49 protein-coding genes and 1 tRNA gene (1 of these 50 only partly in view) are annotated in these 57,012 nt (G+C 57.5%); 25 read left to right on the top strand and 25 right to left on the bottom strand.

What is annotated here, in order from left to right; translation table 11 throughout:
- The 3 genes from ACVWZU_RS00250 to ACVWZU_RS00240 form a co-directional block, all read left to right on the top strand.
- A protein-coding gene (locus tag ACVWZU_RS00250) for a hypothetical protein (protein WP_041436554.1) crosses the window boundary here: on the top strand, positions 1-229 show its 3' portion. The gene continues 143 nt to the left of window position 1, outside the view; the window shows 229 of its 372 coding nt (coding positions 144-372); its start codon lies off the left edge, out of view; its stop codon occupies positions 227-229.
- Between the two features lie 198 nt (positions 230-427).
- The gene (gene ycf46, locus ACVWZU_RS00245; RefSeq protein WP_457387285.1) at positions 428-1,939 is read left to right on the top strand and encodes a stress-responsive protein Ycf46; all 1,512 of its coding nucleotides are present in this window, start codon (positions 428-430) and stop codon (positions 1,937-1,939) included.
- Positions 1,940-2,063: 124 nt separating this feature from the next.
- Positions 2,064-2,414: a DUF1257 domain-containing protein gene (locus tag ACVWZU_RS00240; protein WP_414355711.1), complete on the top strand. Its 351-nt coding sequence runs from the start codon at positions 2,064-2,066 to the stop codon at positions 2,412-2,414.
- Positions 2,415-2,537: 123 nt separating this feature from the next.
- Here ACVWZU_RS00240 and ACVWZU_RS00235 read toward each other — a convergent pair whose 3' ends face one another.
- Positions 2,538-3,776, bottom strand: a complete 1,239-nt coding sequence (locus ACVWZU_RS00235) for a phosphoglycerate kinase (RefSeq protein WP_457442738.1) — start codon at positions 3,774-3,776, stop codon at positions 2,538-2,540.
- A 207-nt stretch (positions 3,777-3,983) separates the two neighbouring features.
- Between ACVWZU_RS00235 and pds the strand changes: the two genes are divergently transcribed.
- From pds to ACVWZU_RS00220, 3 genes are all read left to right on the top strand, one after another.
- Positions 3,984-5,402 carry a 15-cis-phytoene desaturase gene (pds, locus tag ACVWZU_RS00230; protein WP_011433297.1) on the top strand — a complete coding sequence of 473 codons (1,419 nt, stop codon included), beginning with the start codon at positions 3,984-3,986 and terminating at the stop codon, positions 5,400-5,402.
- 156 nt (positions 5,403-5,558) lie between these two features.
- Positions 5,559-6,437, top strand: a complete 879-nt coding sequence (locus ACVWZU_RS00225) for a phytoene synthase (RefSeq protein ID WP_457442736.1) — start codon at positions 5,559-5,561, stop codon at positions 6,435-6,437.
- 82 nt (positions 6,438-6,519) lie between these two features.
- Entirely contained in the window at positions 6,520-7,335 is an 816-nt protein-coding gene (locus tag ACVWZU_RS00220; RefSeq protein ID WP_457442873.1) for an ABC transporter permease, read from the top strand.
- On the opposite strand, the gene ACVWZU_RS00215 is transcribed toward ACVWZU_RS00220, so the two are convergent.
- The 5 genes from ACVWZU_RS00215 to ACVWZU_RS00195 form a co-directional block, all read right to left on the bottom strand.
- Complete coding sequence (locus ACVWZU_RS00215) at positions 7,332-12,380, bottom strand: DEAD/DEAH box helicase (RefSeq protein ID WP_457442734.1); 5,049 nt, start codon at positions 12,378-12,380, stop codon at positions 7,332-7,334. The genes ACVWZU_RS00220 and ACVWZU_RS00215 overlap by 4 nt on opposite strands.
- Positions 12,381-12,648: 268 nt before the next feature.
- Positions 12,649-13,044, bottom strand: a complete 396-nt coding sequence (gene vapC / locus ACVWZU_RS00210) for a type II toxin-antitoxin system VapC family toxin (protein WP_011433301.1) — start codon at positions 13,042-13,044, stop codon at positions 12,649-12,651.
- A gap of 2 nt (positions 13,045-13,046) precedes the next feature.
- A complete protein-coding gene (locus ACVWZU_RS00205) occupies positions 13,047-13,250 on the bottom strand; it encodes a type II toxin-antitoxin system VapB family antitoxin (RefSeq protein ID WP_011433302.1) in 204 nt (67 codons plus the stop codon).
- A gap of 43 nt (positions 13,251-13,293) precedes the next feature.
- Positions 13,294-17,895 carry a DUF559 domain-containing protein gene (locus ACVWZU_RS00200; RefSeq protein WP_457442732.1) on the bottom strand — a complete coding sequence of 1,534 codons (4,602 nt, stop codon included), beginning with the start codon at positions 17,893-17,895 and terminating at the stop codon, positions 13,294-13,296.
- Positions 17,892-20,786 carry a helicase-related protein gene (locus ACVWZU_RS00195; RefSeq protein ID WP_457442730.1) on the bottom strand — a complete coding sequence of 965 codons (2,895 nt, stop codon included), beginning with the start codon at positions 20,784-20,786 and terminating at the stop codon, positions 17,892-17,894. The genes ACVWZU_RS00200 and ACVWZU_RS00195 overlap by 4 nt, the downstream gene beginning before the upstream one ends.
- Before the next feature lie 97 nt (positions 20,787-20,883).
- Between ACVWZU_RS00195 and ACVWZU_RS00190 the strand changes: the two genes are divergently transcribed.
- Both ACVWZU_RS00190 and gap read left to right on the top strand, forming a co-directional pair.
- Positions 20,884-21,444, top strand: a complete 561-nt coding sequence (locus tag ACVWZU_RS00190; RefSeq protein WP_457442728.1) for a Crp/Fnr family transcriptional regulator — start codon at positions 20,884-20,886, stop codon at positions 21,442-21,444.
- A 156-nt stretch (positions 21,445-21,600) separates the two neighbouring features.
- Positions 21,601-22,620, top strand: coding sequence for a type I glyceraldehyde-3-phosphate dehydrogenase (gene gap / locus ACVWZU_RS00185; RefSeq protein ID WP_011433307.1), 1,020 nt, complete (start codon positions 21,601-21,603; stop codon positions 22,618-22,620).
- A 34-nt stretch (positions 22,621-22,654) separates the two neighbouring features.
- On the opposite strand, the gene ACVWZU_RS00180 is transcribed toward gap, so the two are convergent.
- Entirely contained in the window at positions 22,655-23,215 is a 561-nt protein-coding gene (locus ACVWZU_RS00180) for a 2'-5' RNA ligase family protein (RefSeq protein ID WP_457442726.1), read from the bottom strand.
- A 59-nt stretch (positions 23,216-23,274) separates the two neighbouring features.
- Here ACVWZU_RS00180 and ACVWZU_RS00175 point away from each other — a divergent pair, with 59 nt between their 5' ends.
- On the top strand, positions 23,275-23,724 hold the full coding sequence (locus ACVWZU_RS00175; protein ID WP_414331431.1) for a (2Fe-2S) ferredoxin domain-containing protein: 450 nt from the start codon (positions 23,275-23,277) through the stop codon (positions 23,722-23,724).
- Here ACVWZU_RS00175 and ACVWZU_RS00170 read toward each other — a convergent pair.
- Both ACVWZU_RS00170 and ACVWZU_RS00165 read right to left on the bottom strand, forming a co-directional pair.
- Positions 23,693-24,325, bottom strand: a complete 633-nt coding sequence (locus ACVWZU_RS00170) for a lysophospholipid acyltransferase family protein (protein ID WP_414331435.1) — start codon at positions 24,323-24,325, stop codon at positions 23,693-23,695. The two genes, ACVWZU_RS00175 and ACVWZU_RS00170, sit on opposite strands and share 32 nt — an antisense overlap.
- Positions 24,326-24,412: 87 nt before the next feature.
- On the bottom strand, positions 24,413-25,123 hold the full coding sequence (locus tag ACVWZU_RS00165; RefSeq protein WP_414330056.1) for a Uma2 family endonuclease: 711 nt from the start codon (positions 25,121-25,123) through the stop codon (positions 24,413-24,415).
- A 152-nt stretch (positions 25,124-25,275) separates the two neighbouring features.
- Between ACVWZU_RS00165 and ACVWZU_RS00160 the strand changes: the two genes are divergently transcribed.
- The 4 genes from ACVWZU_RS00160 (at position 25,276) to groL (ending at position 29,116) form a co-directional block, all read left to right on the top strand.
- Positions 25,276-25,755, top strand: coding sequence for a GNAT family N-acetyltransferase (locus tag ACVWZU_RS00160; RefSeq protein WP_457442724.1), 480 nt, complete (start codon positions 25,276-25,278; stop codon positions 25,753-25,755).
- Between the two features lie 11 nt (positions 25,756-25,766).
- A complete protein-coding gene (locus ACVWZU_RS00155; RefSeq protein WP_457442722.1) occupies positions 25,767-26,882 on the top strand; it encodes an NAD(P)/FAD-dependent oxidoreductase in 1,116 nt (371 codons plus the stop codon).
- Between the two features lie 88 nt (positions 26,883-26,970).
- On the top strand, positions 26,971-27,297 hold the full coding sequence (locus tag ACVWZU_RS00150) for a 30S ribosomal protein PSRP-3 (protein ID WP_414330048.1): 327 nt from the start codon (positions 26,971-26,973) through the stop codon (positions 27,295-27,297).
- A gap of 199 nt (positions 27,298-27,496) precedes the next feature.
- Positions 27,497-29,116 (top strand): chaperonin GroEL, encoded by a 1,620-nt coding sequence (gene groL, locus ACVWZU_RS00145; RefSeq protein ID WP_457442720.1) that lies wholly within the window; start codon positions 27,497-27,499, stop codon positions 29,114-29,116.
- Between the two features lie 30 nt (positions 29,117-29,146).
- Here the strand turns inward: groL and ACVWZU_RS00140 are convergent, their stop codons facing one another.
- Entirely contained in the window at positions 29,147-29,542 is a 396-nt protein-coding gene (locus ACVWZU_RS00140; protein ID WP_414407603.1) for a DUF4346 domain-containing protein, read from the bottom strand.
- Between the two features lie 197 nt (positions 29,543-29,739).
- Positions 29,740-30,372, bottom strand: a complete 633-nt coding sequence (locus ACVWZU_RS00135) for a DUF4384 domain-containing protein (protein ID WP_414330041.1) — start codon at positions 30,370-30,372, stop codon at positions 29,740-29,742.
- A 260-nt stretch (positions 30,373-30,632) separates the two neighbouring features.
- Here ACVWZU_RS00135 and ACVWZU_RS00130 point away from each other — a divergent pair, with 260 nt between their 5' ends.
- From ACVWZU_RS00130 to ACVWZU_RS00105, 6 genes are all read left to right on the top strand, one after another.
- Positions 30,633-31,070, top strand: coding sequence for a tetratricopeptide repeat protein (locus ACVWZU_RS00130; RefSeq protein ID WP_148202830.1), 438 nt, complete (start codon positions 30,633-30,635; stop codon positions 31,068-31,070).
- Between the two features lie 86 nt (positions 31,071-31,156).
- A tRNA-Ser gene (locus tag ACVWZU_RS00125) sits at positions 31,157-31,241 on the top strand.
- A gap of 70 nt (positions 31,242-31,311) precedes the next feature.
- The gene (locus ACVWZU_RS00120; protein ID WP_011433320.1) at positions 31,312-31,506 is read left to right on the top strand and encodes a hypothetical protein; all 195 of its coding nucleotides are present in this window, start codon (positions 31,312-31,314) and stop codon (positions 31,504-31,506) included.
- A gap of 145 nt (positions 31,507-31,651) precedes the next feature.
- On the top strand, positions 31,652-34,732 hold the full coding sequence (locus ACVWZU_RS00115) for an anti-phage-associated DUF499 domain-containing protein (RefSeq protein ID WP_457442718.1): 3,081 nt from the start codon (positions 31,652-31,654) through the stop codon (positions 34,730-34,732).
- Positions 34,729-35,406 carry an anti-phage-associated DUF3780 domain-containing protein gene (locus ACVWZU_RS00110; RefSeq protein ID WP_457442716.1) on the top strand — a complete coding sequence of 226 codons (678 nt, stop codon included), beginning with the start codon at positions 34,729-34,731 and terminating at the stop codon, positions 35,404-35,406. Before ACVWZU_RS00115 ends, ACVWZU_RS00110 begins: the two co-directional genes overlap by 4 nt.
- A 41-nt stretch (positions 35,407-35,447) precedes the next feature.
- Positions 35,448-35,666 (top strand): hypothetical protein, encoded by a 219-nt coding sequence (locus tag ACVWZU_RS00105; RefSeq protein ID WP_041437369.1) that lies wholly within the window; start codon positions 35,448-35,450, stop codon positions 35,664-35,666.
- A gap of 89 nt (positions 35,667-35,755) precedes the next feature.
- On the opposite strand, the gene ACVWZU_RS00100 is transcribed toward ACVWZU_RS00105, so the two are convergent.
- Together ACVWZU_RS00100 and ACVWZU_RS00095 are read right to left on the bottom strand one after the other, a co-directional pair.
- Positions 35,756-35,926 (bottom strand): DUF5615 family PIN-like protein, encoded by a 171-nt coding sequence (locus ACVWZU_RS00100; RefSeq protein ID WP_457442714.1) that lies wholly within the window; start codon positions 35,924-35,926, stop codon positions 35,756-35,758.
- Positions 35,926-36,165, bottom strand: coding sequence for a DUF433 domain-containing protein (locus ACVWZU_RS00095; protein WP_457442712.1), 240 nt, complete (start codon positions 36,163-36,165; stop codon positions 35,926-35,928). Before ACVWZU_RS00095 ends, ACVWZU_RS00100 begins: the two co-directional genes overlap by 1 nt.
- 52 nt (positions 36,166-36,217) lie before the next feature.
- Here ACVWZU_RS00095 and ACVWZU_RS00090 point away from each other — a divergent pair, with 52 nt between their 5' ends.
- A complete protein-coding gene (locus ACVWZU_RS00090; protein ID WP_457442710.1) occupies positions 36,218-39,004 on the top strand; it encodes an anti-phage-associated DUF1156 domain-containing protein in 2,787 nt (928 codons plus the stop codon).
- Between the two features lie 21 nt (positions 39,005-39,025).
- Here ACVWZU_RS00090 and ACVWZU_RS00085 read toward each other — a convergent pair whose 3' ends face one another.
- Both ACVWZU_RS00085 and ACVWZU_RS00080 read right to left on the bottom strand, forming a co-directional pair.
- Positions 39,026-39,475, bottom strand: coding sequence for a HEPN domain-containing protein (locus ACVWZU_RS00085; RefSeq protein ID WP_414398902.1), 450 nt, complete (start codon positions 39,473-39,475; stop codon positions 39,026-39,028).
- On the bottom strand, positions 39,435-39,950 hold the full coding sequence (locus tag ACVWZU_RS00080; protein WP_414357407.1) for a nucleotidyltransferase domain-containing protein: 516 nt from the start codon (positions 39,948-39,950) through the stop codon (positions 39,435-39,437). The genes ACVWZU_RS00085 and ACVWZU_RS00080 overlap by 41 nt, the downstream gene beginning before the upstream one ends.
- A 102-nt stretch (positions 39,951-40,052) precedes the next feature.
- Here ACVWZU_RS00080 and ACVWZU_RS00075 point away from each other — a divergent pair, with 102 nt between their 5' ends.
- Positions 40,053-42,764, top strand: a complete 2,712-nt coding sequence (locus ACVWZU_RS00075) for a phospholipase D-like domain-containing anti-phage protein (RefSeq protein ID WP_457442708.1) — start codon at positions 40,053-40,055, stop codon at positions 42,762-42,764.
- A gap of 94 nt (positions 42,765-42,858) precedes the next feature.
- Here ACVWZU_RS00075 and ACVWZU_RS00070 read toward each other — a convergent pair whose 3' ends face one another.
- Together ACVWZU_RS00070 and ACVWZU_RS00065 are read right to left on the bottom strand one after the other, a co-directional pair.
- Positions 42,859-43,473, bottom strand: a complete 615-nt coding sequence (locus ACVWZU_RS00070) for a Uma2 family endonuclease (protein WP_457442706.1) — start codon at positions 43,471-43,473, stop codon at positions 42,859-42,861.
- 194 nt (positions 43,474-43,667) lie between these two features.
- Positions 43,668-44,282, bottom strand: coding sequence for a Uma2 family endonuclease (locus ACVWZU_RS00065; RefSeq protein WP_457442704.1), 615 nt, complete (start codon positions 44,280-44,282; stop codon positions 43,668-43,670).
- Positions 44,283-44,667: 385 nt separating this feature from the next.
- Between ACVWZU_RS00065 and ACVWZU_RS00060 the strand changes: the two genes are divergently transcribed.
- The 3 genes from ACVWZU_RS00060 to rsmD are packed head-to-tail and all read left to right on the top strand — an operon-like array spanning position 44,668 to position 46,923.
- Positions 44,668-45,435, top strand: coding sequence for a HEAT repeat domain-containing protein (locus ACVWZU_RS00060; RefSeq protein WP_457442702.1), 768 nt, complete (start codon positions 44,668-44,670; stop codon positions 45,433-45,435).
- Positions 45,436-45,447: 12 nt separating this feature from the next.
- Positions 45,448-46,362 (top strand): Sll0314/Alr1548 family TPR repeat-containing protein, encoded by a 915-nt coding sequence (locus tag ACVWZU_RS00055; RefSeq protein ID WP_457442700.1) that lies wholly within the window; start codon positions 45,448-45,450, stop codon positions 46,360-46,362.
- A 9-nt stretch (positions 46,363-46,371) separates the two neighbouring features.
- A complete protein-coding gene (rsmD, locus tag ACVWZU_RS00050; RefSeq protein ID WP_457441881.1) occupies positions 46,372-46,923 on the top strand; it encodes a 16S rRNA (guanine(966)-N(2))-methyltransferase RsmD in 552 nt (183 codons plus the stop codon).
- Here the strand turns inward: rsmD and ACVWZU_RS00045 are convergent.
- Both ACVWZU_RS00045 and glgA read right to left on the bottom strand, forming a co-directional pair.
- Positions 46,920-47,540 carry a hypothetical protein gene (locus ACVWZU_RS00045; protein WP_414342348.1) on the bottom strand — a complete coding sequence of 207 codons (621 nt, stop codon included), beginning with the start codon at positions 47,538-47,540 and terminating at the stop codon, positions 46,920-46,922. The genes rsmD and ACVWZU_RS00045 overlap by 4 nt on opposite strands.
- A gap of 45 nt (positions 47,541-47,585) precedes the next feature.
- The gene (gene glgA, locus ACVWZU_RS00040) at positions 47,586-49,127 is read right to left on the bottom strand and encodes a glycogen synthase GlgA (RefSeq protein ID WP_414413590.1); all 1,542 of its coding nucleotides are present in this window, start codon (positions 49,125-49,127) and stop codon (positions 47,586-47,588) included.
- 255 nt (positions 49,128-49,382) lie between these two features.
- Here glgA and psbD point away from each other — a divergent pair, with 255 nt between their 5' ends.
- Complete coding sequence (gene psbD, locus ACVWZU_RS00035) at positions 49,383-50,441, top strand: photosystem II D2 protein (photosystem q(a) protein) (RefSeq protein ID WP_414332488.1); 1,059 nt, start codon at positions 49,383-49,385, stop codon at positions 50,439-50,441.
- Positions 50,442-50,567: 126 nt separating this feature from the next.
- Here psbD and ACVWZU_RS00030 read toward each other — a convergent pair whose 3' ends face one another.
- From ACVWZU_RS00030 to ACVWZU_RS00005, 6 genes are all read right to left on the bottom strand, one after another.
- Positions 50,568-51,131, bottom strand: coding sequence for a shikimate kinase (locus ACVWZU_RS00030; protein WP_011433337.1), 564 nt, complete (start codon positions 51,129-51,131; stop codon positions 50,568-50,570).
- An 11-nt stretch (positions 51,132-51,142) separates the two neighbouring features.
- Complete coding sequence (locus tag ACVWZU_RS00025) at positions 51,143-51,781, bottom strand: riboflavin synthase (protein ID WP_414332173.1); 639 nt, start codon at positions 51,779-51,781, stop codon at positions 51,143-51,145.
- Between the two features lie 12 nt (positions 51,782-51,793).
- Entirely contained in the window at positions 51,794-53,485 is a 1,692-nt protein-coding gene (locus tag ACVWZU_RS00020; RefSeq protein ID WP_457442697.1) for an ABC-F family ATP-binding cassette domain-containing protein, read from the bottom strand.
- A 604-nt stretch (positions 53,486-54,089) separates the two neighbouring features.
- Positions 54,090-55,331 (bottom strand): response regulator, encoded by a 1,242-nt coding sequence (locus tag ACVWZU_RS00015; protein WP_457403810.1) that lies wholly within the window; start codon positions 55,329-55,331, stop codon positions 54,090-54,092.
- A 246-nt stretch (positions 55,332-55,577) separates the two neighbouring features.
- Positions 55,578-56,312, bottom strand: a complete 735-nt coding sequence (rph, locus tag ACVWZU_RS00010) for a ribonuclease PH (RefSeq protein WP_011433341.1) — start codon at positions 56,310-56,312, stop codon at positions 55,578-55,580.
- A gap of 223 nt (positions 56,313-56,535) precedes the next feature.
- Positions 56,536-57,012: RNA-guided endonuclease TnpB family protein (locus ACVWZU_RS00005; RefSeq protein WP_457442695.1), on the bottom strand; the 477-nt coding region annotated here is incomplete at its 5' end.

Here is a 57,012-nt window from a genome sequence, read left to right as displayed (position 1 = left end):
TACCTTCTATCTGCTTCACCCAGAGGTCATTGAAGGGGTACAAGGTAGCGCCTATCGTGTCCATCAATGTCCCAAGTGTAGTCACCCATTTGTTATCCGCGATGGAGAGGTGGTTTCCCTGCACCAGACATCGGCTGCCGAAGCCATCCTTGAAGAGGTGGAGCCAGAATACTGGGGATCGGCTGCTGGCTCGGAAGAGCAACGGCAGGATGCTCTGGTACCCTGCTAGAACGCTCCCAAGCGGGCCCCCTTCAGGAACTTGAGCTGATAGGAGCAGACAGCAACACAGAAGGCTTCTAAAATCCTCTCAAAATCCATCCAACAAGGGCGTACTCCCAAGTGCAATCCAATACCTAGGCAACTCGAACCCCATTTTTCAACCGTTCTGGCGGCTCCTGAAATTTCCCCTCTGCAGTTGGTGTTTCCCATGCAAGAGCTAAGCATCCTCATTCAAGCTCAATACCCACTGCTGTACCTGCTGACTCCAGAGGAGGAACGGGCAGAAGCGGCTCTGGCAGCAATTGCCCGCACCCTTAAGCCTCAGCGTCGCCTATTCATTTGGACAGTTACCCACGGCATCGTCGAATACGGCAACCCCCGCAGCCTCACCCAGCACAACACCCAATCCCCCCAGCCCGCCATCCAGTGGGTAATGGAGCAAAAGGATCCCGCCATCTGCGTCTTCAAAGACCTACATGACTTCTTGGACAACACCGAGGTGAAGCGCTGGCTGCGGGATGCTATTGCCAGCCTGAAGGGATCCCACAAAACCATCCTGCTCATGTCGCCGGTGCAGGTGATCCCGGTCGAGCTGGAGAAAGACATTTGCGTAGTGGACTTCCCCCTGCCGGACATGGCCACATTGGAGCGCGCCCTCAACCGCCAGCTGGAGCAGATCCCGCGCTCCCTGCCTTTGGCTCCTGATACCCGCGAAAAGTTGCTCAAGGCGGCCCTGGGCCTAACGCAGGACGAGGCAGAAAAAGTCTACCGCAAGGCTGTGGTGATGCATGGTCGCCTCACCGAGGCAGAAGTAGACATCATCCTCTCTGAGAAGAAGCAACTGATCCGGCGCAACGGCATTCTCGAGTTTATCGAAGAGGATGAGACCATCGACGCCGTGGGCGGTCTGGAAGAGCTGAAGCGCTGGCTGCTGCAACGTTCTGAGGCCTTCACTGAGCGGGCCCGCGCCTATGGACTGCCTCAACCCAAGGGTATGCTGATCCTGGGCGTGCCTGGCTGCGGTAAGTCGCTGATCGCCAAGACCACTGCCCGTCTCTGGGGCCTGCCCCTGCTGCGTCTGGACATGGGCCGCGTTTATGATGGCTCCATGGTGGGCAAATCGGAAGCGAATCTGCGCAGTGCCCTGCGAACTGCTGAATCTCTCGCCCCTGCCATCCTTTTCATCGACGAGCTGGACAAAGCCTTTGCTGGATCAGCAGGCTCCAGCGATTCTGACGGGGGCACCTCCAGCCGCATCTTTGGCTCTTTCCTAACCTGGATGCAGGAGAAGCGCTCGCCGGTCTTTGTCATGGCCACCGCCAACCGTGTGGACCGTCTGCCGGGCGAATTCTTGCGCAAGGGCCGTTTTGACGAAATCTTCTTCGTGGACTTGCCCAACATCAACGAGCGCATCGAGATCTTTCGGATCCACCTGCAGAAGCGGCGGCGCGATATCAGCCGCTTTAACCTGCGCCAGCTAGCTGCCGCCTGTGAAGGCTTCTCCGGCGCAGAGATCGAACAAGTTTTGATTGCTGCCATGTACGAAGCGTTTGCCCAGAACCGTGAGTTTACCCAGCTGGACATTCTGGCAGCAACGAAAGCAACTCAACCGCTATCTCGCACCATGACGGAGCAAGTGGTAGCGTTGAGGGAATGGGCCCAGCAGCGGGCTCGGCCTGCAGCGGCCTCTGTAGCCGAGTACCAGCGGCTGGAGTTCTAGGAGGAGGTGAGGATCCAAAGCTACCTTGACAAAAGCAGGGACGGCAGGGCCCAAACCTTCCCCAAAGAACAGTGCCCATTGTTTGTGTTGATGTTCCAACCCCTACACACAGGAGAGAAACACCATGTCTCATTTTAGCACCTTGCGTACCAAGATCACCGATAGCCAAATCCTGATCAACTCTCTGCGCGATCTCGGCTACACCGTTAAGCTGAACGCCGACGTGCGTGGCTACAACGGCCAGCGTGTTCGCGCTGACATCGTGGCTCAGTTGGAAGGCGACTACGACCTGGGCTGGTCGAAGAATCCCGACGGTTCCTACGACCTGATCGCCGATCTGTGGGGCGTGGCCAAGAAGCACAACCAGACCGAGTTGATCAACTCCATCAACCAGAAGTACGCCGTCAACAAGACCTTGGCCGAGGTGAAGCGTCCTGGCTTGAACAACGCCAACGTTAAAGTGGTGATGCACTAAGCCGGATCCTGTCTCGCCATCGCTGCAGCGATCTACACCGACTAAAGTTAGGAGGGGCTGAATCCAGCCCCTACTTTTTGGCTTGGTTTTTGGATTGGAGGGGCTGCGACCCGAAGGAGGAACCTACGCTTCTGTGAGAGCGGCAATGCCGGGCAGCACCTTCCCTTCCAATAGCTCCAAGCTGGCCCCGCCGCCGGTGGAGATGTGGGTCATCTTGTCAGCGAGGCCAACTTTCTCGACAGCTGCCACCGAGTCGCCGCCGCCGATGATGGTGGTGGCTCCCGCTTGAGTGAGATCGGCCAGGGTGCGGGCGATGGCTTCTGTGCCCACGGCAAAGCGGTCAAACTCAAAGACGCCCATCGGCCCGTTCCAGACCACGGTTTGGCACCCCTGCAGGGCAGCCTGGAAGGCTTTGATCGATTCCGGGCCGATGTCCAAGCCCATCCAATCCTCGGGGATGGCGTGGATGGAAACGGTCTGGGCCTGGGCATCTTTGTCAAACCTATCGGCTACCACCACATCCACCGGCAGCAGCAGCTCCACCCCCCGCTCTTTGGCTTTTTCCATCAGGGAGCGGGCCAGATCCAGCTTGTCGGTTTCCACCAAAGACTTGCCGGTTTGGATCCCTTGGGCTTGGTAAAAGGTAAAGATCATGCCGCCGCCCAGCAGGAGCTTGTCCACTTTTTCCAGGAGCCGCTCAATGACGCCGATCTTAGTGGAGACTTTGGAGCCGCCGATGATGGCCGCCAAGGGGCGCCGCGGATTCTCGATGGCGCCCGAAAGAAACTGCAGCTCCCTTTCCACCAGGTAGCCAGCCGCAGCAGGCTGGAGGTAGGCGGTGACGCCGGCAGTAGAGGCGTGGGCGCGGTGGGCACTGCCAAAGGCGTCGTTGACGAACAGGTCGGCCAGTGAGGCCAACTTGCGGGCAAATTCCGGGTCGTTGTCCTCCTCTTCTGGGTAGAAGCGGACGTTTTCCAGCAGGGCCACCTGACCGTTTTCCAGGCGGTTCACTACCGCCTCGGCCTCAGGGCCGATGCAGTCGGGGGCAAAGGCAACCGGCTGGCCCAGCAATTGAGAAAGACGGGTGGCTACGGGGGCCAGGCTATTGCCCTCGCGGGCGACCTTAACCGCGCCTGTCTCTTTGTCCTTCTTGACGGGGCGGCCCAGGTGGCTGGTGAGGATCACTTTGGCGCCTGCCTGGGTGAGGGCCTGGATGGTGGGCAGGGAGGCGCGAATGCGGGTGTCGTCGGTGATGTTGCCCTGGGGATCCAACGGGACGTTGAAGTCGGCGCGCACCAGCACGCGCTTGCCGTTTAAATCAAAGCCAGATGACAGCAGGGATCCCAGTGTTTGTTTGGCCATCGTTGTTTTCCCCCGGACTGCAGAAAATCTTTATTTTTTCTTCCGTATGTATCCTACCAGCGATTGGGATCCCGGCAGTGAGACAGATGGGCTTCGGGATCCCCTTGTTCCGCTGCTTTTGCTGGGTCGGCCTTCCGTCTGCCCCTTGGCCCCGGCAATTGTAACGGTTTGCAAATAGAATGAAAGTGTTGCTTTGTCGTTACCCTCATGCGTGTTGCCATTGCTGGTGGCGGGCTGGCCGGGCTGGCCTGTGCCAAGTATCTCTGCGATGCCGGGCATCAACCGCTCCTCTTTGAGCGGCGGGATGTTTTGGGTGGCCTGGTGGCTGCCTGGAAAGATGCCGACGGCGACTGGATCGAGACGGGGCTGCACAACTTTTTTGGCGCCTACCCCAACACGTTGCAGCTGTTCCGGGAGCTGGGCATCTCCGATCGCCTGCAGTGGAAGGAACACAGCTTGATTTTCAACCAGCCGGACAAGCCGGGCACCTATTCCCGCTTTGACCTGCCGGATATTCCCGCTCCTTTCAACGCCATTGTCGGCATCTTGCGCAACAACGACATGCTCACCTGGGGGGAAAAGGTGAAGTTTGCCCTGGGGCTGGTGCCGGCCATGATTCGCGGCCAGCGCTATGTGGAGCAGATGGATCGCTATAGCCTCTTGGAATGGCTGCGGCGGCAGGGTATTGACGAGCGGGTCAACACCGATATTTTCATAGCCGTCTCCAAGGCCCTGGCCTTCATCAACCCGGAGGAGATCTCGGCCATGGTGCCCCTGACGGCCTTGAACCGCTTTTTGCAGCAAAAAGATGGCTCTAGGATTGCCTACCTAGACGGCGCTCCCCCAGAGCGGCTCTGCCAGCCGATGGTGGACTACATTGTCGCCCGTGGGGGGGAAGTGCATTTGAAGGCGGCGTTGCAGGACATTCGTCTCAACCTCGATAACAGCGTGGCCGGGTTTTGCTTAGCCACCCCCTCTGGGCCGGTGGAGGTGACTGCCGATGCCTATGTCTCGGCCCTTTCGGTGGACGCGCTCAAGGAGCTGCTGCCGGCGCAGTGGTGGGGGATCCCCTTTTTCCAAAAGCTGCGTGAACTGGAGGGGGTGCCAGTAATTAGCCTGCAGATCTGGTTTGACCGCAAGATTACTCACATCGATCACTCCTTGTTTTCCCGCTCGCCGCTATTGAGCGTGTATGCCGACATGAGCAACACCTGCCGGGCCTATGCCGATCCGGAGCGGTCCATGTTGGAGCTGGTGCTGGCTCCGGCTGCCGAGTGGATTGATCGCGGCGATGAGGAGATCTTTGCCGCCACGCTGGAGGAACTGAAAAAACTCTTTCCCCAGCACCTTACCGGCCCCAACCCCGCCCGCGTGCGCAAGTGGGTGGTGGTGAAAACGCCGCGCTCGGTCTACAAGGCTACCCCTGGCAGACAGCAGTATCGCCCCACTCAAGTTACCCCTATTCCCAACTTCTTCTTGGCGGGCAGCTACACCCTACAGCCCTTCCTGGGCAGCATGGAGGGGGCCATCCTCTCCGGCAAGTGGGCGGCGGAGGCCATCAACAAGGGGATCCCATTTCAACGCGCTTCTGTCTCGGCCTCAACTCTGGCAGCTGCGGGGGTCTAGCTCTCCGCCGTCCGCCTCCTATGCCTTTTGAATCTTTCTTTTCCCCACAACCTCTTCTAGGCTATCCGCGGCGTCCGCTTTCCCGTAGTGTTGATATGTGCCCTCGCCGTTCCTCTTCCTTCTCTATCCTGGCCCTGTGCTCCTGGAGATAGCCAGATGAGTCCGCTTGAGCAATCTTTTGCCCTCTGTCGCCAGATTACGGCCAAGCACGCTAAGACTTTCTACCTGGGATCCCTGCTCTTGCCCCAGTCCAAACGGCGGGCCATCTGGGCCATCTACGCTTGGCTGCGGCAAACCGATGAGTTGCTGGATGGACTGGAAGCCAGCCAGGCAGAGGTGGAGGTCACCCGCAGCAAGCTGGAGCAGTGGGGATCCCATCTGGAGTCGCTCTTCCAGGGAGGCGAGCCGCAAGTCCCCACGGACCTCGCTTTGATCCACACCATCCGCGCCTACCGCCTTTCCATCGAGCCGTTTCGCGAGATGCTGCGGGGGCAGAGCATGGACTTGGATACCCAGCGCTACGCCACCTGGGAGGATCTGCGCGTCTACTGCTACCGCGTGGCTGGGGTGGTGGGGCTGATGTGCTCGGAGATCATGGGGTTTGTGCCGGGCCGGGATGGCCGCGAGGAGGCGGTGGCGCTGGGGATCGCCATGCAGCTCACCAACATTTTGCGGGATGTGGGAGAGGACGCCCGCCGCGGGCGGATCTACATCCCCCTGGAAGATCTGCGCCGCTTCAACTACTCCGAGCGGGACCTGTTTAACTATGTTATTGACGAGCGCTGGATGGCTTTGATGGACTATGAGATCCGGCGGGCTAGAGAGCTCTATGCCCAAGCGGAACGGGGGATCCCCACCCTGCAACCCGACTCCCGCTGGCCGGTGGCCGCTTCTCTGATGCTCTACCGGCAGATCCTCAACGCCATCGAGCGCAACCACTACCAGGTTTTTCGCACTCGCGCCTACGTATCCACCCTAAGCAAGGCGTTGGCGCTGCCGGTGGCTTGGTGGCGTTCCAACTACTACGGCTATTAGCCAACGGTGCCCAACCGGAGTGGTGGCAGAAAATCGGACACAAGACGGCAAGCCCAAAACCCGTGAACGGCGAGGAAAACGTATGGTGAACCGTGCCCTGACCCTACCCTATCAGCAAATTTGGGAAGACAGTTTAACCATCTTCTGGCGCGACTGGCTGGATCTGCGGGGGCGAGTTTGGCAGGTGGTGGCCTCAGGTCTGGTGGCCCCCCTCATCTACATTGTCGCCTTTGGGGTGGGCCTAGGGGGATCCCTGCGGGCCGAAGCTTTGGCCGAGGTGGCCGGATCCACGGCGGCAGGTTCTTATTTGCGCTTTATTTTGCCGGGGATGGTGGCTCTTTCAGCCATGACCATCAGCTTTGCCGGCACCACCTTCTCCATTTGTGGATCGCGGCTATTTACCAAGAGCTTTGAAGAGCTGCTGCTGTTGCCGGTGCACCCCTTGTCTTTGCATCTGGGCAAGGTGCTGGCGGGCATTGCCCGCGGCCTGCTGACGGCCTTGGGGGTGTTGGCGGTGGGGGTGCTGGGTACGGGGGCCTGGGGCCTGCTTCACCCCTTGTCGCTGTTGGTTCTACTTTTGGATTGCGCCGTCTTTGCCGGCATTGGGGTAATTGCTGGCTTGAAGGTGCCCAGCCTGGAGAGTGTGGGCGTGCTAACCAACTTTTTGATTACGCCCATGTCTTTCCTAGGGGCCACCTTTTTCGATCCCGCCCAGTTGCCGACCTACCTGCAGGTGCTGGTCTATTGCCTGCCCCTTTCCTACGCCAGCATTGGCATGCGGGCAGCCGCCTACCAGCCGCTTGCGGAGTTTCCCTGGTACACGGTGGGAGTTTTGGGCGGCTTGGCGGTAATCCTGGCTTTTGTGGGAGCTTATCTGTTTTCCCACCAGCAGGACTAGCTGCCCTTGCCAAATACTTCTGGGTAGCGAGCCAGCTGCTCTTGCAAATCTTGGTTGTAGCGCAGAACAAGCACGCGGTAGCCCCGTCCCTGCAGCTGCGAGCGCAGTTGGCGATCCCGTTCCGCTTGGGCAGGCTGGTCGTGGACTGGGCCATCGCAGAAGATGCAGATGTTGGGGCTGTAGAAGAAGTCAACGACGCAGTCGGGATCGGCAATGGCTTTCTGGGCATCCTCAGGCAGCCGATACCCTCCTGCTGCCAGCGTTTCGAGAAAGCGGCGCTCCAGTTCAGAGCGAGGGTCCAGGAGCTGGCGCAGCCACTCCAGGTGCTCTTGGCGGGAGCGACCCAGGGAGCGCAGCTCGGTGCGGCTGTTGGCCAGCAGGCCCAAAAGATCCCGGATCTGATAGCGGTCAAGCTGCAGCGCTTCCCGTTGGTTGGCATAGCTGAGCAGGCATTCGTAGCAGGCTGCTCGGCATTCGGGCCGCAGGTCTTGGATCCCGGCCTCTGAAAGCTGGAAGTGACAGATCTCCAGCGCCACTTGGGCCACTTCCGCTAGAGCCTGGGGCTCTTCCACCAGGCGCCGCAGGACGCCAGCGCCCCCTTCTGCTGTTTCGTAGAAGAGCATGGCCTGATGGGATCCCTGGCCGATGCACTCGGCGGCCAGCTCTGTCTCTTCTAGCTCAAAGGTCTCTTCGATCCCTCGCTTGAGGGCATAGCGCAGGGTGGTCTCCAGGGCCTGCGGATTCTCCACCCCTGGCTGAACCAGGCGCACCAGCAAGAGGTTTTGGGTAGCGCGCACTGCCAGGCGGATGGGCTGCAAGGACATCTGGCTAGACGAGCTAGCCCTATTGCCCCCAAGCTGAGCTCGAGAAGGGACTTCGCCATTGTCAAAGTTGACCAGGAAACCTCGCCCCCCACTGCCCCGCCAGCCGGAGTTGATGCGCAGCAGCGTGGCGGCTGGGGCATAGCGCAACTGCAGCAGGGGAGTTTCGCCCCTTAGCACGTCGGCTTCCTGGACGCGGTAGCCTGAACTTTCGGGAGCAAACTGAAAGAAAGTCTGCAGCTCGTATCCCTGTCGCCGCCGCTCTTCTTCGTCGGCAGTAATGCGATCCCGCCGCCGCATGCGCACATTGGGCATTTCCAGAAGCTGGGTAAAGAGGCTGTTTTGCCCATCGAACTGGGTGCCGCAGACGGGGCAGCAATCCAGGTGGGGATCGGCAAAGGCCCCACAGCTAAAACAGAGCTTGTGGCTACTTTTGCGCTCCTCCAGGCCGCCGGGCGGAGCCTGAAACGCCACTGCTTCCCACTGGCAGCCCTCATGGTAGAGGAAGTTGTGGGGAGCAAACTCGCGGATAGCCAAAAAGCGAGGCCGGGCGATGAACTCGCCCTCGCTGCCGCGGGGCACCCAGGCCCGCACCGGCAAGGCAGGGAAGTTGTAGCCGGGCAAGAAGCCTTCGCTAGCCAAATAGCGGTAGGGATAGAAGTCGCTTTCCTCCCGCTGGGTTCCAATCTGCAGCAGCAAGTTGCGCTGGCGCAGGGCTTCTTGCTGGCGGCGCTCGGCTTCCTGTTGGTCTTTCTTTTGGCGAGTCGTCTGGAGCTGGCGGTTAGCGGCTTCCAACTGCTGCGTGGCAGCCCGATAGAGCTCTCGCCAGCGATCGAAAGCTCGGTCAAAAGCCTGGGGTGCCTCTTCAATGACCTGCTGAAGCCAGCGCTCGCTAAACCAGCCGCTTTTATCTAGGAGTTGGCGATCGGCGGCCAGCAGCTTCTGCACCTGCTCCTTCACTTGTTGGCGGGCAGACTCCTCAAGTTGGATTTGCTGGGCCACTGTCTCCCTGAGGGGCAGCTCTTCCCGATCCGCGTCGATGACGGTTTCAATGGAATTGCCTAGGGGCAGGCGCACCTGAGCCAACCAAACGGCGTGGATGTGAGCGCGCAGCAGCGATTCGTTGGCTAGATCCAGGCGGGGAGGGCGCACGCGACCGGCCACCATCTCGGGGCGGCGGCGGAAGTAGTACTGGTCGTGGCTGTTGAAAGCACTGCAATACGTTACGATTAGCCCCGGTTGCCCCTGGCGGCCTGCGCGTCCACTGCGCTGAGCGTAGTTGGCCGGCGTTGGAGGGACGTTGCGCAGATGTACCAGATCCAAATCGGCAATATCGACCCCCAACTCCAGGGTTGGCGAGCACACCAAATAGGGAAGGCGTCGAGCTTGATCCTCCCCGCGAAAGCGCTTTTCTCGCCGCTCCCGCTCCCCTAGGCGAACCACCTGAGCCGTGTGCTCTCTGGCCTCCAGGGATCCCAGCCCTGCTGCCCCGGCCTGGTAGAGGCGCTGGAAAAAGAGATTAACGGGGCGGCGGGCAGAGGAGTAGCCGCTCTGCTCGGCCCGGCGGGAATACAGAGGATCTGGTGGCGGCGAGCCATCGCCCAGGCACCAGCGCAGACAGCCAGCGTTGAGCTGGTAGGCTTCCTGGCCATTCTCCGAGTGGCGCCGCAGCAGGTCGTAGCTAACTAGGAGAGAAAGCAGGGATCCCAAAAGCTCATCGTAGGTTTCCCGGGTTAGCCCAAGGCGCTTGGCAAGAAAGCGTCCGAGGGCGCTGCGGGGGCCCAGGCTGAAAGTTGTTATGTCCTTTCCGTCGCAGCTTTGGCGGACAAAGCAGGTGGCCGTCCGCAGCTCGTCGTACTCTTCTAGGCCCCAAAACTCGTTGAGGTGTTGCTCGGCCCGTCGGCGCAGCGTTCTCTGGGACTCGGCTTTGAGCAGGCGCACATCGATGGCCAATTTGCGCCGAAACTGATCCAAAACAGCCCGCAGCAGGCGTTCCCGCTCCTCAACCTCGGCCTGGACAAACCAGGGGTGGAGAGGGGCCAGGGCCGAGCCTTGGCAAAGCTCCCTGAGGCTGCGGTATTCGATTTTCAACAAGCCCACCTGTTCCAGGTTGGGGTGGGTAACCCGCCAGCCGCGCCGCAGATCCTCGTAGAGCCGGTATTCGGTTAGCTCCGTAAAAGCCTGCCAGACCTCTTGGGCAGCCGGCGACTGGGGATCCAAATCGGGGTTTTGGGTAATGTCGGCAAGGCTCAAGCCTGAGGCCTGCACCACTGCCGGGGCTACCTCTGAGAAGTCCAGCTCTTTTTTCTCCTGCAGGGCAGCATAGAGCGCGGCCCGCAAAAGGGCCACGTGGACAAAGTCGTTGAAGTGGCCGGCCTGCAAGGAGGCATCCTGGCGGTTGTCGGTAAAGGTGAGCAGCTTGCCGCGGGCTGCACCCGTCTGAGCGGCATGGCGCAGCAGGGAGGTGGCAAGGATGGTGGTGGCGCTGGAGCGGCCTTCGCTGGAGAGGGAAGCCAGCTTGACAAACTCCCGCTCGCGGCCCCTGTAGTACTCGCCGCAGGCCAGGCACAGGGAAAAGGGGTGGGGCTGCCACCACATCTTCTGCGCCTCCGCCTGGGGGTACTCGGAAAAGGAGCCATCCGGGCGCACCCAGACGGCTTGGGGGACGCGCTTTCCCCAGTTGGGCCTGAGTCTGCCCTCAGGGGTGTACCAGTCTTCGGGGATCTGCTCCAGCGACCACTCGTTGTCAATGGGATCCAAGCTGAGGTAGCCGGCCTGCTGGTCTTCGCCTTCCTCAACCTCTTCCCCCAGAGGATAGGGCAGGAAGTGAGTCTTTGACCTGAGGACGTGGTAGTAGTCCTGGCCACAGTGGCGGCAGAACTTGACGGGGAAAAACAGCTTTCCTTCCCCTGCTTGCACTTGTCCTTCCAGGGAAAACTGCCGCTTGTCCCGACTTTCCAGGGTGGCATAGAGGGTGCGGCCCTGGGAGATAAACTGGTGCAACTTCAAGGCCGGGCCGCGGCTAGAGCCCTCCCGCAGGCTGCTGGCGTGGGCCAGAAACTGGCGTAGGGACTCGGTGCAGCTCTCAGGGGTAGTGCTGGTCAGCTCTGCCAGTTGGGCGGCCACCTCGGAGAGCTTCCTGGGCACGCGGCGCTTGATGCCGTCGGGACTTAACTCTAGGCCCAGCTCGTACTCCAACCAGCGCATCAAGGGGTGGCGGCGCAGGCTAGCTAGGTCGGTGGGCCAGGGGGGATCGAGGGCGGGTTTGAGCTCTTCAGGTGAAGGCGGGCCACCTTCGCTCAAAGGGGCCAGGGTCTCCTCGATAATCTGCTCCGGTGTGAAGGGATGGCCAAAGAAGCGGCTGGCGAAGTCGGCCACGGTCTGGCGGCGCTCCAGGGCACTGGCCTCGGGGCGGGAGATCATGGTGGCGCTGGTGCCAATGTGCACCAGGTTCTTGGCGGCGCAGCGTCCCTTGAGGCGGCGAACCAGCATGGCCACGTCGGCCCCCTGCCGACCCCGGTAGGTGTGCAGCTCGTCAAAGACCAGAAAGCGCAGGCCGTTGGGGCTGAGGAAGCGCTGATCTTCGGGGCGCACCAACAGTAGCTCGGCCATCACGTAGTTGGTCAGCAGGAGCTGGGGTGGATCCCGCCGCAGGTTTTCCCGCTCGCTTTCCTCGGTTTCGCCGGTGTATTTGGCAAAGCGCAGCGGAAAGGGGCGACTGTAGCGGCGCTCATACCGCTGGCGGAGATCCTGTAAAGCCTGGTACTGGGAGTTCACCAGCGCGTTCATGGGATAGACCACTAGGGCCGTCACCTGGCCCACGGATCCCCCCTGGCGAATCCAGTTGTCAATGATGGGCAAGAAGTAGCAAAGGCTTTTGCCAGAGCCGGTGCCGCTGGTAACGACAAAACTCTTGCCTGCTAGGGCCTTGGCAACAGCTTCCTCCTGGTGGCGGTAGAGGCGGAAGGGTCTGCCATCCTCAAAGCGGAAAATGCGGGCTGTTTCTTGGGCAATGCGCCCCGCCTCGGCCAACTCGTCAACGGTTGGACCAGATACATAACTAGGGCTGAGCTGGAGGAGGGGTTCTGGCCAGAGGTGGATCCCTTCCTCTAGAGCTTGATTCACAAAGGCTTGCGCCCGTTGGTCGCCAATGAGAAAAAAGGAGCGGACAAAATCGCGATAGTCGTCCAGAACAGTGGCGTGGAGATCAAAGATGGTGGACATCGAATCTGCCCTTAAGGCCCGCTTGGTTAGCTCAAGCCTAGCTTGAAGATGCCGCAAGTGGTGTTTGAAACCGCACCCACCAAGATCTACGGCCCGCTGAACGGCAAAAAGATATCTCCGAAGTGGGATCGGCAATGCGCCAGCTTCCCCCACACCTCCAGTACCCGCCGACGGCTGCAGCGTTCTCCGAATGCAGGAACCAGAATCCCTTGCCTTTAGGCAGGGGGTATGTCAAGAGAAAACTGGTCTGCAGAAGGCCACCTCTGCCTCATGGACGAATAACCCGCAATCCTAGATGCGCCTCGTAGCCATCGAAGTCACTGTCGTGGTGGAGGAGCGGAACATTGTTCTCAATGCACCAAGTGGCAATCAAACTGTCTATTGTTTTGCGCACCGTCACGCCTTTGCGACGCAACAAGCGAAAGTTCTGCGCACTTTTCACCGCCAGGGAGGGGTTAACCATTTGCACCTGATGCAATTTCACCAGAGCACAGCGAGCCTGCTCGAAATCGGCATCTTTGCGAAAGCCCTGCAAGACTTCTGCCAAAATCAGGTCGCCCACCAGGATAAGAGTTTGATCCAGGGCCCAATCCAGATAGTCGGTGTGAAGCGATGAAATGCCGTTGAAGTAATCAATCCAGATGGTGCTGTCCACCAGGATCATCCTCAGTCCTGCAGGCACGACAGGCGTTGCTGCTGCAAATTGCCCTCCCATTTCAACTTGCCGCGTAAGTTGCGGATCTCAGCTTGCTCGTGTAGGCGAATCAGGACACGCAGCGCTTCGTGAATCACCTCGCGCTTGGTCTTGAGGCCGGTTACCTGGCGGGCACGCTCGATCAGGTCGTCATCCAGGACGATGTTGGTGCGCATGAGGAGCCACTTGTGTGTATAGAAATGCAGATCTATGTGTATTCTAAGCTTTTGTTGAGTGCTGCGCCAGCTTCTCCCACGCCTCCAGTACCAGCCGCCGGGTGCGGTATTCGCCGTATTGACCTATCTCCTTCTCCTTCAGCACGCGAAAGGTTTCGCCGGGGAAGGTGCTAGCAGCAGCGCGGGTAGCGTAGCCAGCCGGGTCGAGCGGGTCTGCCACCTCTTCCCGCGGGTCGAGTATGTCTTCCAGTTCGCGTTCGGTGAGGTCTGCCGGGTCGAGGATGTAGCGCAGTTGCTTGCGGGTGAGGCCGTAGAGCTGGGCGTAGTACGCATCGAGTTCGGCACGCAGCACCGCGCGGTGCGTATCGTCCCAGCGGAAGGGCGGAAAGGGGATGCCTTTCTGCGGGTTGGTTTCGATCTCCGGGTAAGCGCTGATCCAGGATGGCAGGCGCCCTTCATGCCTGCCGACAGCAATACGGTTTGCATCCCACGCAGCATGGATGGCTGCCCGCAGCCCGTCATCAGCTTCGTTCCACACATCGTCGGCGAAGGGCTTGAGATCCCAGGCAGTATAGGTCAGTTCCAGTGCGCGCGGCACAATGAAGGCGAGATCGGCGGGGGTGTAGGCAGTGGGGGGAAAAATAGGGAGTTGGCGGAGGATGAAGAAAGTAAGATGCGTCCCACCAATTTTCTGGCGCAATGCCCAATCAAAAATCAGGACATTTAGATTGGCTAGAAAACACGAGAGATGAATAGCCGAAATCTCACCCGTAAGGACTATGGGCATCGTATGTCCTACCCCAACTCTGGGCAGCAGGCTGAAGATGGCGGTGCGCTCGTTGGTGGCGTTGGTCACATCGCGGAAGCCGAGCAGCCAGCCGCGTTGCCACGCGCCCAGGCGGGCTTGCACTTCTTCTGCCGATACCCAGTACCAGGGCTGGACGAGGAAGTGCGGGTCGGCGTGCCGGGCTTCGTCTGGCGTGGGCAGTTGGGTGCTGGCGCGGTCGCGCACGCCCTCGTACGTCCCGTAGCGGTGGTCATAGTGCCAGATCATCTTGGCTTCGTAGAGGGGGAGGTAGCCCTCACCCCCGGCCCCTCTCCCAAGGCTTTGGGAGAGGGGAGAAGGATGCTCGTAGGAATGGGCAGTGACATAGGCAGCAATCTCTTGGAGGACTTGTTCTGTGTGGTCGAATATCTGCTCATTGGTAAAGCGCAGCATGGCAAAGCCATGTTCGCGCAGGATTTCCTCCCGCAAACGGTCGCGTTCCTGCTGAGTGGGTTCGCGGTGCACGGCGCCATCTATCTCAATGATCAGGCGGGCATCGTCACAGAAGAAGTCGGCGATGAATTGTCCAATCGGATGTTGACGTCGGAATTTTCGGCCTAGCAGCCGACGGTCACGCAACAATTCCCAGAGCAGGCTTTCGGCGGTCGTCGCCTCGCGACGCAACTGCCGCGCCCTGGCAATCAGTTCCTGGCTGGCCTTGGGTAATTCGTACCCTCCTTCTCCCGCAGCGCGAGAAGAGAGGTCGGGGGCTGCGATCCTTCCCCCCTCTCCCGCAGCGTGGGAGAGGGGGCTAGGGGGTGAGGGCACAAACACATTCCCCACCAGCCGGTAACCTTGCTTTTCCAGCTCTGCACGGGTGCGGAAGAGGTGCGAGTCGTTGGACATATCGAACATGCGCAGGAAGCGCACGCCCCAAGGGTTTTCACCCGTGTGTTCGTTAACCAACACCGGCACGCGCTGATAGATGGCGCGGGTCAGGTCGGCATCTTGCCGGGTGCGGAAGACCGGCAGGGTGCGGGTGTTGGGGTTGATGCGGGCAATGTCGGCGGCACTCAGGCGGAAGACGCGGCGCGGGTCGCGCAGGTGTTCGGGGCGGGTGGCGAAAAATGAGAACGTGAGAGCGGGAGAGGTCTCGTGTTCTCCTGCTCTCTTGCTCTCCTGCTCTCCACAAAGGGTGAGCAGGCAGAATTTCATGCGGCTGTCCACCGCCGGGAAGAGTTTTTCACGATTTTCGAAGTCGAACAGGCTGAGCAGATGTCCTTTTTCCACCAGATCGGCGAAGAAGAACTGGTTGGTGGCGTCGGTGGCGATGCCGGTGGGGACGATGATGCCCGCCCGTCCCCTCAGCAGGTGACGCACGCGCTCGGCGAAGACGGAGTAGGTGTTGATGTCGCCGTGGCCGGTGAGGGGATATTGACCACTGCCCCGTAAAAAGCGGCTGGTGCTTTCGGCGCCGTGCAGGGCACGCTGGTAGTCGTGCCAGAGGTCGGGGTTGGTCTTGGGTAGGTCGGCGATCAGCCGTTTGCGGGCGGCGGCATTCGGAGCCCGAGCAATGGCGGTATTGCGGCTGGCAAAGAACTCTTCTTCCTGCAACTTGATGCGTTCCCAGGGCGGGTTGGAGAGGATCACATCAAAGCCGCCACTTTCAAACACCTCCGGGAACTCCAGCGGCCAGTGGAAAAACCGGTTCTCGACGGCGAGGGCCTGAGCAGTGGCAAGGGCCTGGGAGGGGGTTCTCTCCTGCAGTCGATCAGCCACGGCTTGGGTGGTAATGGCCCTAGAGAAGTCAGGGATCAAGGGCTGGAAAAAAGCGGCTGTCCACAGGTTGCAGGCTTCCACTAGCTTTTGGTGTTGCGGGTCTTGGCAGTAGCGGCTGTAGAGCTGCTGCTTGCGGCTAACCTCTGCCGGGGAGTTGTCTGGAATGGCTTCTAGCTTCTGTCGCTCCTGGCTAAGCTCAGCCACCACCTGGTCAGTGTCAAAAGCAAGGGAAAGCTGCCCTGTTTGCAAACTCTGGCACTCGGTGCGATTGCGCTGCTTTAGCGAGCGGGCAGCCTCCTTGGAGTCAGCGCTAACCGGGGTAAAGGCTTCATCGGGGATGCCCTTTTCCAAAATCGCCAAATCCAAGACACCCACCAGCGAATCGCCGCACTTGATGTGGTGATCCAGGAAGGTGAGGGGCTTGCCGGCGCAGTGGGCCTCCAGCCACAGGGCCACGCGGCAGAGTTCCACCGCCAGCGGGTTTTTGTCCACGCCGTAGATGCAGTGCGCCACCACATCGCGGATGGCCTCGCGGACACGCTCGGGGGCGGGTTCCTCTTCGCCGGTGCGGATCTTTGCCAGTTCCTTGCCCAACCTGCGGGCGGCAGCAAGCAGGAAGTGACCGGATCCGCAGGCGGGATCACACACACGGATGGACAAAATCGCTTGCTCTTTTTCCTCAGGTGGGCGAGCGGCTTTCAGCCGTTCTTCGATCACTGGCTCTAGCGCCGAGCGGATGAGTTCGGCCACTAGCTCCGGCGGGGTGTAGTAGGAGCCTGTGCTCTTGCGCTCTGAGCCGTAGCTCAACTCAAAGCGAGGCGCCCCTTGCCCAGTTACAATCTGAGGCTGGTAGTCGAGCAAGCTTTCGTAGACGGATCCCAGTTCTTCTACATCCAGCGCCGCGTAGTTGACCCGCCGAAGGGGAGAGGTGGGGCTTTCTCGGTAGTAGGCTAGGTGCGAAAAGGCTTGCAGCAGATCCCGGTTGCTCAGGCTGCACTCATCCAGCTCCAGAGGGGCAAACAGCTCTCCGTTGAGAGGAGCAGCCCCCAGCAGCTCCGCTAGCTCCTCTTGGGAAAGCACCCTCCAGAGCACCCGCAAGCTGCACCAGAGATCCTCGTGTTCGTCTTGGGCACTTTGCCGATCCAAAAACCGCCGCAGCCGCGTCACGCTGTAGTGCTCGCGATAGAGCGCCGCGCTGCTCATCAACCCCCGCTCTTCGGAAACCAAGAGGAACAGGAACCGGTAGACCAAGCGCAGCAGTTGGCGGTAGAGCTCCCTGGGATCCGACAAGAGCCGCGCTCTCAGCCTCTGGTTCTTGGGATGGGCCAGGAACCCATTTGCCAGCAACCTGATGCACTCCTCAACCCCCTCCCGCAGCCGTTCCCGTACCCGGCCACCCTGCTCCAGGGCCTGTTGGTAGTACTTTTCCAGCAGACAATCCCCTGCTAGCTCTGCCGTTTGGGGCAAGCGGCTGCGGTGCAGCAGCCGAAAGAGGATGGCAAAGTCGTTAAACCGCTGCTCCTCTAGGATCTGCTTCAGGTCAAACTCCACATAGGCCTGCCGACGCACATAGGTGGAGTCCCGCAGGAGGCGCAGGGTCAATCCGTTGGTAACAATGCCCCAGAGGTGCTCGCTGCGGTTGAGATACTCCTGCAGCAGCGAGTGGGGTGCCAGGCGAGGCCGGCCAGAAGCCGGCACGCGGCCCAGCTCCTGGCGTGCGCCGACGATGTGCACCGGTGGCGCGTCTTCCGCCTCGCCCATGCGATGCGAGATGGGGAAGTTCATTCCGTCCACCTCGCAGGCGCGCGGTTGATAGCGCACCTCGATCCCCAGCAAACTGAAGAAGGGGATCGCCCAGGCATCGCGGGTGATGCTGGTGGCGAGATCGCTTTCGGGCAGGCGCTGCAGGCGGCTCTGGAAGGCCTCCCAGTACTTTCGACAATCGGCAAAGACCGCGGCAATCTCTTCGACTGGGCTGCGCTTGCTGTTAAAGCCGAAGTCTTCTGGCTTCTGTCCTGGCAGATCGCCTGCCAGCAGCTTTTCGAGAATATCGGGCCCCAACAGGCCTCCTTCGATGCGTACCCCAGAAAACTCGCTCATCGGCAAACCACTGGTTGGAGAACAAGGAGTCCTAAAAGATCGGGGGGAAGCTGCGGCTTCACCTTCAGCCCCCGCCCCTGTAGGGACACGGCTTGGCGGATGCGCCTATGGGCAGCCTCCAGCTCAGCAGCACGCTGCAAAATCCGCTCCCGCGCCGCCTGCTGCAGCCGGTGATCCCTTCCCCAGTTTTCCTCTGTCTCCTGCCACGGGCCGAGACAGGCCAGGAGATGCTGAACCAGCTCCCGCTTTTCCGCTAGCGGTAGGTTCTCATCCGGCTTGGCCGTGGCCAGCAGTTGGAGAGCTGCGCCCGTCTCCAGCCAGCGGGCCTCGCCGCTCTCCAGGCCAACACCGCCTAGCACCAGCACCTCTTCCGCCAAGAGAGGCTGCCCCTGGGGTTGCTCCACCAGGTAGCGCACCCGCAGCAGCAGTAGAGTTGTAAGATCAACTACCGCTCGGGTGCGTAGAGCGCCGCAGCGGGAGACGACAGCATCCCCTTTCTCTGGGTTGTCGAGGGCTTCCTCCAGCAAAAACTGGGCCAGGGCAACCACGACGCGGTGGTTGCGGCCAATGTATTCGGCACCTTCGGGCGTGGGCGAGTCGAAGCTGATTAGCCAACGCCCGCCTTTGGGAGAGGGCAGGGCCAGGCGAATGGCTTCCGGCAAGGTGGCAGTGGCTTCGAAGCCGACGCTAACCTGGTAGACCCCCGACCGCTTCCCTGGGGTTATGGCTAGGTTGAGGCGCTGGGCGGCAGCCAGGAAGAATTCGCGCACAGCTTCGGGATCCCCTAGCACGGCATCGGTGGCCTCCAGCTCCCGCTGCACTGCCTCAGGCTTGAGGGCCCGCTGGGCAAAACGGGTGCGGTTGCGCCGCTCCTGTTCGACAGAGCGATCCCAGCGCCGGTGAAACTCATCCACTTCCGGCACGCCAAGATCGAGGGTTAGCTGGCGCTCGGCGGACCAGTGTCCCTTGCGCAGGAAGAGGGCTTCGAGCACAGCCTGGGTAACGCTTTCGCTAGCCTCCGGCACAGGCACGTGGGTGCCCAGGGTGCGGTGGATCTCCCGCGCTTTGTTGAGCAACACCTCCAGTACCACGCCATCTACGGGGTTGTCGCGGCCAAAAAAGCGGATGACCTTGACCCGGCTGGCCTTTTGGCCGTAGCGATCCACCCGGCCCTCCCGCTGCTCCAGCCGATTGGGGTTCCAGGGCAGGTCGTAGTGGATGACGGCTGTAAACTTTTCCTGCAGGTTGATCCCTTCCGAGAGGCAGTCGGTGGCCACCAGCACCCGTGGTCGGTCAACTTCCAGGTTCGCGATCCTGGCCTCCCGCTCCTCGTCTCCCATCCTGCCCGTTACACAGGCTACTTGGGCTGGGGATCCCAGCTGTTGCCGAAGGTAACTGTCCAGATACTCCGCAGTGGCAACGTAGCGGCACCAGAGGATGGGATGAAAACCTTCCTGAAGCAACTTTTTCACCAGCTCGATGGCCCGCGCCAGTTTGGTGTCGTGCTCTGGGCCCTGGAGCTGTTTGGCCAGACGGGCCAGGGCCTGCAACCGGCGGCGGTCGCTATCCGGCAGGGTTGGGTCTGCGGCTTCAAGAGCTGGCGTTGGCAGCTCATCGTCGGTACGCTCTTCTGCCGACTCGAACACCCAGCGGCTCAGTTCTGCCTCAACCTCTTCTTCTGCCTCCAGGGTTGCTCCGCTGCGATTGTGCAATGCCGCTACTGCTGCCGCCGGGCTGGACATTACGCAGCGCAAAAGGGCCAGCGCTCCCCAGTAGCGCACTCGCTGCTGGCGCTTCTCTAGTTGCTGCCCTGTGCACACCAATTCCGAGCAAAACCCATAGGTGTCCTCGAACAGCTTGCGCTGCCCCTCAGAAAGGGTGTAGGTTTCATCTTCAGCTTCCCGGGTTGGAAAACAGGTGAGCTCCTGCCAAGTTTCCCGAATATCTCGCCGCGTGCGCTGGACAAAATGACGGGCTAGCTGGACGCGTTGGTCTTCGTTGAGATCCTGGAGATCCCATGTCTCGAACTCGGGCCGCAGCAGCCCCAGCAGCGAGCGGAAGGCCTCTTCGACACCGCTGTGGGGAGTTGCCGTCAGCAGGATCAGGTGGCGGTTGGGGTTTTGGGCCACCGCTTTGAGCAGACTGTGGCGCTCCTGCTGGTTTTTGCCATGGGCCGCCGCTGCCCCATGGACTTCGTCGGCAATGACCAGCTCAGGACAAAATTGCAGAAATGGGTGGCGGTTGCGCTCGGTCTTGACGAAGTCAATGCTGGCCACCTGGACAGGAAAGTGCTCGTAGAGGCTGCGCCCAACAGGGGTTTTTCGCTCCAATTGCCCCACCGTTCCCGAGCGGATGACCACTGGCTCCAGGTTAAACTTCTCGGCCAGCTCGCTGGCCCACTGCTCGCACAAATAGGGAGGGCACAGGACACAAAGGCGTCGGATCTCGCCGCGATCCAAAAGCCCCCTGGCTATCAGCAGCGCCTCGATGGTCTTGCCCACCCCTACGTCGTCGGCAATCAATAGCCGCACCGGATCGAGGCGCAGCGCCATGAGCAAGGGCACAAACTGGTATACCCGTGGCCGAATCGAGAGGCGCCCCAGAGAGCGAAAGGGAGTTGCGCCCTCCCGTAAAATCAGCCGGGCCGCCTGCCAGAGGAGAAGGGTACTGGTGGCATCGGCAGGATGATCCCCAGAGGGCCAAGGAAAGGCGGTAGGCTCCACTCGCTCGAAGGGCAAGGTGCCGCCCACAAGGTTCATCAGGTGTCGGTGAATGCAAACCGCATCTTCTGGGGTGCCGGTGAGGGGCCGCAGCACCACAATTTCTTCTGAATCAGCGGGGAGCACCACCCACTCGCGGTTGCGGCAGCGGACAATTGAGCCAGGCTGCATGGGATCCCTGGGAGCGACCTACCTTTTCCATTGCATCTTAGATACTCTTTGGGGACAACTCTCTCCCATCTCCCAATACCCTGCCGGCAGCGGTAGGATGAAACGGAGCCGGCCTCAGGTACCCCTCTGGCCCACCGACATCATGAGCAGCCCCCGTTATCCGTTTGAGCGTGTTCGCGAGCACTTGCTCTTCCAATCTTTGGAAGATGCCGAGTGGAAGGCGCTGACGGCAGCCCTGTTGCCCAGCCGCTTCTCTCCTGGCCAGGTGATCTTTCAAGAGGGGGATCCCAGCAGTGACCTGTACATGATCCTCAGTGGAGTGGTGGAGCTGCGTCGCCAATATGTGCGACATCCGGGAGATTATTGGCTGGCTACGCTGCACGCCGGGCGCTTGTTTGGGGAACTTTCTCTGCTGAGGGGACGGCGGCGCTCCTTTACAGCAGTGACCATAACCGAGGTGCAGACCCTGCGCCTCTCCAACGAGGGGCTGATCCTGTTGCCTCTGGAAGTACAGGTGAAACTCTACCGCGCCTGGAGCCAGATCATCAGCGAGCACCTTTACTGGCTGGATAGTATGTTCACGGATCTTCTGGAGCAGCGAGGGGTAGAAAATGTAGCCTCGGCTATGGCTCTGCTGCACCAGCGCTATCCCGCTTGAAAGAGGCTCAATCCCTGCTCCGCATAGGTTTGCAGGTCAACGTCCACGAAGACAACCCCTTGGATCCCAAATTTTGTCTTCAGAATGTTCAGGGGTTGCGATATCATGTGCTAGGCAGCAGCCCCCAAGAGATTTCAAGCAGCGAGGTCAGGAGCAGTGGTTAGGGTAGCCATCAACGGGTTTGGTCGCATTGGTCGCAACTTTTTGCGCTGTTGGCTGGGTCGCTCCCAGTCCAACCTGGACATTGTTGCCATCAACGACACCTCAGATGCTCGCACGGCTGCCCACCTGCTCAAGTACGATTCCATCCTTGGGCCGTTGCAGGGAGCAGACGTTGAGCCTGCAGAAAACGGTTTGGTGGTGAACGGCAAGCATATCTATGCCGTTTCCGACCGCAACCCCAGCAACCTGCCCTGGAAAGAGTGGAAGGTGGATCTTGTTATTGAAGCTACAGGTGTTTTTGTCGACTACCAGGGTGCCTCTAAGCACATAGAAGCGGGGGCCAAAAAGGTGGTGATCACCGCCCCGGCCAAGGGGGGAGACATTCCCACGTTTGTCTACGGTGTTAATCAACACACCTACGACCCGGTGCGGCACAACATTGTCAGCAACGCCAGCTGCACCACCAACTGCCTTGCCCCGATCATCAAGGTGTTGCTGGACAAGTTCGGCGTCCTCCGTGCCACCATGACCACCACCCACAGTTACACCGGCGACCAGCGGATCTTAGATGGTGGTCACCGCGATCTGCGGCGGGCCCGGGCAGCAGCATTGAGCATGGTGCCCACCACCACGGGGGCTGCCAAGGCGGTGGCTTTGGTGATCCCGGAGCTGAAAGGCAAGCTGAATGGGGTGGCGGTACGGGTTCCCACGCCCAATGTGTCTCTGGTGGACTTGGTGGTGCAGACGGAGCGGCGCGTGATTGCCGAGGAGGTAAACGCTGCCCTGAAGGAAGCCTCGGAAACCACGATGAAAGGGATCATCGCCTACTCGGATATTCCCTTGGTCTCCATCGACTACCGCGGCCACGACTGCTCGGCCATTGTGGATGCGGAGATGACCAGTGTGCTGGATGGGGATCTGGTCAAGGTCATGGCTTGGTACGACAACGAGTGGGGCTACTCCCAGCGGGTGTTGGACTTGGCGGAATACATGGCCGCTCACTGGGTGGAGTAGGCTGCTTCGGTTGGCAACCCTCTTCTGTTCCCCATTATTCCCCCATCGAGAACTGGGCAAAAACCTGCCAACGTTTGCCGTCGTGGAGGAGGAGCGTCAAAGCTGACGCTACAAACGCACTCTGGAAAGAACGCGTCTTGAACTCTGGCCAGGCGGCGCGAAAGTGGGCGGGGGTTAGGTCTCGGAAGGCCACGGTTATGTGGGGCACAAACGGACGGCCCTGAGCGGTCGTTTCTTTCCGGTTGAGAAGGAGCCCCATGTGGTGATGGGCTTGAGCTTGTAGCCGCTGCAGTTCTGGGGAGGGCACGACGTGAATAAAAATGACACGCGGCGCGAAGGCCCCAAAGCCGGATAACTGGATGGCGACGGGAGTTTGCTGCTTGGCAAAGGCCTCTAGGGATCCCGTCAAGGCCGGCAGATCGGAACTGGACCACTCGAACGGCGGCACCAGAGTGATGTGGGGAGGCGAGCGCAGGGCCGCTTGGCTGGCAAATTGCTCGGCAAACTGCTGTTTGATGGCTGTCACCTGCTCTTGCAGTGCTGGAGGGGGGAGCAGAGCAAGAAACAGTCGCTGCTTGGGGTTATCCACCAGCATCGGTAAGAACCTAGAGAACAGGGGATAATGCAACTGTAGCCAAGCCCAAACATCTTGTTATGTCGCGTCCTGTCGCTTCTTCCCCTATCCTGGATCCCTCCTCGGCAACCGGATCCCCAGGCCAAGCGCCTCAGCCGGCTCCCATTCCGCCCTACCAGTGGCATTTGTTCCTGTGTGCGGATCAAACTAAGCCCAAATGTTGTGAGAAAGCCGTGGGATTGGAAGCCTGGGACTATTTGAAATCGCGGATCAAGGAATTGAACCTGGAAATCGGGAGCGGGGGATCCCTGCGGGTACACCGCACCAAAGCCAACTGCCTGCGGGCGTGCGACTATGCTGTTCCCGGCCCTGTGCTGCTGGTCTATCCCGGTGGGTTTTGGTACCACTCGGTCACGCCGGAGGTGGTGGAGGAGATTCTTCAAAAGCACATCTTGGGAGGGATCCCTGTTGTTGAGTATCTGGTAGCCCAAGATACCCTCAGCGCCCCTGATCCAAAAGGGCATGGATAGCCTGCACGCACTCTGCCGTCACCTGCTGCAAATCGGCCTTATCGCTGGAAGCAGGGGGGGGAATCACGTTGCCAATGCGCACCGTGATGGGGCAGAACAAGCGCGGCCACCGGGATCCCTTGGGCAAGACCTTTTCCGTGCCCCAAAGGGCTACAGGCAGCAGAGGCGTTTGGGTGCGGGCTGCAACCAAGGCCGCTCCCAAGTGGGGCTGAGGAATGCGGCCATCGGGGGTACGAGTGCCATTCAAAAAGATCCCTACCGCCCATCCCTGCGCCAAAGCTGCTTCCGTGGCCCGCAGGGCAGCGCGGTCAGAGCCGCCTCTTTTGACCGGGTAGGCGCCGTAGAGCTGGATCACCTGCTTCAGCCCCGGCACCCGAAACAGCTCTTCCTTGGCCATGAAGGCCACCGGGCGGCGCACCGCATTGGCCACCAGCGGCGGATCCAAATGGCTGGCGTGGTTGCTGACGACGATGAGGGATCCCTGGCGAGGCACGTTTTCCTGCCCATAGGTGCGCCCAAAATACAGTCCCCGAAACAAGGGGTTGACCACCAGCCACTTGAGCAGCCAGTAGGCCAACCAATCCCGGCGGCGATAACCCATCTGTGAGTCCAACGATCCCTGCCACTCCGGCAGCAGTTCCCTCTCTGAGTGTAGTGGAGGGTGGGTGCTGAAAGGGATCCCTGGGCTTCAGCTCTCCAAATCGGGATCCTCACCCAAAGCCCGCAATCTTGCCGCCAGACGCTCCGCCCGTTGATGTTCTCGCTCCGCCCTTTGGCGTTCTTGCTCGGCCCGTTCCCGCTCCAACTCAGCCCGTTCATCGCCGGTCAGCAGCAACTGTCCTTGGGCATCACACCAGCGCAGCCAGCGAGCTTGTTTCCCCTCAAAAACGCCTTCCCACACCGTCAGGCCCAGCCCCACCTGTTCTAGCCAGGTCTCGGTCATTTCCGCGTAGTGGCGGCCCCGCAGCTCGAAAATGCGCAACTCCTCTGGCCCCAGCTCATGATTGGGATCGAAGACCGCGTAGTAGCTAACTCGCATCTGCTCATAACGGCTCAGCTTGCCTTCCAGCTCGTCGCCTTCGCGGTTGGAGACGATCTCGATCACCACATCCGGCGGCTTGTCAAATTGCCAGAGCAGGTAGCAACGGTTTTGCTTCTCCCACCATTGCTCCGGCACCGTGACGTCCAGGCTGAGAAAAACATCCGGCACAATCGGGGGCCGACCGATGGCGGTGTAGATGCCTACATTTGCCGCTGCTAAAAAGGTTTTGCCGCGCAAAGCGCTGTAGAGAGCTCCAGTCAGGAGGCGCTGCTGTTTTTCCGAGGCAAAGTTATCCACCGGGGTATCATCCTCTGTTACGAGATCGGCGACGTCGGGAACCAGCAGTTCAGTATCCATGGGCAGATGGGGTTGGGGATGCTAGCGATCTTAGCTGCTCACCTCAGGGATCCTCTGCTCCCTGAGAAACAGAGAAAACAGAGTCCTCGAGCAAGCCCAGGTACAATCGAGAAAGCTTTACTTAACGATGATTTCTTTTTCTTCGCTGCTTGATGCAGATCGACATCCGTCCTGCGGAAAACTTGGACAGTGCGGCTCTGCTCCACATTTTGCAAGTGGTCTTTGCGGAGTATCCAGGCTGTGTATTGGACATCGAAGAGGTGCCGGAGTTGCTTCAGCCTGCCACAGCTTTCGCGGAGATGGGGGGATCCCTTTGGGTGGCGCAGCATCAAGGTCAGGTGGTCGGCTGTGTCGGCCTTGTGCCCGATGGGATCCCTGGGCGCATGGAGCTGAAAAAACTCTACACTCTGCCCGCAGTGCGCGGTCGGGGTTTGGGTCGGCGTTTGATTGAACAGGCCGAATTTGCGGCTCGGCAGCAGCAGGCGGACTCTCTGCATCTGTGGACAGATACTCGCTTCACGACGGCTCATCGGGTTTATGAGCGGCTCGGCTATGTGCGTCTGCCGGAAATTCGTGAATTGCACGATCGCAGCAACTCTGTGGAGTATCACTACGAAAAGCATCTCCATTGAGGGTTGGGCTGTTGAACTGTGATGTGCTGGTGATCGGCTGTGGGGTGGTGGGCTGTGCCATCGCCTACGAATTGTCTGCGGCTGGCCTATCGGTGGTTGGGATCGATGCCGGGGATCCTGCCGCCGGCTCGACAGGGGCAGCTCTGGGGGTATTGGTGGGCATTTCCAGTCGGCAAGCGGGTGGGGAGACGGTTCAGCTTCGCCTGAAAAGCCTGGAGCAGTTCGATCCCCTAATCGCGCGGCTGGAGGAAGACCTGGGCCGGAGTTTGCCCGTCAATCGGCGCGGCATTCTCAAACTCCTCAGGGAGGAGGAAGTGGAAGCTTGGCAAGAGACCCTGGCGGCCCGCCGACAAGCAGGTTACCGCCTAGATCTGCTCAGCCCTGCCGAAGTGGGATCCCTGCAGCCCGGCCTGCGCAGCGACCTGGCGGCGGCCATCTACTCTCCCCAGGATCGACAAGTCCAACCCAAGCTCCTAACCCAGGCTCTCTTGGAAGCAGCCCAACGCAAGGGATCCCGCTTTTTCTTCCACCAGCCTGTCCAGAAGATTCAGCGCAGCTCGGATCCCCCCTTTCGCCTGCAAACGGTTTACACGCCCGCTCTCACCCTCTCGGCAGGGCACGTCATCCTGGCGGCAGGTCTGGGCAGCTCTCCTCTGGCCAAAGAGCTGGGGCTGCAGGTGCCGCTGCAAGCGGTCAAAGGTCAGGCCCTGCGGGTCAAAGCCCCCGGGATCCCCCTGGGGCCCGTGGTCACCGACGCGGATCTGCATCTGGTTCCCCTGGGGGATGGATCCCTGTGGGTGGGGGCAACAGTGGAATTTCAGGCCCCTCATCCCGAGCCGACGCTGCTGGCGCTACAAGATCTGCTGGCCCGCGCCATCCGACTCTGCCCGGCTTTGGCCGCAGCGACTTTGTTGGATCATTGGGCCAGCCATCGGCCTCGACCAGTGGGACAGCGCGCCCCCATCCTGGGTTGGGCTCCTGGCTACGCCAATCTGCTCATTGCCACCGGCCATTATCGCAATGGAGTGTTGCTGGCCCCGATCAGCGCCGCCATCCTGCGGGACTTGGTACTGAAAGGGGAAACAGCCCTCTGTGATCTAGGGCCCTTTGCCCCCAGACAGGGCTGAGCCCGTATCCATCTTCCGGCTCTCGGCCCGCCGATGGACAGGACATATGTCAGAATGAAAGGCTGCCTGGTTAGGATCGGATCGTCCGTTGAGTAGCCCAAAGGAGAAGAGAGCCTTGCCGAAGTTCGCCCTAAAAGCCCTCTGGTTGGAAAACGATTTGGCTATTGCCGTCGATCAGGTGGTGGCCAAAAACCGCAGCCCCCTCACCCACTACTTTTTCTGGCCGCGGGATGACGCTTGGGAGCAGCTTAAGGCTGAGCTGGAAAGCAAAACTTGGATCAGCGAAGTGGATCGCATCGAGCTGCTCAACCGAGCCACCGAACTCATCAACTACTGGCAAAACGGCGGGCGCAACCGCCCCATCAGCGAAGCCCAGGCCCAGTTTCCCGACATCCTGATCGGCGGCAACTCCTAGCCCTCTCCCCCCTGTCAGCCAAAACGTGACTCCGGATCTGCCCATCTTGCTCAGGCTCCCGTCTTTGAGCTAGATTGGCACTCGGGAGTTTAGAGTGCTAACTCCCTGCTGGCCGAGCCGGAGGATTCCTGGGAACCCCACTCCGCCTGGCAGTACCCAAAGTAGGAGCCCAGTCAGACTTACGAGGATCGCGGATTCTATGGCAAAGCGGATTCTGTTTAGAGAAGAGGCCCGCAAGGCATTGGAGCAGGGCATCAACCAACTGGCGGATGCAATCAAGGTTACGATTGGCCCCAAAGGACGCAACGTGGTCTTGGAGAAGAAGTTTGGTGCCCCCCAAATCGTCAACGACGGGGTCACGATTGCCAAGGAAATTGAGTTGGCCGATCCTTTGGAGAACACAGGCGCCCAGTTGATGCGGGAAGTGGCCTCTAAGACCAACGATGTGGCCGGAGATGGTACCACCACAGCCACCATCCTGGCCCAAAGCATGGTGCGGGAAGGGCTCAAAAACATCTCGGCGGGCGCCAACCCTGTGGCCTTGCGACGCGGCATTGAAAAGACCACCGCCTACTTGGTGGAGCAAATTGCGGCTCACGCCAAGGCTGTGGAAGGCCGTAAGACCATCGCCGAAGTAGCCACCATCTCTGCCGGCAATGACAGCGAAGTGGGAGAGATGATCGCCAAGGCCATGGATGCTGTAGGGCGAGATGGGGTGATCACGGTCGAAGAATCCAAGTCGCTGGAAACCGAGTTGGACGTGGTGGAGGGGATGCAGTTTGACCGCGGCTACATTTCCCCCTATTTCGTCACCGACTCGGAGCGGATGGTGGCCGAGTATGAGAATGCTTATCTGCTGATTACCAGCAACAAGATCTCCAGCCTGCAAGATCTGGTGCCCATCCTAGAGCGGGTGGCCCGCGAGGGTCGGCCTCTTCTGGTCATTGCGGAGGATGTGGAGGGAGAGGCTCTGGCCACATTGGTGGTGAACCGCCTGCGGGGGGTACTCAATGCGGTGGCGGTCAAGGCTCCGGCTTTTGGGGATCGGCGCAAAGCCATGCTGGAAGATATCGCCATTCTCACCGGCGGGCAGCTCATCTCTGAGGATGTTGGCATCAAGCTGGATAAGGTCACCCTGGACATGATGGGGGTGGCCCGCAAGATCACTGTCACCAAAGACAAGACCACCATTGTGACCGATGGCAGCACCAAAGCGGCGGTGGAAAAGCGGGTGGCTCAAATTCGCAAGCAACTGGAAACCACCGATTCCGAGTACGACCGCGAGAAACTGCAAGAACGCATCGCCAAGTTAGCCGGGGGAGTGGCGGTGATCAAAGTGGGGGCTGCCACTGAAACAGAACTCAAAGATCGCAAGCTGCGCATTGAGGATGCCCTGAATGCCACCCGAGCTGCGGTGGAAGAAGGGATCGTCCCTGGCGGCGGGGCGACGCTATTGCACCTCTCCAAAGGGATCCCGGCTTTCAAGGCCAAGTTGAATGCCGAAGAACAGGTGGGGGCAGAAATTGTTTACCGAGCCTTGCAGGCCCCTCTCTTTCAGATTGCCCACAATGCCGGTCTGGAAGGGTCAGTGGTGGTGGAAAAGGTTTTGGAGAAGGAGATGCCCTTTGGCTTCGATGCCCTGACCGGAACCTATGTGGATATGTTTGCCCAGGGGATCGTGGATCCGGCCAAAGTGGTGCGCTCAGCGCTGCAAAACGCGGCTTCCATAGCCGGAATGTACCTCACAACCGAAGCGATTGTGGTGGAAAAGCCTGAGCCCAAGCCGGCGGCTGGCTCTGCACCTAAGGGGATGATGTAGTCTTGCGAAAGTGAGCTTTCTGGGAAGGGATCAGTCTTGGATGTACTCCTCGCCAGAGATCAGGGCAGCTTCGGCTTTTTGAAACTCCCTTCCCAAGTAGGCCGCATGGCTGAGCTGGGAGACCACTCTCTCCTGCTCCTTTTCAAAGATCTGTACACACAGTTCTTTGGCCGTGCGCCCAACATACACCCGTTCAGGGGATCGGTTGACGGAGCCCTTTGCCGGGATCACAGCTCCTGTTTCCGGATCGGTGGCCAGCCCCCGCTCATTGATGACGGTGCTGTAGTACTTGGCGCAAATGAGGTTCTGCTCCCGATCCAAGTAGATGACGAAATAGCCCGCCGGATCCAGATCCAGGGGTCGGCGGGAGAGATGGTCGTCAATGCTGCGAATCTGCTCGCTCAGGGGATTGGAGGAAGGGGACATAGAATGGCCGACCAAAACCGCACAGGAGAAACGTAGCCGAGACTACCTTTGGCTGCTCTCATTGTGGCAGATAAACCCAATCTTTGGGCAGCCTTTGGGGTGGTTGACTTCCTTCCCAGCTTGAACGGTGGGGCTGGTCATATACCCGATGAAGGGGATCCTGTGCGGGCCATCCACCTGAGGTCTCAGAGCTTGGATTAGCGCGGGGCAACCCGATAGAATCGGGTGGCCGTCACCCACTGGTCGGAAGGGATCCCCTCGACAATAATGGCGCGGGCAATGGCATTGCCCAGTTGGGATCCCCGAACCCGCACGTCGGCAAAGGAGCCACTCTGCTCGAAAGAGGCGATCTCCTGGAAGTTCAGCGGACGGGGGGATGCCACCGCCAACACCTGGGCTTGACCGAAAGGCGGAGCGATGGTCAACCGGTAGCTGGCCCCCGGCGGTGGGAAGGTGCGCACTTCTCCGGCCCGCAGAAACTCGTTGCCACCGGAAAAGCGGTTGGGCAAAATCAGATGGGTACGGCCATCGGCTTGGATGCTGAACAGGTAAACGTAGGCATCGCGGTTGGTGCTCAGGGTAATGGCAATCGGCTCGCCAGGCCGGTAGATGGGGTTAGACCCGTGCCGATCCAGCTCCAGATTCACCCGCAGGTCGGAAGGAACGGGGTTGACAATGATGGAGCGGGTGCCAACATCCAACTGACGAGTATCGGCCAGTTGCAGCCTTTGTAAAGGAGGGTAGATGCCTAGGGTTTGCGGAAAAACAGCGGTGGTCGGAGCCACAGACAGCCCCAAAGCCAGCGGTAGGAAAAGCAGTTTGGCGTTCATGGTTCACACCCAATCAATGGCTATGTTCATCCTAGGAAGGGGCGCAGGTTATGCGGGTCAGGCTTTGCGCAATCTCCAATCTCCTGCCGCGGCAGTTTCTCCTGCTGCAGATGGCATCACCCAGGGGGAAAAGACGCTGAACCGGCAGGGGCACAGCTCTGTTCTCGGCATCTAGGATGGGAATTGGGGGCAACACGTTTGGCAAGGGTTAAGCTGCAAATAACCTCACGCCAGGTTCCCATTCAACCCCAAACTTGCTCATGGCTCACGACAGCTACCAAGAGGGCATTGCAGCGGTACAAGCGGGCGATTTCCAGGCTGCCATCCAAGCGTTTCGCCAGGCGGTTGCTGCCGATCCAACCCATACCGAAGCTCGTTACAAGCTGGCCTGGGTACTGGGCATGAGCGGCTATCTGGATCCGGCCCTGACAGAGCTGGAAGCCGTTTTGGCGGCAGATCCCAACCATGTGGCAGCCCATTACAATCGAGGGGCCCTCCTCTTGCAAAAGGCCCAACTGGAAGCAGATGAGGACGGACAAATCGATCTGGCCGTTCTGCAACAGGCGGAAGCAGCCTTTCAAGCGGTGATGCGCTTGGATCCCACCGACCAACGGGCCTTTGCCTTCCTCAATTTGGTCAAGCGGGCCATTCGCAACCATCAGGCGTCCACTCAGGTCTCCGGCGGCAGTGGCGGGTAAATCTGTGGAGGTTGTGGTCGGCTGGTGATTGCACAGCCTGAAGCCCATTGCGTAACATAAGTAAAGCCTGGGGATCCCGGCAATTTGGAGAGGTGTCCGAGCGGTTTAAGGAAGCAGTCTTGAAAACTGCCGTGGTTGACGCCACCGTGGGTTCGAATCCCACCCTCTCCGTTTATCTTGAGGTAAAGCCCAACGGGTCGAAGCTACAGAGATTCACTGGCCCAGAGGGGGAGCTATCCACATGACCATCCTTGATTTATCGACCTTGACCACTCAACAGCTCAAAGACATAGCTTGGCAGTTGCGGGGCACTCCCGCAGTGGAGCCCATCTATCGGGAACTGGGATCCCGACCCAAGAGCATAGTGATTGCACCTGAAGATCCCCAGTGGACAGAAAAGGTTAACCAAATCCTCACAGAGGGATCCCCATCCTGACCGTCGCATCCCAAACAAGGCGGGACATGAATATCGAACAGCCGCCCTTGCCTGCCTGTGTCAGCTCTGCTAAATACTGAACACCCCCCACAGTTCCTTTAGTTGAAGAGAGGGTCACCATCTTGGGTAGCAGGAGCTAGCCGCAATGATTCCCACCGTCAAAGACGTTTGTCAAATTCATCCTATGGCCTTGAACTACGCCATAGTTGAGCAAATTGAAAATCTGTCGAATGTTATCGAGCATACAGCAGAGGATGCCCGGGCATTCTTCGCCAAAAACCACATTACCCGCGGGATGGATCTGTTGCTGCGTCAGGGGCTCAAACGGCTGGCAGGTCGCTCCGACCAAGCGGTGTTTGAACTCAAACAGGCGATGGGGGGTGGTAAAACCCACTCCATGATTGCCCTAGGGTTGCTGGCGCGGGATGCCGCTTTGCGTGCCGAGGTTGTGCCAGACATCACTCAAGATGCTCCTTTTGCCGACGCTAAACTGGTTGCCATCAATGGACGCCTCAAGTTCGAGCAACGGTTTATTTGGGGAGAGATTGCCCGGCAACTGGGGAAAGAAGAGGCTTTTGTCAAATTTTGGCAGCACGGAGCAGATGCCCCCAGTGAGCAGGATTGGATTGATTTAATTGGAGATGAACCCACCCTCATTCTATTGGACGAGCTGCCGCCCTACTTCGACTACGCCATTACCCGCATGGTGGGCGGAGGTACATTGGCGCAAGTGACAACCTACGCCCTATCGAACCTGCTGAGTGCCGCCTTGAAGTTAAAGCGCTGCTGCATTGTCATTTCCAACCTATCCGGCAGCTACGAAGGAGCCTCACGGGAACTGCAAAAAGCAATCGGTAACTTCGCTCAAGAAACCAACCGCCAAGCGCGATCCATCACACCGGTAGATCTGGGCACATCGGAAATTTACGACATTCTCCGCAAGCGGCTATTTAGCTCCCTGCCCAATGTACAAACCATTGATGCAGTTGCTTCTGCCTACGCAAAAGTGCTGGGAGATGCAGCCAGAGCCAAATCAATTGCCAAAACTGCCGAACAAATTGCCGCCGAAATTCATGCTTCTTACCCTTTCCATCCTTCGGTTAAGCACATCATTGCCCTATTTAAGGAAAACGAAAGCTACCGTCAAACTCGCGGCTTGATGCAGTTTGTTTCAAAAATAATCCAGTCGGTATGGGAGCGTCCCAGCAACGATGTCTACCTGATCGGTTGCCAGCATCTGAACCTCAACATCCCAGATGTGCGGGAAGAGATCAACAAAATCAGCAATCTACAGGGAGCGATTGCCCACGATATTGCGGCCAATGGCACTGCTGTCGCTGAACTGGTGGATCAAAAACTGGGCCATGATGCTGCCAGTCAGATTGCTGCCCTGCTGTTGACTGCCTCTCTGTCTGAATCAGTTGATGCCGTGAAAGGCTTTACCGAGGGGCAATTTTTGGAATACCTAGTAGCTCCTCAGCGGAATGTCAGCGAATTTCAGGATGCTTTTCAAGCGTTCCGTGCCAACGCCTGGTACCTGCACCGCAAAGAAAACGATGCTTGGTACTTTTCCAACATCGAGAACCTGCGTAAGCGCATTGATAGCCGTGCCCGCAACGCTCCCCAGCCGAAAATTGATGCGGAAATGAAGCGGCGGCTGGAAGAAATTTTCCGACCCCAACGGCGGATTGCCTATCAAGAGGTGCAAGCCCTGCCCAAAATTGATGAGATTCGCCTCAATGGCCCGCGGGTGTGCCTGGTACTCAGCCCAGACAGCAAAACACCCCCAGAAGAGGCCCAGCAGTTTTGGGAAAGTGTTCCCGAGAAGAACAACTTTTGTGTGGTTACCGGAGATGGCTCCAATCTGGCCAGCCTAGAAGACAAAACCCGTCGTTTGTGGGCCGTTGCCCGAGTACTGGAAGAAACCGGTGGAGACAAATCCCCCCACAAAGCAGAACTGGAGGAAGAGGCCGAACAAGCCGCCTACGACTTTAACGCCACTGTGGTCAGCCTGTTCAATCGGGTCTATTACCCCATCAAGGGCAAACTGACTCCTACCAAGCTCTCCATGACCTTTACGGGCAATACCTTCCATGCTGAAGAGCAGATCGAAAAAGCCCTATCCGATGTCGGTGCATCCAAGCTGTATGTCGATGTGGAAGCCAATGCCGAGGCGTTGCTGTCGCGAGCAGAAGACCTGTTGTGGCCGGCAGGGGGAGAGCGGCGTATCCCTTGGCGAGACGTGGTTTCCCGCACCATCACCAACGAGCGCTGGCCCTGGTTGCCCCCCAAAGGAATGGATACCCTGCGGCAGATAGCCGTCAGCCAAGGTCGCTGGCGGTACACCGAAGATGGATACATCGAAAAGGGGCCCTTTCCGCCCCCCCGCACATCCGTAGCCATCACCCAGCGAGAATACGATGACCGCACCGGTACGGCTACCTTGGAAATTCTGCCTCGAGATGCGGGCAAAAATGGCCGTGTTCACTACGACTACGCGCCCAATGTGGATGCCAACAGCCCTGTGGTGCCCGATACGATCTGGACAACCAATGCCACTGCCCTGTGGTTTGTCGCCATTGACCCGGATGGCCGGCACGAGACAGGGGATGTCTATGCTTGGAAGAATACGCTGACCCTCACCCACCAGCCTCGTATTGGCGGCGGCAAGCGCACCGTAGAGCTAACCGTGAAACCCCGTGGTCAAATTCGCTGGAACACCACGGGCATTAACCCACGGGAAGGCACCCTCTACACTGGCCCCATCGAACTAGAGGGATCAGAAGCCGTTACCATCTATGCCTACGCCGAAGATCAAGGGGTGAGCACCACTCGCAACTTCACGATCCCGGCGCTCGACCAAAAAGGGCCGGTGATTGACAAAAACAAACCGGCTAAGCTGCACAAGCGCCTCAACCTGCAAGGAAATAAGGCGAGTTATACGGCCATCAATCAGAGCAAGGCTTTGGGTGTGCAACTGGCGGGTGGGATCTCCCTAACCGTGGGGGAAGGGAACCGAGCCATCACCACCCGGTTTGGAAGCGATATGGTGGTAAAAGCGGAAGACATTGAGCAGTTTATTGCGATAGCACGTCAGGCTTTGGGCAATGAGACGGCAGAGGTGAGTCTGCGCTTGGACGAGCTACGCTTCAGCAGCGGCCACGATTTGGAAGTCTTTTTGCATCGGTTGGAAATCAATCCTGAGCCGGGAGAGGTAGAGCAGTGAGCGATAAAAAATGGGAGACGGTGGGGTTCGGCTGTCCCAAAACCGTTGATCCCCACCACTTTGTGGTCGAAATACCTGCCGGCAGAACCGCTCCTGTGCTGATTTACGAAGTCTATGGCATCAAGGCGGGCATCAACGGACAGCCGGACATTGCGGAGCGCTGTGTTCTCAGCCGGTCTATCTGGAGCCAGATTGCTGAGGATCTCAAACAAGAGTTTAATGACCGCCTGCGGGCGAAAAAAATGAATCCGAGCCGTTGGACAACTGGCCGCAACCTCGTAGAACGTCTGCTGGGGAAGGAATTGCTGGTGCTGGCTTGGGCAGTAGAACGGGCCAAACCGGAGGCGATCCCCAATGCCATTCGCAACTGGAGAGGGCTGCGTCCAGAAGAGCGCTGGTGGCTTTACACCATGACAGCAGCGGCGACAGGGGGTGTCGATCACGGGAATATCGGTTGGCGCAAAGCCCTGCGCTATGCCCTCACAGAAAATCCCTTGACGGAACTGAGTGTGCCCACTCCGGTCAAGCGCCCATACCAGCCAGCTTGTTCCGATAGCTTGCGTAGCGAAGCCGTAGAAGCCGATCAACTCAGCCTGTTATCCTGCTTGCAAGAAGATCCCTCGCCCTTTTGGGATGGTGAAGCAACCATTGGCACGACAAAGCTAAGAGATTAAGTTATACTAGATAAAACCGCCTATTTGGGAGAATGCAAATGATGACAGAACTGCTGGAGAAAGCGATTAGCAAGTTAAAAGCTCTACCCACAGAGGAGCAAAATGCAATTGCCAGCCTGATTCTTGATGAGCTAGAAGACGATCAGCGATGGGAAGAATCCTTTGCTTCTTCAGCGGATATGTTAGCAAAACTCGGTGCCGAGGCAATAGCCGAGTATCAAGCAGGCAAGACGGAAGAATTAAACCCCGAAACACTGTGAAATCTCGCACCACTGCCCAGTTTCGCAAGTTGTTTAACGCTCTTCCAGAGTCCATTCCAGATTTGGACAAGCTAGACTTACAAAGGACGCTAATCCCGATCAAAAGTCAATATAATCCGCTTCTCTCGTGCAGCTCTAGCCAAGACCTCGAAATCTTTAGTACCTGGAGCTTCCTCTGAGAGCGATGCCACATCTAAGCCAGCATCTCGCAATAGACAGATACTTAAGCGTGGAAAATTTTCATTGACGAGAAATTGCATCAACTGACTTTATCTGAAAAACTGTGGAAGTTCATTTCACGCATACATTCTTGGATATAGCTAAACATAGCCCTAAGTGCTTCTGGAGTCAGCGTAGGGTAGTTTTCCAAAATCTGCTTTTCCGTCCAGCCTGCCGAAAATAGCCCCAAAATAAATTCCACCGATAGGCGACTTCCTCTGAAAACTGGCTTACCCAGGAGAATATCGGGATCCGAATGAATATAGTCTTCCCAGTTCACGGCTTAGGGCCCTAGGAGCTACCATGATCGATGGTATCGCCGGAGATCTCCCTTGTCCATCATCCCCCTTGCTTGGAAAGATAAGCCGAGTTTGATCGAGCGGCTCTTGCCTGCCCAAAAAATCAGCGCCGAAGCGCAAAAGGAACGCAAAGCTGGGGCTGGCCAAACCCTCACGGCGTTGGGGAGCTACTGGAAAGGGCGCAAACCCCTGATCCTTGCCAAAGCCTGTGTGTTGGGGGCATTGCTACCTGCCACAGATAACCCCGAAGGCGATCTGGAAGTGTTTGAGTTGCTGATGGGCATTGCTGACAGCAGTTTGGAACGCCGTCTGAAATCGCAACGGGATAAACCCAAATTGGCACAAGGCTCTTACCTCGAAAAACTGGAACTCTGCAAACGCCCGGAAGAATGCGACGATGCCACCCTCTACGGCCCCATTTGGGATCGGGTGAACCAACATTTGGGGACAAATGCCCACAGTTTCCCGGAATTGGTGGAACAACTGGGGATCTTGCGGTTTGGCCATCGCCCACGAGTGGGGGATACTTTTTGCGGCAGCGGTCAAATTCCCTTTGAGGCGGCAAGGCTGGGATGCGATGTCTATGCCAGCGACCTCAATCCCATTGCTTGTATGCTCACTTGGGGAGCGCTGAATATCGTGGGAGCCGATGAAGCCACCCGTCGGGAAATTGAAGCAGCCCAAAAAGCAGTGGCTGAGGCGGTGGATCGGGAAATTACTGCTCTAGGCATTGAGCATGATGAGCACGGCAACCGCGCCAAAGCCTACCTATACTGCCTAGAAACCCGTTGCCCCCACACCGGCTGGATGGTGCCAATGGCTCCCAGTTGGGTGATCAGCAAAACCCGCAATGTGGTAGCCAAGTTGATCCCCAATTACGACCAAAAACGTTTTGAAATTGAAATTGTCACGGGGGTCAGCGAAGCGGAAATGACCGCCGCCGCCAAGGGCACGGTGCAGAAAGGCGATTTGGTGTATGTGCTGGATGGGGAAGAATACCGCACACCCATTAAGACCATTCGTGGGGATTACCGCCTTCCCGATGGCACCACCGGCAACAAATTGCGCCGCTGGGAAAAACACGATTTTATGCCCCGCCCCGACGATATTTTTCAGGAACGGCTGTATTGCATTCAGTGGATCACCGCCGAAACATTGGGCAAGAGCCGTCAAGAAACCTTTTTCGCCAGCGTCACCCCCGCCGACCTAGAACGAGAGCGCAAAGTAGAGCAAATCGTTAGAGAAAACCTCGCCGCCTGGCAAGAAGCTGGACTGGTTCCCGATATGCCGATTGAACCTGGATACAATACAAGTCAGCCAATTTGGGAGCGGGGCTGGACTTATTGGCATCATTTGTTTAACGCACGGCAGTTATTGATAGCGAGGCTAATTAAAGCATATTCAATTCCATCAAACTTTATACTGTTTTCATATCTGCTGAATTATTTCTCGAGATTATGTGTTTGGGATGTATCAAGAGATAATATACAGAACACTTTTTACAATCAAGCTCTCAATACAAGCTGGAACTATGGTTGTAGGGCTACGGTATTAGCGATAAAGTTTTTAGTCATGGATTTTCCTTCTTCTATTTGCCTGCATGAAAAAACTACTCTATGTGAAAGTGCTTTATACACGAGTTCCTATAACCATATTTTCATCACCGATCCCCCCTATGCCGATGCAATTCATTACCACGAAATCACCGAGTTTTTTATTGCGTGGTTGCGAAAGAATCCACCCAAAGAATTTGCCCATTGGGTGTGGGATAGTCGCAGAGCTTTAGCCATTCAGGGCAAGGGGGAAAAGTTCCGTCAGGATATGATTGCTGCCTACACTGCCTTAGCAAAGCATATGCCCGACAACGGCTTGCAAATTGTGATGTTTACCCATCAGGATGCGGAAGTATGGTCGGATATGACGGGCATCATGTGGGGGGCGGGTTTGCAGGTCACAGCCGCTTGGTACATTGCCACCGAAACCACTTCTGAACTCAAAAAGGGCGGTTATGTGCAAGGCACGGTGTTGCTGGTGGCGCGTAAGCGGTTGCAAGATACTTCTGCCTATCGGGATGAGCTGGTGGAAGAGGTGCGGCAAGAAGTTGCCCGTCAAATTGAAACTATGGTGGGGCTAAATCAAAGCACCCAAGGCAAGGGGCGCACCGAAAACCTGTTTGAAGATGCCGATTTGCAAATGGCAGGTTATGCGGCAGCGTTGCGGGTATTGACGGGCTACCGGCGCATTGATGGACAGGATATGGTGGCAGCAGCCCTGCGCCCCCGACCCAAAGGCGAAAGAGATATCGTTCGGGAAATTATTGATTATGCCGTGCAGGTTGCCAATGAGCATCTTGTACCTGAAGGCATCGCGCAGGGGGTGTGGGAGGGGTGCTGTGGTGCAGAGCGCTTTTATCTGAAAATGATGGAACTGGAAGCGGTAGGGCTGAAGAAGCTGGACAACTACCAGAACTTTGCCAAGGCATTTCGAGTTGGCGACTATGGCGAATTGATGGCCTCTCAGCAGCCCAACAATGCCCGACTCAAAAATGCTCTAGACTTCAAGAAGAGCAGCTTTGAGGGCGAATTTGGCCGCTCAGCACTGCGAGCCGTTTTGTTTGCTCTCTACGAACTGCAGAAAGAGGCGGATAGCGATGAGGTGATGGAACACCTGCGGTCTTTGGTGCCCAACTACCACATGCGCCGGGATGATTTGGTGGCTTTTTGTCAATACATTGCCCGCAAGCGAGAACACCGCTATCCAGAAGAGTCCTCAGCCGCCGGGATCTTGCTCGCCCTTATCAGAAATGAACGCTTGGGTTGAAGAAGAAGTTATAGGATTAACTCACTCACAAGTTGTATTGTCAGGGCTTCCTTCAAGCTCAGCATCTGAGTTAAAGTATTTCTCAACAATCGACTTTATTTGGTTAACATAAGCTATAGCCTTGTCCGCATTTTTTTGTTTGTAGTATTCCAAGGGGACAATATCTACAGCTCCATAAAAAGCCAACTCCCTGTCTTTGCGCATCTCAAATGATATGTTTTCCAGCAAGGCTATTTCCTCGTCAGAAAGCTCTGGGAACCGTTCTCTATTTTCTGCTACTTGGCCACCAGGGTCATGGGTTTTGCCGTAGTTTATTCCCTTAATGATTAGGCAAGCTTTGATGAATAACTCAATGATTTCTTGGCACATCCGAACTACATCAGCGTAATCGCCAACCTCATAGAAGAATGACAACGCTTGGATGCGATAATTAGCCCTTTGATAGTAGTCTCTTGCTAATTTCTTTCTCATCGTTATTCACCCAATAGGGGATCCCCCGGCATACTTTATACGTAATTAAACTGTCACAGATGAGTTGATTGACTATATCCCTGATCTGCGTGATGCAGTTCTGCTTTTCATAGATGATGTGGTGGTTGGTAGCCACTTCATAAGTCAAGCTGGCTGGCCTGCATAGCTCTGTGGGCTTTAGCAAGATAAAGTTTATCTCCAAGCCAAGAAGTTTTTCTAGATCCCTGCAGGTAGGAAGCAGTAAGTCATCTCTGCTTCTGCAATCGGGTATATTCTCTGCAATTACTAATAAATCGAGGTCAGAGCCGTGAACCCATGAATTATTGGCGCGGGATCCATAGACAACAATAGCCCACAGATCCGAGCCAAAGACGGATTGAATTTTCTCTTGAATAAGCCGCGCTTGTGCTTCGGATATTCCTATGCTGCGCTTCTCTCTGCCCTGAAAGCCTGCAGACTCTTGTACGGTTGACATGGCTACCTTGCGCTGATCAGCTTATTCTGCAAAGACGCTGCTTGCGCCTTCGGCTGCTCATTTTAAGGCTAGAGTATTGTTACAATTTTACCCCAGCCCGCCATGTCCAGCACTTCTTTCCTACGCCGTTTCAGTTCCCGCCAGCAGCGGCTCAGCCATGTCTTTCTCAAAGATCGCCTGGCAAAGGCACGCACCTACAAGCGCATTGCTGGGTACTTTCGCTCTTCTATTTTTGAATTGGTGACTGAAGAGATTACACACATCGAGCAGGTGCAGATCGTCTGTAACAGCGACTTGGATCCCTGGGATATTGCCATCGGCAAAGCTTCCCACCAGGCCAGAGAAATGGCGCTCAAAGAAAAATGGAACGAAGAGAAAGGAGAATTGATCACCAGCCTATTACAGCGCCCCCGCTACCGTCAACTTTACGAAATCCTCAAAAGCGGCAAAGTGGAAGTGCGAGTGGTGTCAGCCGCAGATGCCCCCTTTCTCCACGGCAAAGCAGGTGTTATTGAGGCAAGAGATGGCACCAAATCTGCTTTTATCGGCAGCCTCAACGAAACGCGGCAGGGATGGCAAGAGCATTACGAAATTGTCTGGGAAGACCAGTCGCCAGAAGGGGTTGCTTGGGTCGAAGCGGAGTTTCAGTACCTGTGGGAACGGAGTGTTCCTCTGCCAGAAGCGATTGTGGAAGAGGTGGGGCGATTATCTCGCAAGGTAGAGGTATTTCTTCAAGACTTGCAACCTGTCGATGTTCCTGGAGCCGCATTGGTGGAAGCCCCTCTCTATCGCCGGGGTGAGGTTCTCAAACCATGGCAGCAGTCGTTTGTGGAAATGTTCCTGGAACACCGAGAGCTGTATGGTGCAGTGCGACTCATTCTGGCAGATGAAGTGGGGCTGGGTAAAACCTTGTCTTTGGCGGTTGCGGCGATGGTGGCGTGCCTTTTGGAAGATGGGCCAGCCTTAATTCTTTGTCCGGCTACCCTCTGCCAGCAGTGGCAAGTGGAACTCAAAGATAAACTGGGCATTCCCTCTGCTGTGTGGCTCTCCAACCGCAAGGTATGGCAAGATGCCAATGGGCACATCATCAAAACCAAGGGTGCTGAAGGTATTGGCCGTTGCCCCTATCAAATTGGTATTGTTTCTACGGGTCTCATCTTTCACAATGCCCCCGAAGCCCAATGCCTTTTGGAACGACGCTTTGGCACGATTGTCCTGGATGAGGCCCACCGCGCCCGCTGTACCCGTGGTGTCACGGTAAGGGATCCCAAACCCAACAATCTCTTGGACTTTATGGGCAAGGCGGCCACCCAGTCCAAGCACGTCCTTTTGGGCACAGCCACCCCCATCCAAACCCATGTTGAGGAACTGTGGGATCTGCTGGGAGTGCTCAACAGCGGTGCCGAGCATGTGTTGGGACGACGGCATCAGCAGTTGTGGCAGCAGACGCAAAGGATCCTGCCCATCTTGACAGGACAACAAGCAGTGACCGACGAGCATTTTGCCTGGAATTTGCTCCGCAATCCTCTGCCGCCATCTGTTGAGGATCCCTTGTTTGACCACATCCGCAGCGATCTGAAGCTCTTCAAAGGTCAACACTTCACAGATAAGCCCCTGACGGAATTGGAGGACTTCACCCGCCAAGAACTGCGAGATGCCCTGGAAGAGCGCCAACAGGGGCTGACTTTTTTCCAGCGACACAACCCAATTCTGCGCCATACCGTATTGCGAAAACGCTCTACCTTGGAAGAATTGGGCTTGCTTGAGCGGATTGCCGTCGATATTTGGCCGAGCGAGGGAGAGCAATTGCCCATGTTCTGTGGGCTGGGTTTGCTCACTTCTCCCGAATTTGATGTGGCCTATGAAGCTGCCCAAGATTTTGCTAGGGCTTTGAGACAGCGTACCCAATCCGCTGGGTTTATGAAAAGCATCATGCAAAGCCGGATCTGCTCCAGTATTGCCAGCGGCCTATCTACGGCTCAGAAACTACTGGAAAAGCGGCGTTTTTTTGAGGAGGACGGAGAAGAAGATTGGCTGTTAGACAACCTTCCAGAGATTTTAGAGGCAGAATATGCCCATTTGGAGCGCATTGTTAGCGTCTTGAGCCAAAAGAGCACGGATCCCAAACTCGATGCCGTCCTCTATTTCCTACAGGAACGACACTGGCTGGACTTGGGATGCATCATTTTCAGCCAGTATTTTGATACCGCCCATTGGGTGGCCAACAACCTGAGCCAACGTCTGCCTCAAGAAAGTGTGGCTCTCTATGCAGGCGCCCACAAGTCGGGTTTGTTTTTTGCCGGAGAATGGCGGAGCGCAGAGCGGGAAGATATCAAGAGAGCCGTGCGAGAGCGTACCATTCGGCTGGTGGTGGCCACCGATGCTGCTTGTGAAGGTCTGAATCTCCAAACTTTGGGCACGCTGATCAACATTGATCTCCCTTGGAATCCTTCCCGCCTAGAGCAGCGCATCGGGCGGATCAAGCGCTTTGGTCAGACCCGCGACCGTGTGGACATGCTCAACCTGGTGTACCACGGTACCCACGACGAAAAGGTATACGAGGTGCTTTCTCAGCGGATGAAAGATCGCTACGACTTGTTCGGTTCTTTGCCCGATACTATCGAAGATGAGTGGATTGAGAATATCGAAACTCTGGAGGCCAAATTGCAGGAGTTTACAGAGCGCAAGAAACAGGCCAACGCTTTTGAGCTGCGCTACGCAAGCACAGTTGAACCCAAAGGCCCAAGATGGGAGACCTGCGAAAAGGTGTTGTCCCGTCGGGATATTGTGGAACGTCTTTCAGAAGGGTGGTAGCCATATATCAGCCAATTCGATATGCTTCTGCCAATGGGCTGGAAAAAGTTGCCTCTGACCACGAGTTAATACGGGCGGAAGTGCCTTGACCATGCTAGGCTCCAGCCCGAAAAATCTGCTCAGCCGTGAGGTTTAATTCAGGGAAAACTTTAGAGCGAATCCGGTCATTGCCCCGAAATAATTGCGCCTGATATTCCTCATTGACCAGTTGGAAAACCGAGATTGTGGGAACCTTCGGCTCGCCAATGTACCGACGACCCCCCAACGCTTGGTAGTCAACGATCCAGTATTCGGCAATACCTAACGTCTCGTAGTCACTCAGCTTATGCCAGTAGTCATCTCGCCAGTTGTTGCTGGTAATTTCAATGACAAGAGGAATAGAGGTTCCGTGGATGAGCGTCGAGGATTTCTGCCACAGGGGTTCTCTGGCCAAGGCGGTACGGTCAATCACCACCCCATCAGGAGCGTAGGCAGTATCGCCTTCCGGCGCCTTGATCAAGGTGTCCCGACCTAGAAAATAGTTGAGGTTGCACCTGCGGATTTCTAATGCCAATTCGATGGCAAGAAAACCACCGATTTCATCATGTTTTCCTGTGGGTTGCATCTCAACCGCAACTCCGTTGTGTAGTTCGTATCGTCTGTTAGGTTTCCACTCCAGAAACTCAGCAAAAGTCATTGGCTTAGAAGACACAGCATAGGTAGCAGTCATAGTTTTTCCTCCCTTGAATGAGTTAAAACGCCCTAGATACTTCTGCAAACATTGTCGCCCATCTCATCCTTTAATAGTCTTTTATGGCATAGCCGTGTAACCCTAGCCAGAGCCGGATGTAGATATCTAGCAGAATCACTTCAGGCATTCCCAACTTGCCTCATCTACGTTTCAAGTGGGGGAGTAGGTTCTTGTCAGGAGCGTGTTGCATTTGAATCTTGCTCTAATTCAATATCACCGTAAATGTCTGCCAGGGAAAAAGTGATGTTGACAGATGGCAGCGTAACAACATCATCCAGGGCATGGTAGTCCCTGAAGATCCACTCGACATTTCCCTGGCGGCGGTAGTGTTCTACACTGATTCGAGCTTGGTCAATTAGCAGATACTCCTGTAAAGTTGGGAGAGAGCGATAGGCAGCAAACTTCGCTCCTCTATCGTAGCTTTCGGTGGCAGGCGAGAGCACTTCCACAATTAAGATAGGGTTAGTGACAGTATCCTTGCGCCCTTCTTTAAGCTGAACTGGGTTTTGGATCACCATACCATCGGGATAGACATATTGTTCGAAGGCAGGTATGTAAAGTTTGAGATCACTAGAAAAAACGGAAAAACCCTTGCCTCTTAGCTTAAGCCAAAGTAGGGCATTGACACTGGTAATCAGTTGGCTATGAATGGGTGTGCCGCCAGTTATCTCAATAATTTCCCCATTGCGAAATTCACGGCGGATCCCGCCTGTGGCCTCTGATTCAGCTTCCAGGGCAAAGTATTCCTCTGAAGTGTGGGTTTTACGGGGGGCGAGGGCAGTGGTCATGGCATCTCCTCAGGCAGCGGCAGAATGGATCAAGCGGTCAGCCGGGTGTCGGGAAGCTGGACGCAGTAGCCTTTGAGTTCTCTCGGTTGCGAAGCGGTGCATAGCACTCACACAAGCGCGGTCAACCTCTCTGCGTCCTTCGTCGGCCTCTCTACACTGAGAAGCATCCTGCGATTCTAGGGTAAAGACCGGTGGTGGGGAGCTGACGCTTTTGTTATCCTGTCGCATAAGCTCCCCCTCTGGGATCCCAGGGGAAAGTGGGCCAACCTTGCCTGACACTGAACGCCAGCACAGCCCGCATAATGTTCCCGCACAATGTCCTGCACAATGTTGTGTCAGCAAGACTTGGTTCTCGATGGCAGGTTTGCAGAGAGGACGTGACCTGATGTTTACTTGGCTCTGGACGAAACAATTTTCTCGCTTGAATCAAAGGCTACAGAGCCTAGAGGTAGCCCGCGAGGAAAACCTTCTGTCTCCCGATCTGAGCGCTCAAACTCTGCAGGTGGCCCCCGACTTTTGGGAACGGCAGCACCAGGCCTTTGTCTATGTGGATAAGCAAATGCGAAGGCTCAGCCGTCGCAGCAAGATTTGGGGAGGAATGGCGCTGCTGGCCATTCTGGCCGATGCGGCTTTGATAGTGGCAGGTCTGGCAGCGTTCCAGTCTTGGCAGCAGGTGCAGGCGGATCGCCAATTAACTCGCATTGCCCAACAGGTTGCGGCTGTCGATCCTGTGCAGCAAGCTTTTGATGATCTGGTGGCTCAATTGCCCCACATGAGCGGGGCAGAGCGATCTCGTGCCCTAGAGGCGTTGCAGGCTCTCTCGGCCATCTCGATGGCCTATGGCGGCTACTCCTCCGACGGTTCTGCGGGCATTTCCATGTACAGCTCTGTTTTCCCAGCGGCAGCAACCCCTCTGGAGGCTCAACTGCAAACCATCTACCAGTTGGGGCAAATGCGGGTGGTGGAGGCGGTGCCGGCTTTGCTGACCAAGCTTGCGGACGATGAGCCGGTGGTGCGGGAGGCGGCAGCCCGTGCCCTCGGCCAAATCGGGGATCCGCGCGCCTTGGATCCCTTGCACGATCTTCTGGCCTATGAGCCCAATGAGTTGGTTCAAGATGCCGCTATTGCTTCGATTGCCCAACTGCTGCGCTGAAGAGAGGGTTAGATGGGGGTGGGAGTTGAGGCACTGGGGATGAGTATCGGCAAAATGAGCAGGCTGGGCAAACTGCTGGGGGTGATTTGTTGGGTGTGGGGATCCGCTCTGCCCGTTTGGGCGCAGGATCCCTTCCGCAGCGGGGACAATGCCCGCCCCATCAGGCCGGAGGTGGCGGCAGCTTTTGAAGAGTTCTTCTGTGCAGGCCGCTACAGCCAGAGCCGGGAAAAACTGGAAATGGCCAAGAAGGCCTCCCCCGAAGAGCCGATGGTCTATGCCCTGTTGGCGGCGCTGGCTTATCAGGAGGGAGACCTGGAAGCATTTGCCCAGTTGGCCACTCAAACCCGACAGGTGGCCGCCGAGTTGAAAAAGACGGATCCCCTGCGGGGCAACCTTTATGAGGGCGTGGGCTATGGGCTGGAGGCAGCCAACATAGTGGTGCGAGATGGGGTGGTCATCGGTTTGCCCAAAGCTCTGCCCACCCTCAATCAATTGTTTGCTTCCATTCGGGCCGCCCAAGCAGTGGACAGCAGCGATCCGGAGCTGAATCTGCTCAACGGCTACATGGATTTGCTGCTGACCTACCGGGAGAAGGCTCTAAATCAGTTTCGGATGGCAGCTCCTGACTATCTGTCCTACCGCGGCCAAGCTCTGGCCTACCGGGATATGCAGCGCTTTGACGAGGCGCTGGAGGCGGTGGATCGAGCCATTGCTGCTTCTTGCAGCAACCCCGAGCTTTACTACCTCAAGGCGCAAATTCTGGTTTCCAAAGGGCAAGACCGAGAGGCCGTCCCCCTTTTCGATCAGGCCCTGCAAGCTTCTGCCCAACTGCCCCAACCTTTGGTGGAGCAAATCCAGATGGAGCGGGATCGCGCCGCCCAGCGCAGTGGGTTGACCGGCCAGTTGCCGGCTGCACCTAACCCCTGAAGGGATCCCATGAGCCTGCGCATCAGCGGCAAACGAGCGCTGCAAACTCCCGCTGGCTTGGGCACTCGACCCACACCTGGCCGGGTGAGGCAGGCCTTGTTCAACATCTTGCAAGGGCAGGTGGAAGGCTGTCGCTGGCTGGATCTGTGCTGTGGGGCCGGTACGGTGGGAGCAGAAGCTCTGTGTCAGGGGGCCGCTTTTGTGGCCGGGATCGAGATTGCCGCCCCTGCCTGCCGCATCATCCGAGCCAACTGGGCCAAGGTGGCGCAGCTGGGGCAATCTTTCCAGGTCATTCAGGGAGATGCCCGCAAGCTGCTCAGCCGCGGCCTGAACTTGGAGCCATTTGATTACGTGTACTTTGCTCCTCCCTACGAGGCCGGTCTGTACGCCCCGCTCCTGCCCCTGATCCCGCCCTTGCTCAAGCCAGGCGGAACCTTGATCGTCGAGCATCGCAGCGGCCAGAAGCTACCAGACCAGGTGGGATCCCTGCTGCGCTTTGACCAACGAACCTATGGGCAAACGGCCCTCGCCTTCTATCGCCATCTGGAAGAGCAGCTCTAGCTGGGGAAGGGAGTGCTGACGAAGCCGATTTCCAAGAGCTGCTGGTAGGCTTGGGTGCCCAGCTCGCGGGTTGGGCTCTGGCTGTTGATGACCTGGATCAGCCAGCCCACAGCCTCTTCCGGTCGCCCGGCGGCGCGGTAGACCACGGCCAAATCGTAGGCGGCTTGATCCCGGGCTTGGGCGGCAACACGGGCCAGCTCCCGCTGTTCTTCGGAGATGCGGTTTTGGATCCCGGCGAAGGCGCGGGAGAGATCTTGGTGGTAGTTGGAGCGCTGGTTGTAGGCGTTGAACACCTGCTGCAGCAGCTCGACAGCCTGGTCGTAGTTTTGCGCTTGGATGGCGGCATTGGCTTCGGCGGCCAGTTGTTCGGCTCGCAATGCGCTGAGGGCGCTGCTGGGCTGCTCTAGGGCGCGAAACTGCTGCGGATTGGGAATAAGCTGTTGCCCGGTGGGGAGCTGCTGAGCAGTGGCCCAGAAGGTGGAGCCCATGCCCAGGACAAGGCCGAGCAGTACGCCGAAAACCAACCGCGCCCAAGAACGGCGCAGAAGGCTGAGCCCCTGTGCGATGGCGTCCTGGCGACAGCCTTGGGAAGCAACAGTAGGACGTCGTCCGATCATGTGCGGGTAACCCCCAAAACCTTTTTTGACCCGTTCCACTCTACCCTACTCCTCGTGCCTTTGCTGCAGCTCAGGGATCCCTTTGGAGCGAGGCTGGGAGGAGATGGGCTTCTTGAGCTTGGGCGGAGAGGAGCTGGGCGAGTTGGGTGGCTCTGGAGGCTTTTCCGGCAGCAGCGGTAGGTTGAGAATCAGCTCATACATGCGCAGGTATTCCAGCGCCGAGCGGTGCCAACTGAAATCACTGGCCATGCCCCGCTTCTGCAGCGCTTGCCAGGTTTCTTTGTGCTGGAAGGCTTCCCAAGCCCGCGCCAGACAGGTGTAGAAGTCCAGGGCTTCGTAGCGGTCAAAGCAGTAGCCGGTGCCGATCCCCTTGCTGGGGATGTGGTGGCTGACGGTATCCACCAGCCCCCCCGTGCGGCGGACGATGGGCACACACCCATAGCGCATGGCGATCATCTGGCTGATGCCACAAGGTTCAAAGCGGCTGGGCATCAAAAACGCATCTGCCCCCCCGTAGATCAACTGGGCCAGCTTGGGTTGGTAGCCTTTTTGGTAGGCCATTTTGCCCGGGTGCCGCTCGGCCATCTCCCGGATCCGCCCTTCGTAGTAGGCTTCGCCGCTGCCTCCCAGCAAAACAAATTGCGCGTCGCTGTAGGCCAAAAAGCGATCCAAGGCTTGGATGAGCAAGTCGATCCCTTTTTGCTCCACCAAACGGGCCACCATGCCCATCAGGAAGGTATCTGGGTTAACGGTCAAGCCCAACTTGGCCTGTAGCGTGGCTTTGTTGGTCGCCCGCCCGCTGAGATCATCGATGCTGAAATTGGCCTCTAGGTCTGGGTCGGTGCGGGGATCAAACCTATCGATGTCGATCCCATTCAAAATTCCTCGCAACCGTTCCCCTTTCCAGGCCAACAAGTCCTGCAGTCCTTCCCCATGCAGAGGGGTGCGAATTTCCATCGCATAGGTGGGCGAGACGGTGTTCACTTGGTCGGCGTAGAGGATCCCGGCAGCCATGGTGTTGTGGGCAGAAAAATACCAGGGCAGCCAGGTCATGCGCTCCAGTTGCCAGCGCCAGGGCCCTTGGTAGGCCAGGTTGTGGATGGTGAACACCGTGCCAATATCGGGAGCTTGGTGCATCCAGGCCGGGATCATGCCGGTGTGCCAATCGTGGCAGTGGATGATGTTGGGTTTCCAGGGGTAGTAAGTCCAGGCAAATTCGGCTACGGCGTTGGCAAAAAAGGTGAAGCGCCAGAACTCGTCCTCGCCGTAGTAGATGCGGTGGGGAGCAAAGCAGTAGTGGCTGACCAAGTAGAGGGGCACATCGGTGCCGGGCAAAACGCTTTCGTAAATATCGGCCACCTGACCCATGACCTGTTTAGACCAGATGGGATCTTTCGAGCGGGGGTATTGCCCCGGTTCCTGGCCGAACTTGTCCCAGAGAAAGCCATACAGAGGCATGATGATGCGGACATCCTGACCCAGCTTGCGCAAAACGACAGGCAGGGATCCCACCACATCCGCCATGCCCCCCACCTTGGCCAAAGGTGCTGCCTCTGCCGCTGCGAACAAAATCCTGGCTTGAACCACGCTGCCCTCCCTGGTGTTGTGGGCTCCGCTCCGCCGCCGCGAACGGATCCCGGCTCAGTTGCCCTCAGCCAAAACCCTTCCCATCCTAAAACACAAGGGATCCCTGCGCCGGATGAGCTGATGCAGCGCCTCATCTTGAGGTTATGTTGCAACTTATTGATTTTTCGTAAGATGGAAGGACAGTGCTGCTCAGAACTGTTGTGGGCGCTGCTGTATTGCACTTTATTCGTCGTCATTGTTCTGGAGAGACGTCCTATGACCATAGCGGTAGGGCGCGTGCGTCAGGAGCGAGGATGGTTCGACATCGTCGATGACTGGCTCAAGCGCGACAGATTCGTGTTTATCGGCTGGTCCGGGCTGCTGCTGTTCCCCTGCGCTTACCTGGCCCTGGGCGGCTGGCTCACCGGCACCACCTTTGTAACTTCCTGGTACACCCACGGGTTGGCCAGCTCCTACCTGGAAGGGTGCAACTTTTTGACCGTAGCCGTCTCCACCCCCGCCGACAGCATGGGGCACAGCCTGCTGCTGCTGTGGGGCCCCGAAGCCCAGGGGGACTTCACCCGCTGGTGCCAGATTGGGGGGCTGTGGACCTTTGTGGCCCTGCACGGAGCGCTGGGACTGATTGGCTTTATGCTGCGGCAATTTGAGATTGCCCGGCTGGTGGGGGTGCGGCCCTACAACGCCATTGCGTTTAGCGCGCCGATAGCGGTGTTTGTGAGCGTGTTTTTGATTTACCCGCTGGGGCAGAGCAGCTGGTTTTTTGCGCCCAGCTTTGGGGTGGCGGGGATTTTCCGCTTTTTGCTGTTTTTCCAGGGGTTCCACAACTGGACGCTGAACCCGTTCCACATGATGGGGGTGGCTGGCGTTTTGGGTGGAGCGCTGTTGTGTGCCATCCATGGGGCGACGGTGGAGAACACCCTGTTTCAGGATGGGGATGCGGCCAGCACCTTTCGGGCTTTTGAGCCGACGCAGTCGGAGGAGACCTACTCGATGGTGACGGCCAACCGGTACTGGAGCCAGATTTTTGGGATAGCGTTTTCCAACAAGCGGTGGCTGCACTTTTTCATGTTGTTTGTGCCGGTGACGGGTTTGTGGATGTCGAGCATTGGGGTAGTGGGGTTGGCGCTGAACCTGCGGGCGTATGACTTTATCAGTCAGGAGGTGCGGGCAGCGGAAGACCCGGAGTTTGAGACGTTTTACACGAAGAACATTTTGCTGAACGAGGGGATTCGGGCGTGGATGGCGCCGCAGGACCAGCCCCATGAGCGCTTTGAGTTCCCTGAAGAAGTCCTCCCCCGCGGCAACGCGCTCTAAAGGAAGCCGTTCTGGTCTCGTCAGGGATCCGCTCCCGGCGAATCTTAAGTAATCCACTTGAGTATTGAAGAGTTCAGGGATCCCCCAAGGGATCCCTTTTTGTTTTTTGTAATGGGCATGAGGTGGCTAGGAAGGGATCCCATCTCGCAAGCGGGCGCGAATGGCTTGCCAGATCTGTTCAACCAACTGGGGCGGGCTGGTTTCTGACCGGATGGGCACCCGCACATCGGCTTGGGCGTAGAACGGCTCTCGCTCTTGCATCAGCTTGTACAGGGCAGCTTGGGGGTCGGGGGTTTGCAGCAGAGGGCGTTGGCCGGGATCCCGCTTGAGCCGCTGCCAAATCAGCTCGGGGGCCACATCCAGCCAAACAGTGAGGCCATGGTGCAAGTAGCTCCAATTTTTGGGGCGCAACACAATGCCGCCGCCTGTGGCGATCACCAGCCGGGTGTAGCTGCTCAACTGGGCCAACACCTGCGTCTCCAGATCCCGGAAGTAGGCTTCCCCATGCTCGGCGAAGATCTGAGCGATGGAAGAACCCCCCACCTGCTCCACCAGACCATCGGTGTCGAAAAATTGAAAGCGCAACTGGGCTGCCAGCTCCGATCCTACGGTGGATTTGCCGCTGCCCATCATCCCAATGAGATAAACATTTACGCCGCGCAGGCGCTCAACTTCCTCGGGGTGGATCATGGGAAAGGTACCTAGATATAGCCATGCTCGGCCAGAAACTCCAGAGAAACGCTGCTCTCGGGGGGCAGCAAGCCCAGCAATTTTTCCACATACTTGCCCAAAATATCCGCCTCTATGTTGACGGGATCCCCAACTTGGAGCTGAGAAAGGTTGGTCTCGCGGTAGGTTTGGGGGATCACAGCCACCTTGAACCAGCAGCCCCCTTGGCGCACCTCAGCAATGGTCAAGCTCACCCCATTCACCGCCACGCTGCCCTTGGGTACGATGTAACGCCCGATCTCTTCAGGAACCTTGAAGCTCAGCTCCCAGGCGTTGCCAGTGGCGGCTTGATCCCACAGTTGCCCCACCCCATCGATATGGCCGCTGACAAAATGCCCCCCTAACTTGTCTCCTACCCGCAGCGCCGGTTCCAGGTTGACTGTGCGCGGGCCGAGGGATCCCTGGCCCCAAGTCGAGCGCCGCAGGGTTTCCGGCGAAACATCGGCCAAAAATCCATCGGGCAGAATCTCCACCACCGTCAGGCAAAGGCCGTCCACCGCCACGCTATCTCCATAGGCCAACTGAGGTTGCAACCGGGGACAGGTAACCCGTAGCTGTGAAGAATTGATCAACTGGGCTGTGCCCAAACTTCGAACCAGACCCGTAAACATTGCTTTGGCTCCTTAGGTTTTGCCGGCTGCCTTTTTGGCTTTCTGTTTTTCTCGCTCTTTGGCTCGTTTTTCGGCAGCGATTCGCTCTTGTCGGGCTTTCTCTTCAGCGATCTTTTCTAGATAGTAGTGATAGTTGCCCTGGTAGGCGACCAACTCTCCGTTGCGAATCTCTACAATCTTGTTGGCCACTTTTGAGATAAAGTAGCGGTCGTGAGAAACAAGGATCACCGTGCCATCGTAATGCTGTAAAGCTTCTTCCAGCATCTCTTTGGCCGGGATATCTAAGTGGTTGGTGGGCTCATCCAAAATCAGTAGGTTGGCCGGCTGAAGTAGCATTTTCGCCAACGCCAAGCGGGCTTTTTCTCCCCCGCTCAAAGCCGCTACTTTCTTAAAAACGGCGTCGCCGCTGAACAAAAAGCGACCCAACAGCGTGCGCACTTCTTCGTTTTTCCAGTCGGGCACTTCGTCATGGATGGTGTCCAAGACGGTTTTGCTCAGATCCAAAGCCTCTGCTTGATTTTGCTCGAAGTAGGCAGGGATCACATTGTGTGCTCCCAATTTCACAGATCCCTCGGTAGGTTGCTCTAGGCCGGTGATAAGACGCAGCAGGGTGGATTTTCCTGCCCCATTGGGCCCCAGAAAGGCGACGCGATCCCCACGCTCGATCAACAGCTCCGCACCCAAAAACAAAATCTTATCTCCATAAATGTGCGTCAAATTCTCGATCTTCACCACCTCGCGACCACTGCGGGGAGCAGGGGGAAAGCGAAACTTGAGGGTACGCACGTCGCCAATGGGCGCTTCGACCCGCTCGATCTTTTCCAGTTGTTTTTCGCGGCTTTTGGCCTGAGTGCTGCGGGTGGCACTGGCCCGGAAGCGATCGATGAAGGTTTGTTGCCTTTCAATTTCCTTTTGCTGACGTTCGTAGGCAGCTTGTTGTGCCTCTCGCCGTTCAGCTTTTTGGAGTAGGTATTGAGAATAGTTACCCAAGTATGTCGTAGAAACTCCTCGCTCCGTCTCCACAATTTGGGTGCAAAGCCGATCCAAAAACTCTCGATCATGAGAAACAATCACCATGGGGATCGTCAAGCTCTTGAGGTAGTTTTCCAGCCACTCAATGGTCTCCAAGTCTAGGTGGTTGGTCGGCTCGTCTAGCAACATCAAATCGGGTTTTTGCAGCAGGATTTTCCCCAGGCTGATGCGCATCTGCCAGCCGCCGCTGAAGGCGCTCACCAACCGATCCCCGTCCTCCGGCTCAAACCCCATTTCCGGCAGGATTTTCTCAATACGCGCCTCCAGTTCATAGCCATGTAAACTCTCAAATTGGCGCTGTAGACGATCCAGACGGCGCAAAAGGGTTTCCAACGTGTCCGCGTCCGCCTGCTCCATCTGTTGGGTGATTTGGGCAATTTCTTGGTGAATGCGGTTTTCCTCTTGAAAGACTGTCCAGAACTCTTCTCGCACCGTTCGGGCGGGATCCACTCCAAATTCTTGGGTGAGATAGGCGATGCGCAGGTTGGCGGGGCGGATCACCTCGCCGCTGGTCGGTTCTTCTTGCCCGCAGATAATCTTGAGCTGGGTGGTCTTTCCGGCCCCGTTTACTCCCACTAGGCCGACGCGATCCCCAGGCTTAACTTCCCAGTTCACATCCTTGAGCACCTCACCGGTGGGATAGATTTTGCTAATGTGTTCCAGTCGCAGCATAATGCTCCTTGGGGATCGGGACCAATTGGAGAAGTGTGGCGTTTTCTTTACATTCTTTACTCGATTTTACGTATTCTTGGGATCCCTGTCCATGGATCCTGAGCAATTTCTGCTTGATTTCTCCCTCTCATTGATCTTGCCGGGATCCACGACAGCGTTTAATATTTCTGGTTTGCCTTCAGAAGTGCCTGCTGAACCCTGTTCGATCTTTTTTCATGTCTTCAGGGCTTGTTTGTCGGTACCCTTAGTATGGACTCTTTTGCCAGAAGCCTTGTGAGGCTTCTCTAAGGCTTAAACGACCTCTAATGCCAGCGGGGAAAAGCCAGTTCCTGAGAGAGATTGAAGTAGCCGGTCGTGATGACAATGAGGAAGGTTGATCGGATAAGTTTTCAGTGTATGGGATGCTTACTTCGTCTCTTGTTTCTGAAATCCCCGGCAACCTATTTTTCTCTTTTGGGCATGTCCTAATGAGCTATCAATCCATTGACATTGGCAGTCAGCCCAGACAAGTTATGGTCTCTTGAGTTGACTTCTTATCTAACATAAAACCTTTGTTGATTTTGACAGGAAAGCCAATGGCGACGGGGATCAACTCAGAAGGACACTACGCCTTGGCTTGATCCTCGAGGGAACGGGGGGATCCCTGAAACAGGGCAGGATGACCTGTTCTGCCTCCCTGAACCGACAGAGGATTTTGTCTGTGGGCAGGCGGCTGTTGGGCCAGAAGCCGCTTCACCTCTGCATTAAGCTGACTTTCGTTGAAGGGCTTGGTCAAGTAGGCGGTTGCCCCCGACCATTTGCCGCGGATGCGGGCCAGCAGACCATCGCGAGCGGTAACCATCAGGATGGGAAGGGACTTAAACTCTTCTAAGCTGCGCACAATGCGGCAAAGCTCTAGACCATCGATCCCCGGCATGGCGATATCCATCAACAACAGGTGGGGCCGATGCTGAAACAACAAAGGAAGCACCTCGGCGGGGTTGCCCGTTGTAATCACCTGATAGTTGGGCAAATACTGCCGTAGGATTTCCTGCATCACCACGCTGTCGTCTACCGCCAAGATGGTTATCGGGTTGTGGCGCTTGGTCTGCAGCAGCTCTTGGGGCGTTTGTAGGCTGACCAACCCTTTTTTCGCCCAGGATGCAAAGAGATTGGCCACCTCCAGCCGATCTCGACACAGCTTCTTGGCGATCACCTCCAGCGACTGGCCATCTTTGGTGAGGGCGTGGATCTTCTGTCGTTGCTCATCGGTGATGCGATAGCGGTTGACTCGCTCCCAATTGACCACCGGCACCGCCAGCATAGTTGGGATCGCCACCTTCAAATCTGCCCAGCGATCGTGGCGCCGGGCGGCTTCTTGCAGCAGCGGCTCCAACTCAAACCCGCCAATGGGGGCCTCTTGGGCGACCTGCTCCTGCACCTCAAAGTAACAGGTGCCTGCCCGTTCGAATAGGTAGCGGTCGAAATCGGTAAGCAGGTTGAGCCACAGGGCATCTTCCAGCTCCCCCGGCTTGAGCAGGCCCAATTGCGTGATGGCCTCCAGCAGCTCAGGTAAGGAATGGTCTTTCATCAAGCGCTCTTGCACCACCGAGATGGCCCGCTGTGGCCATTCCAAGTTGAGGCGAGGAATAAAGCGGGAGAGTCGTTTCAGCAGGATTTGCGTGTTGAGGGGTTGATCGGCAGAAAAAAGCAGCCTGCCGTGGTAGTAGGTCAACACCCAGGGTTCCGCACCCTCAGAGGGATCCAGTCCCTTGAGGTGAATGTGCAGATATCCAGTGGTAAACCGCCAACCTTGCTGCCTGAGCAGTGGCGCAAGTTCCTCCGAGCCGAACACAAAACGGGACATGCAGCGTTCTCCGGGCCAACTTCTTCAGGCCAAATGAGCAGCGATTCACCTCAGCCACACGCTCAAACCGTCGAAAGGAGAGCTTCAGAGAGCTCACTTATTTTAACAACTGGCTGATCTTAGCTTTCCCGGCCATTCCTTTACAGCAAGGGAATACCGCTTTGCCAACCAGGATATACACCCATGCAATCCCATATGCAGTGCCTTGAAGGATTACCATTGCAAGGCTAGGGTCCGGCTATGGCTCTATCTTTCTAAATTGAGAGCCTGCCGTTGGGCTTGTAGCAATTCTTGGATCCCGGCTTGGGCCATCTCCAACATTTGTAGCAGTTGCGGGCGACTGAAGCAGGCGGCTTCGGCAGTGCCCTGGATCTCGATGAAGGATCCCTGCTCGTTCATAACAATGTTCATATCCACCTCGGCTTGGCTGTCTTCCTCATAGCACAGATCCACAAGTACCTCTCCCTGCACAATTCCTACTGAAAGGGCCGCCACCTGCTGCCGCAGCGGGGATCCCTGGGCCGGATCCAGCGCCCCCTGTTTGTACAGCCAAGTGATGGCGTCGTGCAGAGCCACATAGCCCCCTGTGATCGCGGCGGTGCGCGTTCCGCCATCGGCCTGCAGCACATCGGCATCGACGGTGATGGTACGGGATCCCAGCTTGCGAAAATCCAAGGCGGCGCGCAGACTGCGCCCGATGAGCCGTTGAATCTCGGCAGTACGGCCCGATAGTTTCAACATTTCCCGCGGCTGTCGTTGTTGCGTGGCTCCGGGCAACATGCGGTACTCAGCCGTCAGCCAGCCTTGGCCGGTGTTCTGCAGAAAAGGGGGAACTTCTTCGGCCACACTGGCGGTGCAAAGGACATGGGTATGGCCGAACTTGACCAACACCGAGCCAGGGGCATAGCGGGTAAAGTGGCGCTCAAAAGAAACCGGGCGCAATTGAGCAGCGGTGCGATTATCTGGGCGTTGCCAGCTCATGGACAGTTCAAAAAGGGATCCCTCGCATTGTCAACCATGTCTGCCCAATGCGGCGCAGGACTTGGAATCTTTGCAGAACATGACTGGGGCGACGGCTGCGGACGGAATTGGTCTGGGAAGGCAAGGACGACAAGTGTAGCAACCGCCGCAAATTGGATATTGCCGGGTATGCCACCTCTACGCGGAAGAAAGTGAAGCACTTGTAAACTACCCGACACCCGCGCTATGCGCAGGGTGCGAGCTTTATCCCAATCCCTAGCTGACCCAGAGGACAGCTAAGTTTCGGAATTTCAGGCGAGTTTACAGTCGCCCCAAGGAGAGAGATCACCTGAGCAGCGTTATGGTCAGCATCCCCTTCCCACCCACAATGCCCACACTTGAACGACTTACCGCTTCGGTAGGACTTGCCCTGCTCAGGGTGGATGTGCAGGCACTTGTGGCAGGTCTGACTGGTGTAGGCGGGCGGCACCAACACCACAGGCACTCCAGCAATGGCGGCCTTGTAGGCTACAAACATCCTGAGCTGGTAGAACGCCCAGTTGTTAGTCCTGCGCCGCTCAGCCTTACTTCGAGACTTCTGATTCAAGCAATCTCTGATGCCTGTTAAGTCTTCAAAAGCCAGTGCCGCACCAATAGCCTGGGCATCCCTGACCAAGGTTTTGCTGATGTTATGGTTCAGCCATGTCTGGTAGCGCCGTTC

It is taken from the genome of Thermostichus sp. MS-CIW-26 (genome assembly GCF_054059115.1).
The sequence above is the reverse complement of the archived record's forward strand: the minus strand, read 5'-3'. Positions and strand labels throughout refer to the sequence as shown.

Coding starts and splice junctions, on each gene's coding strand:
- ycf46 (WP_457387285.1), top strand. CDS start 428: ATGCAAGAGCTAAGCATCCTCATTCAAGCTCAATACCCACTGCTGTAC.
- ACVWZU_RS00240 (WP_414355711.1), top strand. CDS start 2,064: ATGTCTCATTTTAGCACCTTGCGTACCAAGATCACCGATAGCCAAATC.
- ACVWZU_RS00235 (WP_457442738.1), bottom strand. CDS start 3,776: ATGGCCAAACAAACACTGGGATCCCTGCTGTCATCTGGCTTTGATTTA.
- pds (WP_011433297.1), top strand. CDS start 3,984: ATGCGTGTTGCCATTGCTGGTGGCGGGCTGGCCGGGCTGGCCTGTGCC.
- ACVWZU_RS00225 (WP_457442736.1), top strand. CDS start 5,559: ATGAGTCCGCTTGAGCAATCTTTTGCCCTCTGTCGCCAGATTACGGCC.
- ACVWZU_RS00220 (WP_457442873.1), top strand. CDS start 6,520: ATGGTGAACCGTGCCCTGACCCTACCCTATCAGCAAATTTGGGAAGAC.
- ACVWZU_RS00215 (WP_457442734.1), bottom strand. CDS start 12,380: ATGTCCACCATCTTTGATCTCCACGCCACTGTTCTGGACGACTATCGC.
- vapC (WP_011433301.1), bottom strand. CDS start 13,044: ATGATCCTGGTGGACAGCACCATCTGGATTGATTACTTCAACGGCATT.
- ACVWZU_RS00205 (WP_011433302.1), bottom strand. CDS start 13,250: ATGCGCACCAACATCGTCCTGGATGACGACCTGATCGAGCGTGCCCGC.
- ACVWZU_RS00200 (WP_457442732.1), bottom strand. CDS start 17,895: ATGAGCGAGTTTTCTGGGGTACGCATCGAAGGAGGCCTGTTGGGGCCC.
- ACVWZU_RS00195 (WP_457442730.1), bottom strand. CDS start 20,786: ATGCAGCCTGGCTCAATTGTCCGCTGCCGCAACCGCGAGTGGGTGGTG.
- ACVWZU_RS00190 (WP_457442728.1), top strand. CDS start 20,884: ATGAAACGGAGCCGGCCTCAGGTACCCCTCTGGCCCACCGACATCATG.
- ACVWZU_RS00180 (WP_457442726.1), bottom strand. CDS start 23,215: ATGCTGGTGGATAACCCCAAGCAGCGACTGTTTCTTGCTCTGCTCCCC.
- ACVWZU_RS00175 (WP_414331431.1), top strand. CDS start 23,275: ATGTCGCGTCCTGTCGCTTCTTCCCCTATCCTGGATCCCTCCTCGGCA.
- ACVWZU_RS00170 (WP_414331435.1), bottom strand. CDS start 24,325: ATGGGTTATCGCCGCCGGGATTGGTTGGCCTACTGGCTGCTCAAGTGG.
- ACVWZU_RS00165 (WP_414330056.1), bottom strand. CDS start 25,123: ATGGATACTGAACTGCTGGTTCCCGACGTCGCCGATCTCGTAACAGAG.
- ACVWZU_RS00160 (WP_457442724.1), top strand. CDS start 25,276: ATGCAGATCGACATCCGTCCTGCGGAAAACTTGGACAGTGCGGCTCTG.
- groL (WP_457442720.1), top strand. CDS start 27,497: ATGGCAAAGCGGATTCTGTTTAGAGAAGAGGCCCGCAAGGCATTGGAG.
- ACVWZU_RS00140 (WP_414407603.1), bottom strand. CDS start 29,542: ATGTCCCCTTCCTCCAATCCCCTGAGCGAGCAGATTCGCAGCATTGAC.
- ACVWZU_RS00135 (WP_414330041.1), bottom strand. CDS start 30,372: ATGAACGCCAAACTGCTTTTCCTACCGCTGGCTTTGGGGCTGTCTGTG.
- ACVWZU_RS00130 (WP_148202830.1), top strand. CDS start 30,633: ATGGCTCACGACAGCTACCAAGAGGGCATTGCAGCGGTACAAGCGGGC.
- ACVWZU_RS00120 (WP_011433320.1), top strand. CDS start 31,312: ATGACCATCCTTGATTTATCGACCTTGACCACTCAACAGCTCAAAGAC.
- ACVWZU_RS00115 (WP_457442718.1), top strand. CDS start 31,652: ATGATTCCCACCGTCAAAGACGTTTGTCAAATTCATCCTATGGCCTTG.
- ACVWZU_RS00105 (WP_041437369.1), top strand. CDS start 35,448: ATGACAGAACTGCTGGAGAAAGCGATTAGCAAGTTAAAAGCTCTACCC.
- ACVWZU_RS00100 (WP_457442714.1), bottom strand. CDS start 35,926: ATGCAATTTCTCGTCAATGAAAATTTTCCACGCTTAAGTATCTGTCTA.
- ACVWZU_RS00085 (WP_414398902.1), bottom strand. CDS start 39,475: ATGAGAAAGAAATTAGCAAGAGACTACTATCAAAGGGCTAATTATCGC.
- ACVWZU_RS00080 (WP_414357407.1), bottom strand. CDS start 39,950: ATGTCAACCGTACAAGAGTCTGCAGGCTTTCAGGGCAGAGAGAAGCGC.
- ACVWZU_RS00075 (WP_457442708.1), top strand. CDS start 40,053: ATGTCCAGCACTTCTTTCCTACGCCGTTTCAGTTCCCGCCAGCAGCGG.
- ACVWZU_RS00070 (WP_457442706.1), bottom strand. CDS start 43,473: ATGACTGCTACCTATGCTGTGTCTTCTAAGCCAATGACTTTTGCTGAG.
- ACVWZU_RS00065 (WP_457442704.1), bottom strand. CDS start 44,282: ATGACCACTGCCCTCGCCCCCCGTAAAACCCACACTTCAGAGGAATAC.
- ACVWZU_RS00060 (WP_457442702.1), top strand. CDS start 44,668: ATGTTTACTTGGCTCTGGACGAAACAATTTTCTCGCTTGAATCAAAGG.
- ACVWZU_RS00055 (WP_457442700.1), top strand. CDS start 45,448: ATGGGGGTGGGAGTTGAGGCACTGGGGATGAGTATCGGCAAAATGAGC.
- rsmD (WP_457441881.1), top strand. CDS start 46,372: ATGAGCCTGCGCATCAGCGGCAAACGAGCGCTGCAAACTCCCGCTGGC.
- ACVWZU_RS00045 (WP_414342348.1), bottom strand. CDS start 47,540: ATGATCGGACGACGTCCTACTGTTGCTTCCCAAGGCTGTCGCCAGGAC.
- psbD (WP_414332488.1), top strand. CDS start 49,383: ATGACCATAGCGGTAGGGCGCGTGCGTCAGGAGCGAGGATGGTTCGAC.
- ACVWZU_RS00030 (WP_011433337.1), bottom strand. CDS start 51,131: ATGATCCACCCCGAGGAAGTTGAGCGCCTGCGCGGCGTAAATGTTTAT.
- ACVWZU_RS00025 (WP_414332173.1), bottom strand. CDS start 51,781: ATGTTTACGGGTCTGGTTCGAAGTTTGGGCACAGCCCAGTTGATCAAT.
- ACVWZU_RS00020 (WP_457442697.1), bottom strand. CDS start 53,485: ATGCTGCGACTGGAACACATTAGCAAAATCTATCCCACCGGTGAGGTG.
- ACVWZU_RS00015 (WP_457403810.1), bottom strand. CDS start 55,331: ATGTCCCGTTTTGTGTTCGGCTCGGAGGAACTTGCGCCACTGCTCAGG.
- rph (WP_011433341.1), bottom strand. CDS start 56,312: ATGAGCTGGCAACGCCCAGATAATCGCACCGCTGCTCAATTGCGCCCG.